We start from the raw sequence: 57,671 nt of genomic DNA, 5'->3' as shown, positions 1-57,671 counted from the left end.
TAAAGAAGTTTTGGCGTGTATGGGTTTACATCTTGGGATGGAGATTCCTGCGTGGCCGCCTGAAAACATTGATGATCTTGCAAAACGTTATGAAGATCAATATTAAAATTAGAATTTAAGGAGAGGGCTTATGCGCCATAGTAAGTCAGGACGCAAGTTGAACCGTACTGCCAGTCACCGTAAAGCGATGTTTGCAAATATGGCAACTTCGTTGATCGAGCATGAGCAGATTGTGACAACGCTTCCAAAGGCTAAAGAAATTCGTCCTATTGTTGAAAAACTCGTTACTCTTGGTAAGCGTGGTGGTTTGCATGCGCGTCGGCAAGCTATTGCAGCACTTCGTGATGCAGGAAAGGTTGCAAAATTATTTGATACGCTTGCGCCACGTTATGCATCACGCAACGGTGGGTATTTGCGTATTATGAAAGCGGGGTTTCGTACCGGTGATAATGCGCCCATGGCTGTTATAGAATTTGTTGATCGTGATGTTGAAGCGAAGGGTGCTGGGGATCGTGCTCGCATGGAAGCTTCTGAGAATGAAAAGGGAACATCTTCGTAGAGTTTTTTATTCTGTTGGATTTTTAAAGGCCGCCTTGTCTTGGGCGGTTTTTTTGTGAGCATTTTTAAGTTTGTTTTAGTTGAGAAATAGGTGCAGAGAGAAAATTATAGAATATTGAATTATCTTATTTTTATAATATTTATTGTTCAAATAGGTTGTTTTTATTCTCTATTATGAAATATTAATAGAGGTCCTTAATTTGCGGGGATACGTTTTTTTATTCTATTAATCTTCAACAGAATGTGCTGATTTTATAAGGAGTGGATTATGAGGTATTCTTTTTGGGTGCGGATTTTTTTTGCAATTATGATGCAGATATCATTTGATCATGTATATGCTCATGTTCCTCAAACACAAACAGAAATCACCCTTTCATTTGCTCCTTTAGTTAAAAAGACAGTTCCATCTGTTGTAAATATTTATGCAGCTCGACAAATTAGAGCTCGATCACCTTTTGAAGGCGATCCATTTTTTGAGCAATTTTTTGGTCGTTTTCAAAATAAATTTCCTGTTCGTAAGCAATCGTCATTAGGATCAGGGGTGATTGTTGATGCACGTGGTTTGATCGTTACAAATTACCACGTCATTAAAGATGCAAGTGAAATTAAAGTGGCTTTTTCTGATGGACGGGAGTTTGAGAGTAAGGTCGTGCTCAAAGATGAAGCAACTGATATTGCAATTCTTGAAGTTAAGGAAAAAGATGCTCAATTTCCGGTTCTTTCTTTGGGAAATTCTGATGCTGTTGAAGTTGGTGATCTTGTTCTTGCTATTGGTAATCCTTTTGGTGTTGGTCAAACAGTTACAAGTGGTATTGTTTCAGCGCAAGCGCGTACACGTGTTGGGGTTTCTGATTTTGACTTTTTTATTCAAACAGACGCAGCCATTAATCCAGGGAATTCTGGTGGCGCTTTAATTGATATGAAAGGTCAGTTAATCGGAATTAATACGGCTATTTATTCGCGTTCCGGTGGTTCTGTAGGGATTGGTTTTGCTATTCCAGTTAATCTTGTAAAAGTGATGCTTGATACTGTTAAACGCGGTGGAAAATATTTTGTGCCGCCTTATATTGGGGCTTCTTTTCAAAATGTTACAGCTGATATTGCTGGTGGTTTAGGTTTAGAACGTCCCTATGGTGCTCTGATTATTGAAGTTATCAAAGATAGTCCTGCTGAAAAAGCTGGATTGAAAGTAGGTGATGTTATTTTGAGTGTGCAGGGGGTACGCGTTGACAGTCCAGATAGTCTTGGTTATCGTTTGATGACAGCTGACGTTGAGCATAGTCTTGCTTTGGAATATTTACGAAGTGGAAAAACTTTAAAAACACAAATAACAGTTTCATCGATATCAGAAACTGCATTTTTAAAATCTGAAAAAATTACGGGTGACAGTCCTCTTGCTGGTGCTGAAGTGTTAGATTTGACACCGCAAAATAGTCGACGTTTTCATCTTCCTATATCTGCAAAAGGGGTTGTGATTATCAATCTTGATAAAATGAGCAATGCAGCTGGAATTTTTCAGTCAGGAGATATTCTACGTGTTGTAAATGGCCATAAAATTCAAACAGTTCATCAGTTGAAAAAGGTTCTTATGCAAGGTCGCTCAAATATGTGGCAATTGGAATATGAACGTGATGGTATGTATATTCGCCAATTTATTCGTTGAGGTTTTTTTTTGAAGAAAGATTTTTTTACTTCGTCGTTTGATTTTCAAGTTAATAAAAATCAGCCACTTGCAGAAAGAATGCGCCCTTGTTCTCTCAATGATGTTGTGGGACAAAAGCATTTGATTGGAGAGGATGGTTTGCTTTCACGTATGGCGGCAACAGGCTCAATTGGATCGATGATTTTTTGGGGACCTCCAGGGACGGGAAAAACGACCGTTGCACGTTTGTTAGCCCTTGAAACAAATTTCGCGTTTGAACAGGTTTCTGCTATTTTTACAGGAGTTTCTGAACTTAAAAAGATTTTTGAAGTTGCGCAGAGGCGTTTTATATCTGGGGATAAAACACTTCTCTTTGTTGATGAAATTCATCGGTTTAATCGTGCACAGCAGGATAGTTTTCTTTCTGTGATGGAAGAGGGTACTGTGGTACTTATAGGTGCAACAACCGAAAATCCTTCTTTTGAACTGAATGCTGCCCTTCTTTCGCGTGCACGTGTTTTAACATTTCTTTCTCATGATCATGAAAGTTTGGACATGCTTTTGAGGCGTGCTGAAGAAGTGGAGGGAAAAACTCTTCCCTTGGATAATGATGCCAGAGACGTTTTGATAGAGATGTCTGATGGTGATGCGCGGGTTGCGTTAACATTGGCAGAGGAAGTTTGGTCTATTGCGCCATTGGGAGAGATTCTTGATGTTGTTGCTTTGCAAAAAGTTATTCAGCGTCGTGCGCCTATTTATGATAAAGGACGAGATGGGCATTATAATCTCATTTCAGCGTTGCATAAATCCGTTCGTGGATCTGATCCTGATGCTGCGCTTTATTATTTGGCACGTATGTTGGATGCTGGTGAAGATCCTCTCTATATTGGGCGAAGATTGGTTCGTATGGCCGTTGAAGATATTGGTTTGGCGGATCCTCAAGCTCTTGTCATTTGTAATGCAGCAAAAGATGCCTATGATTATTTAGGATCACCAGAAGGAGAGTTGGCCTTGGCGCAAGCATGTCTTTATGTTGCAACTGCGCCAAAGTCAAATGCAGCATATCTTGCGTATAAAGCAGCACTGCGTTGTGCACGCAAAAATGGCTCTTTACCACCTCCTAAGCATATTCTTAATGCTCCTACGAAATTTATGAAGGAAGAAGGGTATGGAAGTGGTTATTGTTATGACCATGATGAACCAGATGCTTTTTCAGGACAAGAATATTTTCCCGAAAAACTTGGACGTCAGAGTTATTATAAACCAGTTGAGCGTGGTTTTGAGCGTGAAATTGTGAAACGTCTTGAGTGGTGGCAACAGTTGCGCAAAAAACGTAAAGATCAAAATAAAATTTGAGTTGAAATACGTTTTTTATTGATCTCTTATGTTATTGTATGAGAAATTTAGCTTATATTTTAAACATTTATTGCATTGCTTATAGAGATTTTTTTTGATATTTTCAAAAGTGCGTGTTTTTTCAAATTTAAATATGTCATTCAACTTTTAAGCTGCTCTATTTTTTTTGGTTTTTATTAAATAATATATTGACTTATAATGATGATTGACTGTTTCGTAAGTTGAATGAAAGTTTCAAATACCGTAAATTTCTCTCATCCCAAGTCTGTTATTTGTTGAAGAAATCAAGTTATTCGCTTGCATGTTACAAGCAGGATTAGCGTGTGATAAAAACTGTACAAGAAAAGACTAAAAATCCCTCTTATGAATTGTCTCAAGTACCGAAAGCTGTTGCAATATTGGAGGATGATAAATAGTGTGATGGTGCCGGCTTGCTCCTTCTATAGAGTAAAGATGGTGGTGCCTAAAGGGTTTTGCAGTATACCACATTCATAGGTGTTGTCACAAAATGAGCTTGGAAGTTTTGAGAGATGTTTCTTAAATCAAGTGCATGAATATGCAACACAATAGCGTTTTGTTCTTCGATGCAATAGGGTATGAGGTTGATTGATGATGCGTTTTTTGTGTGATCAATAGCGGGAGAATTCTTAGTCTCTCAAGTATTTAATCAAAGGGATAAGCAGAAGGGTTGTAGAACATTGTGTTTAAAATTAAATTGTTCCTTTTCTAGAGAGATATAAATATGTTAACTATGCTCCCATAGAGATATTACTTTATTGGAGTTTATTATGTGTCATAAGATAAGCAATGCCAATTCTTTATTGTGATGGTCATGAATGTTTATGGACATAATGTGGAGATAGGAATGGAAATAGTCTGTGAAACTCTAAACTCAAACCTTTAGTTAAATTAAAAGTACAGTGTACACTAAAGTTTTAGGTTATTATGAATTCGGTCAAGGATATAATCGTGGATAAAACAAAAGCTCTCGATGCTGCTCTCTCACAAATTGAACGTTCTTTTGGTAAAGGCTCGATTATGCGTCTTGGGCAAAAAGAGCAAGTTGTTGAAATTGAAACAATTCCAACAGGATCGTTATCCTTGGATATTGCTTTAGGGATTGGTGGATTACCGAAGGGGCGTATAGTTGAGATTTATGGACCAGAAAGTTCTGGGAAAACAACATTGGCTCTCCATGCTATTGCTGAGGCACAGAAAGGTGGTGGGATTTGTGCTTTTATTGATGCAGAGCATGCGCTTGATCCTATTTATGCGCGTAAGCTTGGTGTTGATTTAGAAAACTTGTTCATTTCTCAGCCAGATACCGGTGAACAGGCATTGGAAATTACAGAAACGTTGGTTCGTTCTGGTGCCGTTGATGTGCTTGTTGTGGATTCTGTCGCAGCTTTAACACCGCGAGCAGAAATTGACGGTGAAATGGGTGATGCTTTGCCCGGATTGCAAGCTCGGTTAATGAGTAAAGCGTTACGAAAATTAACCGCAGCAATTTTTCGCTCTAACTGTATGGTTGTTTTTATTAATCAAATTCGCATGAAAATTGGTGTGATGTTTGGTTCTCCTGAAACGACAACGGGTGGAAACGCTTTAAAGTTTTATGCTTCTGTTCGTTTAGATATTCGTCGCATTGGATCCATTAAAGATAGGGATTCAATTGTTGGTAATCAGACGCGCGTTAAAGTGGTGAAAAATAAATTGGCACCTCCATTCAAACAGGTTGAGTTTGATATTATTTATGGTGAAGGTATTTCCAAAGTAGGTGAGTTGATTGATTTGGGTGTCAAGGTTGGTGTTGTGGAAAAATCTGGTGCATGGTTTTCTTATAATTCTCAGCGTTTAGGGCAGGGGCGTGAGAATGCAAAGCAGTTTTTACGTGAACATGTGGAAATAGCTACAGAGATTGAAGCAGCTTTGCGCCAAAATGCTGGTTTGATTGCGATTGAATTGTTAGAAAATGCAGGGTCAGAAAATATAGAAAGTGATGAAGCCATTTGATGGGGCGTTTTTTTCGTCTATAATTTTTTTCTTTAAGATTTTCCTGTTTTTTTGTTTGAGTTTTTAAATACGCAGTCATTTTTTTCTCAATTTTTTAAAACAAATATTCCATTTTTGATTAAATTGACTCCATGCGTGGCGAAGAGGATTTAATGAGGGGGGATTTTTCTTTTATGGTTTTGTGCTGTATTGAGCAGGTGTCAACATGAATAGTGTTAATAATATTCGGTCAACATTTTTGGATTATTTTCATCGTAATGGGCATAAAGTTCTTTCTTCTAGTCCGCTTGTTCCGCGGAATGATCCTACACTTATGTTTACAAATGCAGGGATGGTGCAGTTTAAAAATGTTTTTACTGGACTTGAACAACCTTCTTATACGCAGGCAACAACGGCACAAAAATGTGTTCGTGCGGGTGGAAAGCATAATGATCTTGATAATGTTGGTTATACGGCGCGCCATCATACATTTTTTGAAATGTTGGGTAATTTTTCTTTTGGTGATTATTTCAAAGAAGAAGCCATTTTTTTATCATGGAATCTTTTAACAAAGGAATTTTGCCTGCCAAAAGATAAATTGTTGGTGACAGTTTATCAGAGTGATGATGTTGCTGCTGAACTGTGGCGTAAAATTTCTGGTCTTCCAGATGAAAAAATTGTCCGTATTGCGACGGTTGATAATTTTTGGTCGATGGGAGAAACAGGCCCTTGTGGGCCTTGTTCGGAGATTTTTTATGATCATGGTGATGAAATATGGGGCGGTCCTCCTGGAAGTGCTAATGAAGATGGGGATCGCTTTATTGAGATTTGGAATCTTGTTTTTATGCAGTATGAGCAAGTTTCCAAGGAAGAACGTGTTAACTTACCTCACCCTTCTATTGATACAGGCATGGGATTAGAGCGTATTGCTGCTGTTTTACAGGGCGTTCATGATAATTATGACATTGATCTTTTTCGTGCATTAATTGCTGCATCAGAAGAAATTACAGGGATTGAGGCAAAGGGTGATTTTATTGCCAGCCATCGTGTCATTGCTGATCATCTTCGCTCATCTGCATTTTTGATTGCTGATGGTGTGCTTCCTTCTAATGAAGGAAGAGGATATGTTTTACGTCGTATTATGCGTCGTGCTATGCGTCATGCGCATCTTCTTGGTGCTAAAGAGCCCTTAATGTGGCGACTTTTGCCTGCTTTAATTCGCGAAATGGAACAAGCCTATCCTGAGTTGGTGCGTGCTGAATCTTTGATTTCAGAAACTTTAAGGTTAGAAGAAATACGTTTTCGTAAAACGCTTGAACGAGGACTTGGTTTGTTGAACGAAGCAAGTACCGATCTTAAAGAAGGGGACTATTTGAATGGTGAAGTTGCTTTCAAGCTCTATGATACCTATGGTTTTCCGCTTGATTTGACGCAAGATGTTCTTCGTCGTCGCGGAATATCTGTTGACGTTGGTGCTTTTGATAAAGCGATGGAACGCCAAAAAGAGGAGGCACGTGCCAATTGGTCTGGTTCTGGAGAAGCTGGAACAGAGAAAATCTGGTTTTCTGTTCGTGATCAAGTGGGGGCCACAGAGTTTTTAGGTTATGAAACTGAGACAGCGAAAGGTATTCTTACAGCTCTTGTATGTGATGGTAAAATTGTTGATCATATTTCTTCAGATCAGAAAGCTATGCTTGTTGTTAATCAGACACCTTTTTATGGTGAATCTGGTGGGCAAATTGGTGATAGCGGTATCATTTCTGGTGAAAATTTTATTTTTAAGGTGCATGATACCCAAAGAAAGGGTGATGGTGTTTTTATCCATATTGGGGAGGTGAAATCTGGTCAGGCATCGAGGTCTGATTGTGTAGAATTAACGGTTGATATTGTTCGTCGTAAGAAAATTCGTGCGAATCACTCTGCTACTCATTTGTTACACGAAGCTTTACGCCAAACATTGGGGGACCATGTTACACAAAAGGGTTCTCTTGTATCGCCAGATCGGTTGCGTTTTGATTTTTCCCATCCAAAATCCGTTTCACCAAAAGAGTTGAAAAAAATAGAAGATTTAGCCAATGAGATTATTTTGCAAAATAGTAAAGTAATAACGCGCCTCATGGCTGTAGATGAGGCCATTTCTGAAGGAGCCATGGCATTGTTTGGTGAAAAATATGGTGATGAAGTTCGCGTTGTTTCTATGGGGGAGCCACTTGAACAGGAAAGATTAAAAAAGCGTTGGTCAATTGAGCTTTGTGGAGGGACACATGTGGAGCGAACAGGTGATATTGGTTTAATTCATATTGTTTCTGAAAGTTCTGTTTCAGCTGGAGTGCGGCGTATTGAAGCTTTAACAGGCAAAGAAGCACGTCTTTATCTTAGCCGCCAAGATGAACGTATTCATGAAATCGCTGATCTTTTAAAAACTTCTTCTGCTGGTGTGGAAGAACGGGTGCGAATTTTGCTTGATGATCGTCGTAAACTTGAAAAAGAATTGAATGATGTACGCAAGAAAATGATGTTGAGTGGTGGAGTAACAGAAAGGAGCCAAGATGATATTATCATCATCAATGGGTTTTCTTTTACCGGACGCGTTGTTAAAAATATTTTACCACGGGATCTTAAGGCGCTCGTCGATTCTGAGAAAAAACAAATTGGATCTGGAGTGGTTGCTTTTATTAGTGTCTCGGAGGATGGAAAAGGGAGTGCTGTTGTCGGTGTTACGGATGATTTAACGGATAAATTAAATGCTGTAGATCTCGTTCGTATTCTTTCAGCGATGCTTGGTGGTAAAGGTGGAGGTGGCCGTCCTGATATGGCGCAGGCTGGTGGTCCTGAGGGGAACAAAGCTGATGAGGCATTTGCGGCACTAAAAGATTTTCTTGAAAAAAATTAAAGAATGAAATCATTCTGCATAGGTATTTTTCACATTGTTATATTTGGTTGGCATCTATGTATCATGAATATCTGTCTGGTGTATTTCTGAAATGCAGATACAGCGTAATTGGGGAAAATATAATTGTTAAAGATAAAAACAGTGTTTGTCTTTATCACCACTTTATCATTTGGCTTTATAGCTTCCAAGCGTTTCAGGAGTCACCTTTTTAAGATAAGATAGATTATGCAGCACTTCATGCTTTACTGTGTATTCTTTTACTAGGAAGACTCGTTATTGTGTTGCTCTTATAGATTTTTTGAAGAAACATCTCTTTTTATGAAAGGAAAAATACAAGATTTATTGCATACGATTATCCTTATAAAGTTATAAGCTATCATTATTCGATTAGTTTTCAAATGAATAAAATTTCTTTCCTTGAAAAGGCTTATAAAAGAGTTGTTGTATCTTAGAGCTATTATTTTCATTTTGCTTGTTATGTACAAGAAAACAGTTTTTTGGTTTATTATTAAAAGGTCTTGAAAGGAATATTCTCCTATCTTTATAAATCTTTATTTTAAGTTATAAAGTAATGAATTATCAATATAAATCAAAGGAATATAACATAAATCTAAATATTTAGATTAACATCTAATTTATTTATGATAAAATTGCTTTAATATATTGAATTATAATGATAATTTATCGTTTTATCTTTTGAATAAGAGCTACGAATATTCGTAGGGTTTTATTATTTCAAATTCTGTGTATGTTAAATTAATCAAAACCACTCACGAATGTCGTTGTGAAATGGGCTTAAGAGCATTGAGAAATGTTTCTTAAAAAAAGTTATATGAATGTGCAAAACAAGGATGTTCTGTTCTTTATGAGAGGACTATAAAGAAAGTGATAAACAAAAGTGCAACGCAATACATAATATTCATTATTTAAAAGATATTACTTTAGTTCGTTTTGAAATTCGTAAAGCTGAGTGAAAGGAAGACGGTAAAACTGGAAATTGTTTTTACCTTTACATCTTTACATTTTCCCTAAATGAGAATGTATACTCGTCAGTATGCACAGATATAGGAAAATATTTTTGTTAAATACCTAAAATGGATTGTGGCATTTTTAGAAATCTTTTTACTTGTATCATATATAAGAACTCTTGTTATCTTGAGGAGGATTTTTTTGCTTGAAAAAGAGTATCAATTTTATGATGCTATGGCTTCATGTAAGGGGATAACATTTTCTCCTTCTCTTTCTGGTGGTTTGATTGTTAAACCACTTGCCTTTAAAAAATTAGAGAAACGTCCCCCTTTATCGATCAATTCTTGAAAGTTTCCTTTTTCCATTAAGTGACCATGATCCAGAAAGAGTATCACATCAGCATTGCGTACTGTTGAGAGGCGATGTGCTATAATAAAAGTAGTGCGGTTATGGCTTATGCAATCGAGAGCATCTTTGACACGTGCTTCTGTTTCAACATCAAGAGCGCTTGTTGCTTCATCTAGAATGAGAATAGGGGCATTTTTTAAAACAGCGCGTGCAATTGCTAGTCGCTGTTTTTCTCCACCTGATAATTGAGATCCTCGTTCGCCCACCATTGTGTTATAACAATCAGCTTTTTTTAGAATAAAATCGTGAGCTTCTGCTATTTTTGCTGCTTCATAAAGTTCTTCATTTGTTGCGCTCGCTTTTCCTATTGAAATATTGTCATGAATAGTACGGTTGAAAAGACCCGAGTCTTGAAATACTGTTGCTAGAGATTTGCGTAAAGATTCGCGATTGATTGAGCATATATTTATTCCATCAATGGAGATATGCCCAAGGGTAGGGTCGTATACGCGTTGCAACAGATTGATCAATGTTGTTTTTCCAGCCCCTGTTGGTCCTACAATCGCAACAGTTTGTCCTGCTTTAACTTCAAAGGAAATATCAAAAACACCTTGAGAAGAATTTGGGAATTGATAGGTCACGTGATGAAATTGTATGGCGCCTTTAACATTTTGGAGGGAAGGAAGATTTTGCGGTTCGTTAATATGAAAGGTTGAGTCTTCCATTTCAAAAAATTCTTGCAGTTTTGCTTGTGAGGATATTGCACAATTAATAAAATTGCTCATTTGGTCTAGGCGGCTAATCATGAGTTGTGCAAATCCAACAAAAGCAACGACTTCACCTACTCGTAATTGATCTTTTGCAACAAAAAAAGCTCCAAGGAGAAGAACACAAACGATTGAAATTGTTGAAGCCATTCGATTTAAGCCACTGGCGAGCGCCCACCAATTGAGAACAGGATTTTGTGCTTTAAGAAGAGCATTTGTATGTTGATGCAGTATGGAAGTTTCTTCTTTTATTCGGTTATAACTTTGTACAATGGAAACATTAGAGATTGAATCACTGACATGTTTAAAAAGGTTATGATGATAGCATTCTACAGCGGCTTGTCCGTCTTTTGTTTTTCGCATCACTAAACGTGCAATTAATACATAGATGATGGCAAGCACAACCAAGACTATTGAAAGGCGCCAATTCATATTAAAGGCTATGGGGATGAGAACCAATAAGGCGACAAGCGTTGAGAGATGTTGTCGCATAAAATCAAGCCATATGGTTGACATGGAATCTATAGCGCGCAAAAGTGTATGGAGTGCGTTAGATGTTTCGCGTTGTTGATGCCAAATTAACGGCATGGCAATGATACGTTCGAAAGATTCTGTTAAAACCGTTAAGCGACGTCTATGGGCTAAGCGGTCTGCACCGCGAGCAACAAGGACATAAGCGATAATATGTGAAAGTCCAAAACAAACCCAAATGGCAAGAGTAGAGATGATACCTGTTTTTTCTGTAATAGAATCGATAACCCGTCCAAATAAAATAGGTTCTGCAATGGTGATAATCGCTAACATAACATTAGCGGTACAGATTAAAAGGGATGCATTTTTTTCTCTGTTTAGGTAAGTGAGAACACGTGCATAGGTTTTGAATAAGGACACTGTTAATTATCTCCATTCGCTGTTAAGCGTAAAGGCTATTGATTTTTTTTATAACGCTTAATTTTTAGCTAATAAAATTTGGACGTTAAGAAAAGGCAATTTTGGATACTAACTGTAATATGGTGTGATAAAGCCAACTAAAATATGAATTTTTGTGTTTATATTTGTGCTTATAAAGGCGCAAAAATAGATCAATAAAATTATCAGGCAAGGGAACTTTCATGGCAGGCGTAGAAATAAAAAAAGTTGAGGCAGATGAAGATGGAATGCGCTTAGATCGTTGGTTTAAAGTGCATTATCCAGGACTTGGTTTTGGAGCTTTGCAAAAATTGTTGCGTTCTGGTCAGATACGGGTTGATGGTGGACGTGTTAAAGCCGATACGCGTCTTTGTATAGGACAGGCTGTTCGTATTCCACCTCTCCCTATTAATGACAAGGAAAATTTTTCAATAACGGATAAAACACTTCGTGGGCAGGATGATGGGACCGTTTTGAAAAAAATGCTGCTTTATGAAGATCCAAAGGTATTTGTTTTTAATAAACCCGCTGGGTTGGCTGTCCAAGGAGGCTCTGGTTTAACACGTCATATGGATAGTATGCTTGAGGTATGGCGCAATAAAAAAGGTGAAAAGCCGCGTTTGGTTCATCGTCTTGATCGTGAGACGTCGGGGGTGCTTATTGTTGCACGATCAAGGGGAGCTGCTCAGTCCTTAACAGCTGCTTTTAGAGCGCGAGAAACAAAAAAGACTTATTGGGCGTTGGTTCGTGGCGTGCCTAAAAAAAAGCAGGACAAAATTTCAACGTGGATGGTTAAGGAAATGACTGCACAAGGTGACAAAATGCGTGTTTGTGAACATGGGGAGCCAGATTCACATCATGCGGTTTCCTACTATCGCGTTTTAGATACACGAGGGCGGGCTCTTTCGTGGCTTGAAATGGAACCCTATACAGGGAGAACACATCAGCTTCGTGTGCATGCTGCCCATATGGATCATCCTATCATTGGCGATACAAAGTATTTTTTTTCTGATAGTAATTGGACATTACTAGGAGGAATTCAAAATCGTCTTCATCTTCATGCACGTCGTATTCGTATTCCTCATCCTTCAGGAGGAATATTGGACATTGTTGCACCTTTACCACCTCATATGGTTCAAAGTTTTAATCTTTTGTCTTTTAATGAGAGTGATGCTGAAACAGAGTAAAGAAACTTCATTTGTTCTTTTTGATTGATATAAAATTTTGTCTATAAATTTAATAAGATGAATAGGGCATCATTTGAAGGAAGTTTTTGATAAGTCAATCGCTATGAGAAAATTATGTTTTTGAGTGATGAAATTTTCGAATATCATGGCTTTCTTTCTACAGCTCTTTATCCATATTGATTGTATTGTTATTTTTTGGATATGGTGTATCATTTAATAATCTGAGTTTATGAAGCTGCTTCTTTGAATTATCTATAGAGGTCATATATTGGGAAGGCGTGTCTGTTGAGGGAGATGAGTTAGATAAAATCTGAAAGATATTTACTAAAATAGAGAAAGCGATTTTAGTTTTTTATGGGGAATAATGAAGGCATTTTATAGTAATGCTTAGGAAAAGTAGACTCTCAAAAAAATCCTGTTGTCAAGGAAGTTTGTTCTGTTATAAATGTGGTTTGATATGCTTATAGTATAGATTTATGCTTTACTTACACAATGAAGCCTTCTTAGCAAAGTTCTCTTTTTAATGAGCAATTATTTTTCTACTTACTTAGTTTATCCAAAAGATCATCTTTCATAAAAGAAGAAATAAGTTTTTAGTATCTTAATGCTTCATTGAAGTGAACTCATCACATTAAAAAAATATCTAGACAAAAAATTGGAGATAAAACGTCAGGCGCGTTTTATTGCTCTAGGGAGGGCTTGAACACTTTTGTTTTTTCTAGTGAACAAAACAGATATTTATTATGGGAACATTCAAAGGGGAGATAAGTTGAAATTAGGAGTGACTGATGGGATCATTATTGATTGACGTTAATAACGTCTCAAAAATATATCGCAACATTGACAGAGGAATTGGTTTTAAAAACAAGGTGTTTTCTCTCTTCAAGCCGGTTTATACAAATCATCATGTGTTAAAAGATATGAGTTTCACCCTCTTTTCAGGGCAATCGTTAGCAATTCTTGGCCCTAACGGAGCGGGTAAATCGACACTGATTAAAATACTTTCTGGTATACAATACGCTGATGAGGGATGTGTTAAAGTCCTTGGTGTTGATCCTTATAAAGCGAAGAAAAATCTGTTCAAGTCTTTGGGTGTGGTCTTTGGTCACAAGAATTGTTTATGGTGGGATTTGCCCTTACGCTACAGTTTGGATATGGTTCAACCATTATATGGTCTTGAACGCGCCTCTTTTACCCGTGATCTTAAAGAGATCGCTGAGTTACTGGGCCTTGAGCATATTATGGATAAGCCAGTGCGGATGCTTAGTCTGGGTGAGAGAGTGAAAAGTGAATTGGCATTTAATCTCTCCTTTAGACCTAAACTGTTGTTTCTCGATGAGCCAAGTATTGGTCTTGATATTACATCTAAGCATGAAATCAGGGAGCTTCTTAAAAAACTGAAAAAGGAGCGTGGCACTGGGTATATCATTACAAGTCATGATATGGGAGATATTGATGGATACGTTGATGATATTATTCTCTTGCATAAAGGAAAGAAACAGTTTCATGGTAATCTTCACGCGCTTAAAAATGTCATCCCTTCTTTGGTGAGAATAACGTTTTTTTGTGAACACATGGCTGTACCTTCAGCTGTTGTAGAAAAAATTGATGAGATTGCGTTGAAATTATCTACTTCTTTAAAAGATAAGCACTTTAACGCTGAAGAATGCTCGCTGGAGGTTTCGCTGCCCCGTGAGGATTTTGCGCGTTTTGTACGCGAAATTACAACCAAATTGAACTGTACGTTCTCTGTATCCACTCCCTCGCTTGAAGAGATGCTCCGTGTTAAATTTAAAGAATTTATCTAACCACTACTTTGGTATGTTTCTTTTTGCCAAGAATGGATTACTCACTGTTCTAAGTGATAGAGCAATGTTTTTTACCGATATTATCATTGGGACACTTTCGCCATTTGTTATTCAACTTCTATTATGGAATGCACTTTTCTCTGATACGGGCAACACCATAAATGGCTTTAGCTTTTATGATATGATGTATTATTATGCTTTTGCTTTAGTCCTAGGTCGCTTAAATAATGGTTATAATGTGATTAAGTTTTTCTCTCATCATGTTAAAGAAGGTCAATTAGAAGTATATCTTACAAAGCCCTTTAGTTATATGACACAAATACTTTTTACTTTTTTAGGGGAGAGTGTATTATATAGCATCCCGTTATTGGCTCTTTTTGTTGTTAAGCTTGTTTTATCCTATGAAAATATTCTGGGATTGGTCATCGCTTTTCTGTTCTTTTTTCTGGTTGTTATTCTATCACAATTGCTTTGTTTTTTACTCTCTTTTGGAATTGCCCTATTAAGCTTTTGGGTGATTGAGTACAATATATTACTCTCTTTCAGTATTCTCAGTTCAACGCTTCTTGGTGGTGTTCTTTTACCACCATCTTTTTGGCCGGTGTGGCTTATTCCGCTTATGCAATTTAATCCTTATCGTTTCATGATATCAGCTCCTGCCGAGTTTTTCGCGACGCAAAATTTAGCGTTGTTTCAGCAGTTTATTTTCGGAAGTTTTACTTATATTTTGTGTTTTTTATTCTTAATTTATATTGCTTGGAATAAAGGGATGAAAGCATATAATGGAGCGGGTGGTTGAGATGAAAATAATCCTTCATTTTATCAGTTTGAATATCCGCCGACAGATTGTTTATGGTAAGAATTTGGCTGGGGAGTTTATTCTTTCTCTATGCTATTATTTTATTCAATTCATATTTATTGATAGAATATCTTCTTTTTCAGGAAAGATCGGTAACTATAGCAGAGATGAAATCCATTTTATCTTTGTTGTCTTTGTTTTACTTGGAATATTTTTGAATATTTTTACTAATTCTATTGAAACGTTTTTTGAAAAAGTAGCGGATGGTAAAATTGAACCATACTTGATAAAGCCCGTTTCAATCTGGTTGTTGATGTTATTTGGTTGGTGTAAACCTCTTAATCTGATCAAGCTCTTTGTTCTTTATGTTAGTGCCTATTTATTTGTATCATTACCGAATATATCCGATCTTAAGCTAAGATGGATCTCTTTTATTGTTGCAATATTTTGTGTTTTTATTGTCAATATTTGTTTTTTCATGATGTTTAATTTTGTAACATTTATTATTAGCCGTAAGATGCCTGTCGAATATTTTCATGAAATGATTTACGAGCTTTCATTTGTGCCAATAGGAATTTATCCTTTAAGCATCGTAAAATGGCTTTTGTTTATGCTTCCCATGGCTTTTTCTGCTTCCTTGCCTGTGTCATTGTTGCTTGGTAAAGGCGAATGGAATATTGGATATGTTCTGTTGAGCGCTTTTCTTTCCATGGTCATGACTTTCATAAGTTATAAGAAAACAATTTGTAAATTTAATGGATTAGGGGGATGATATAAAAATCATCATGATTATAAAAATAAAAAATTGAGTGAAAATTCTATCGTACTGTAAAATATCGTTATTTATGCTGGCGGTATAAGGCATGTAAAATTTACACATGAGGATTTTTTATTAGACATATTCATGCATAAAATCAGTTGTATTTCTATAGCTATGAGCAAAGAATTTACAATAAAAATCAGAGAATTAAATTTCTTGGTTTTAGATTAGTTTGAGTTTAGATGGCTGCTTGATGACACAAGCCAATGGTAAGATGGTGTACAATATTAGTAGTGCTTTCTCATCTGAGCAAAATTTATTTTTGTTGCATTTATAGTGCTAAAAAATTGTCAAAGATGGGTAATTTTTATATGTGCAGAATGTGGTTATTCGTACGGATTTTGTTGCTGCATTCAATATATTATTACGTGGATGAGTTTTTGCTTAAACAATAAGAAAATTGACAGAATAAAGCTTTTAAGTTGCCCGATAGAAAGCTAAGAGCTGCGTTAAACAACATGATAGCAATTATCAAGAAAACAATCACATAGAGATTTTTCAGCATGCTGAGCAGTCAAAATTCAGTTAATAATTGCTTGGAAATAAAAGGATCCACTAAGCAAAGCAGGAAAAAACGATGGCAACGCAACTGAGTTCAATAACATAATTAAATATATTTCTTTATTGTTCTTGTAAACTAAGAGAATTATACTTAATTTTATTGTGAATTTCTTATTTTATGTTATGATTTTATTTAATATAAAGATAATTATTATGTAATATTTTAGTGTTATTGTAAATAATATTATTTAATTAAAAATATACAATATAAACATAATATATTTATATTATTTTAAATAGGTTATTTTAAAAATTAATTAAATAAGATATTATTTTGTAAAAAATTATTTTCTATTTTTTAAATATTAATAAGTTCACTTTTCAATTTTTCTTAACAATGATAAGAGAAAAATGGAGTTTTACATCCTCTTTTACAATAAATAAAAATGATACTTTAATCTGGTTTTGCTCTCTAAGCTTAGAGCTATACAAATGTTATTGCTTATCATTAATAAAACTAATGTGATTGATGGCGTAGAGATTACAAAGGGCTAATTTTTTTTGCATGTAATTCATATCTTTTACAAGACTTTAAAAATAACACAGAAAAAATGAGAGAGGAAGGAATAGTGAACAAGAGTGATAAGCTTTTTCATTTTCTAGTGTTATGATTACTTTTGTATTTTACGGTTCATTCATTGTATGTATGATCAATTCCAAAATTTTTATTTTAAGCTTATAGTGAATCTATATTTTAGTCTGTTATTGAAGTGTTGTCGTGATTGAGATTACAATATCACAGTAGTGAACACTCTGATTTAATAGAGAAGATTGTTTGCTAGCAAATAATCTATCCATATCAACGTTATTTAAATTTTTTTCCAAAATATATATATCTATGTTAATTTTCGTGATTGATATCTTTTCTAAGATGAAAAGGGGCATGAGCTGATTTAAATATCCATAAATTTTTCGTATTAACTCAAAAAATATACGATCATATAATTTTATGGCTATTCTAGATTATCATTTTGATAAACTGAAGAAGTATAACGATTAGCATTACAAAGGTTTGTGCAAAAATGCTTTTATTGGACATTATTAAATTTTTTATGATTTATATTTTAATCATTTTATCTTGGTTAGAAAAAAGGTGGACTCATTTTTATTTCTCTATTTTATCTTAAAGTCGTGGAATTATATTAATGTTAGAAAGTTATAATTGTGGAAGACAATGAACTTTATTAAAATTATTCCATGTTCTGGTAGAAACGCATGGCTGTGAAAACGTTGAAATGTGTAATAGCTTATGGCATTAGATTTAGCGCATTCACCAAAGTTATCCCTTATCTTATCTAATTTAGCTTTTCAATCAAAGAGTTAAGCTGGTTCTTACGCTAATTGTAGCTGGGGCAAATATTTTTTCTCAATCTATACTAAGGAAAAATATTTTATAAAAATATTTATTTTAATATATTATACAAAAAAATAAAAACATTGCGTGTAACTAAAAAAACAACATATTGATATTTTTTATATTATAAAATCATAATAATATTTATGATAATAAAGCTAAATTTATAATAAAAACAATAAAATAACTTTATTTTAATATATTTTTATATTTAAATTACTAAATGTAAAGTACAAATAAAATAATTGACAATCGTTAAATAAACATGTAACGGAATATTGTAAGTGTAATATAATATAAAAATAACAATTAAAATAAAATTATTAATTGAATTTTGTATTATATTTTTATTATCAGAAAATAAATATACTTTATCGATAGATAACGGAATGTTTTCTATCTAGAGGGGGCGGTAAAGAAAATTTATTTTACTAAATATTGTAATTAGGTGGTTATGATGAAAATATTCAAGCATTGTATAGTATGTTTTGTTGCAGTAGCGATTTTCTTTTCACAGATTTTAAGAGCCAATGCTGATTCTTTAAATGGCAGATTTCAAAATGCTGGTTTTATTTCTGTAATGACACAGGAAAATAGAGTTATTAAAGCTGTCGATATGGTTATTAGCCAGTTTGGAGGACAAGGGGCTGAGAAAAATGTCCAAAAAGTCGCGGGTTTAATGGGGATGGAGACAGCGATTTTTGCTTTAATCGCATATTTTGTATATTTCTTTACTAGAAAGCCGCCCAGTCCTAACAGAGAGACAGGTGGAAGAACATTCGATGCTTTTGCTCATAGTTCATGGGCTTTGAATTAAAAGATATTATCCTTGATCAAATTTGAATTATGCTGTTATTGAATGTTTTATATTAAATAAATCGTGATATTTAATCACGGTTTATTTATTTTTTTTAATCTTAATGACATTGATAAGTTTATCTTTTTATATCATTAAGATATTGTTTTGTGGATGCCAGTATATGGTACATTAAATTCAGCTAATCAGTTGCTTTTTAAATTTACTTAAATTTTTTCCTCTTCAAAATGCGCATTTTAGCTAAGTTTGTGGTTGATATTTTTTTATGATGAAAACGCGAATGCATTAATTGAGATATCCATAAACTTTGTATATCAACTCAAAAAATACAAGGTCACACAATCTTACGACTATTTGTGGGTTTTATGTTGATGAACTGAATAAGTATAGCGATGCGTCTTACAAATATTTGCAAAAATGCTTTTATTGGAATCTTTTAATCTCTTTGTGGTTTACAATTCATTTTATCATTTTATCTTAAGCAAAGAGAATGTGGATTCATTTCTATTTCTCTATTTTATCTGAGAAGGGTGGAGTTATACGAATGTCAAAAAAAGTCATGATCGTGGAAGATAATGAGCTTAATATGAAGTTATTTCGCGATCTTGTAGAAGCGAGTGGTTATGAAACCGTTGAAACGCGTAATGGTCTTATGGCATTAGATTTGGCGCGTTCATCAATGCCATCTCTTATCCTTGTGGATATCCAGTTGCCAGAGGTCTCTGGAATAGATGTTATTAAACAATTAAAAGAAGATGAAGAACTTCGATCAATCCCCGTTGTTGCTGTAACAGCTTTTGCTATGAAAGGCGATGAGGAGCGAATTCGTGCCAGTGGATGTGAAGAATATATGTCAAAGCCTATTTCTGTCCCTCATTTTATCACAATGGTAAAGCATTTCTTGGACTAAAACTTGTTAAGTGGTGATAGAAAAAGCATTGAAAAGCTTATAAGATTGCTAAAGTTGTCGCGTAAATATTTTCGTGCTTTAGCACGTCGATATATTACAAGTTAGTAAAACAGATTTAAAAAATTGAAACTGAAGTTTTGAATTTTTTCGGTCTATTTTTCTTGCCTTTTATCTTAAGAGAAGAGGTTGTTTTGCATTCTTGTTTTTTCTAATCGGTATAGATTTGTTCCTACATTCATCTAAAAGTCTGTTTTAGCAGTTTTAAAAAGCCCCGTTTTTGTCCGAGGCTTTATGCATTGCAAAAATTGAAATTAACGCTTTGAGAATTGGAAAGAACGACGTGCTTTTGCTTTACCGTATTTTTTACGTTCAACAACACGACTATCACGGGTAAGAAACCCACCTTTTTTCAAGATTGAGCGAAGTTCTGGTTCGTAATAGGTTAAAGCTTTGGAAATGCCATGGCGCACTGCACCGGCTTGTCCAGAAAGACCACCGCCTGCAACGGTTGCAATAATATCAAACTGGGTATCCCTATTTGTTGCAACAATTGGTTGACGAAGAATCATTCTAAGAACAGGACGAGCAAAATATTTGTCAAATTCCTTATTGTTGATCGTGATTTTTCCAGAACCTGGTTTAATCCATACACGCGCAACAGCGTCTTTACGCTTTCCTGTTGCGTAAGCACGTCCTTGTGAATCAAGCTTCTGCACGTGAACAGGAACAACATTTTCATGTGTTTCTGTAATACTTGTTACTATGCTAAGCTCAGAAAGAGAATTAATTTCAGCCATAATCAAGCAATCCTTTTGTTTTTGCGGTTTAAAGCACCAACGTCAAGAGATTCAGGCTGTTGTGCTTCATGTGGATGTTGGCTTCCAGCGTAAACACGTAGATTCTTCAATTGACGGCGACCAAGGGGCCCTCGAGGAATCATACGCTCTACCGCTTTTTCAATAACGCGTTCGGGAAAACGCCCCTCAAGAAGTTGACGTGCTGTACGTTGTTTGATTCCACCAATATAGCCGGTATGCCAATAATATTTTTTATCCGTATATTTTTTGCCAGTGAGAGCTATTTTATCTGCATTAATGACAATAACGTTGTCACCATCATCAACATGTGGAGTAAATGTAGCTTTATGTTTGCCACGTAAGCGGTTAGCAACAAATGTGGCAAGACGACCTAAAACAAGGTTTTCTGCGTCAATAATAACCCATTTTTTCACCACTTCAGTTGGCTTTTGTGAAAAAGTTGCCATAGAAGTATCCTTTATTAGAACCCTTTTAATATAAGGGAATTTTTACTGTTTTGCGTTGAAAATTGTTACCATAGCGAAATATTTAACGCATACTACTTGCTCTGATATAATGTCTTTTGATTGACGTCAAGAGAAAATAAAAACTTTATAAAACAATATGTTACAAGAAAGGTATTATAATACCCCATTAAAAGAAGTTTGTAGACCATTTAAACTTAAAATGAATGTTGCAAAAGACTATTTTATCTTTAACGCATGATTGTCTTTTATCGTTCTTCATTATAAAATAAGAAATAATGCAGTGGTCTCGTTATTTTCTCAATGTTGAATCTTCTGCTTGTGGTCAAGCTTGGTTAGATGCCCTTGATGTTCAAGGGATAAATAACGCGCGCGCTATTTCTCAAAAATTTGGCTTTCCAGATCAGTTAGCTCGAGTACTTTCAGCAAGAGATGTGGATGAAGCTGAGGCTGTTGCTTTTATTAATCCAACATTACGTACGCTTATGCCTGATCCAGAAAGTTTTAGGGATATGCAATGCGCTGCAGAGCGCATTGTTAAGGCTCTTCTCAATCAAGAACAGGTTGCTGTGTTTGGTGATTATGATGTTGATGGTGCTTGTTCATCGGCACTCATAGCACGTTTTTTTCGTTATTTTGGTATTGAAGTCAAAATTTATATTCCTGATCGTATTGTTGAAGGTTATGGTCCGAATGAACAAGCAATGAGGATGCTTGTGCAAGAAGGCGCTCGGTTAATCATCACTGTTGATTGTGGTGCAAACAGTCCTGATGCCGTAAAAGCAGCGAGGCTTGCTGGTGCTGATGTTGTGATTTTAGATCATCATCAAATGTCAGAGATTCATCAAGAAGCTGTTGCTCTTGTCAATCCTAATCGTCCTGATGATTTTTCTAAACAGGGGCATTTATGTGCAGCTGGCGTTGTTTTTGTTACGTTAGCTTGGGTTCATCATTTGCTGCGGAAAAAACAATTCCAAGGACCGCTGCCTGATCTTTTAAGTATGCTTGATCTTGTTGCATTGGCAACCATATGTGATGTCGTTCCATTACAGGGGGTTAACCGTGCTTTTGTGTTAAAAGGGCTTCAAGTTGCTCGTTCTATGCATAATCTAGGAATAACAGCTTTAACAAAGGTTGCACGAATAGGGGAGCCGCTTAATAGTTTTCATTTAGGCTTTTTATTAGGTCCTAGAATTAATGCAGGAGGGCGCATTGGTGATCAAGCTTTGGGAGCACGTTTGCTTAGCTGTGAGAATAAAGATGAAGCGGACAGAATAGCAGAACAATTAGATCGGCTTAATCAAGAACGCCAAGAAATGGAGAACATTCAATTAGCACAAGCGGAATCTTACATTTCTTCTCTTTATCAAGATCAAGAAATACCATTGTCACTTGTAATTTCTCATAAAGAATGGCATCCGGGAATTATTGGTATTCTTGCTTCCCGCCTTAAAGAGCGTTTTTTTTGCCCTGTTTTTGCTATTGCTTTGAAAGAAGATGGAAATGGCGTAGGGTCGGGACGCTCAATTAATGGTATAGATTTAGGAGCACTCGTTCGTGAAGCTGTTACATTAAATTTATTAGAAAAAGGAGGGGGACATAGTATGGCAGCAGGAATTACAATTCAATCAACAAAAATTGAAATTTTTCGAAAATGGCTAGAAGAAAAAGTTTCTTTAATGGTTTCACAGTTGCGTGCAAAAAAATCTCTTAGTATAGATGGTTCTCTTTCTGCTTCTGGTGTTAATGAAGCGCTGTTTGAATTGCTTGAAAAAGCAGGGCCATTTGGGGCAGGGAATGCAACACCTGTTTTTGTTCTTCCCTCTCATCGACTGGTGAATCTATCTGAAGTTGGTAAAGGACATCTTCGCCTCATTGTATCTAATGTTGAAGGAAAAAAACTACAAGGAATAGCTTTTCGTGCTGTAGGGACATCGCTAGGTGATTTTCTTTTTGAAAATATTGGTGAAATGATTCATTTAGCTGGTCATCTTAGTTTGAATTATTGGAATGGAACGATCAATCCGCAACTGCGCGTGATTGACGCAGCTGCAGTGGTTTGAAATGGATATTTTTTACATTAGATGTCTAGATTAGAAGCAAAAGTAGAATTTTCTTGTATGAAACGAAATCGTGCTTCTGGTTTTGTTCCCATGAGACTTTCTACAGTCTTTTTCGTTTCTTGCATTTCCACGGCATCAATAGAAACACGAAGCAATGTACGTTTTTGAGGATGCATAGTCGTTTCTTTAAGTTGTTCTGCGCGCATTTCACCCAGCCCTTTAAAACGCCCGATTTCGATTTTAGCTTTTCCAGTAAATTCAGTTTTGAGCAATTCATCCTTATGAATGTCGTCACGAGCATAAGCAACTTTTCCTCCTTGCGATATTCTATAAAGGGGAGGGACGGCAAGATATAAATGTCCCTGATGAATAAGGTCAGGCATTTCTTGAAAGAAGAAGGTAATGAGCAGTGACGCAATATGAGCACCATCAACATCAGCATCTGTCATGATGATAATACGTTCATATCTGAGATCTTTTTCACGATACTTGGAGCGTGTTCCACATCCAAGAGCAAGGATAAGATCGCTAATTGTTTGGCTTGAGTTCATTTTTTCATGTGCAGCACTGGCGACATTTAAGATTTTACCACGAAGAGGTAAAATTGCTTGGTTTGCTCTATTTCTTGCTTGTTTAGCAGATCCTCCTGCAGAATCCCCTTCAACAATGAATAGTTCAGCACCCAAAGCATGGTTTTGGCTACAATCTGCAAGTTTACCGGGCAGACGTAATTTACGGACAGCAGTTTTTCGACTTATTTCTCTATCTTGGCGTCGTCTAATACGTTCTTCAGCACGTTCGATAACCCAATCGAGAAGTTTTGTTGCTTCTTGTGGGGAATTTGCTAACCAATGATCAAAAGGATCGCGGATTGCATTCTCAACGATACGCTGTGCTTCAATGGTTGCTAATCGATCTTTTGTTTGTCCAACAAATTCAGGGTTACTGATAAAGACTGAAAGTATTGCGGCTGTTGAAATCATAATATCGTCAGACGTAATAATCGTTGCGCGCTTGTTTCCTATTAACTCAGCGTAGGATTTCAATCCACGCAAAAGAGCTTGACGTAATCCTATTTCATGTGTTCCGCCTTCTCCTGTAGGAATCGTATTGCAATAAGATTGCACACAAGAATCACCACCATGCCAAGCGATAGCCCACTCAACGGAGCCATGGCCATTATTGTGTTGTGTTTTGCCAGAAAAAATTTCTGACGTTACTCGATATTCATCTTTTAGTGACGAAAGTAAATAGTCTTTAAGCCCATCGGGAAAATGAAAAACAGCTTTTTCAGGAATATTTTTTGCGCCTTCAAGTATGACGGGATCGCAAGACCAGCGAATTTTTACGCCACCAAAAAGATAGGCTTTGGAGCATGTCATCTTATAGATTTTTTCTGGATCAAAAGCTGCTTTTTCACCAAAAATTTCATGATCAGGATGAAAACGAACGCGCGTACCACGACGATTATAAACATCTCCCAGATCTTCCAATCCAGATTGAGGAATACCACGTGAGAAACGTTGGCGGTAAAGTTTTCGTTCTCGTGCAACTTCAACTTCCATATCATCAGAAAGAGCATTGACGACAGAAATTCCTACTCCATGAAGTCCACCAGCAGTTTGATAAGCCTTTCCATCAAATTTTCCCCCTGAGTGGAGTTGTGTCATAATAACTTCAAGAGTCGATTTCTCAGGCATTTGAGGATGATTTTCGACAGGAATACCCCGTCCATTATCTGTAACGGTTATATAACCGTTCCTATCTAATGAGACCTCAATAGAATCTGCATAACCCGCAACAGCTTCATCCATCGCGTTATCAATAATTTCGGCAAATAAATGATGAAGCGCTTTACTGTCTGTTCCACCAATATACATTCCAGGGCGTAAACGTACCGGCTCTAAACCCTCAAGAACTCGAATAGAGAGGGCATTATAGTCATCTTCTTGCGTATCTTTTGCACTTTTTCTTGAAATCATCGCGTTTGATTTCATTGGAGACTGCAGAGTGTTTTCTTTTGTATTTACCCGAGATTGGGCTTTATTTAAAACACTAAAAAGATCCTTTTTGTTATCGCTCATAGCGTTTAACTATCCACCTCATCAAATAAAATATTCATTAAAATAAATTTTATGCCTGTTTTTTATTTAAAAATCAATGCACTTAGGAAACATCAATTGTTGGACCAAAAATTTTTTCAAAAGCGTGTTTGAGAGCAATATCAATATCATGCATTGCTACAGGGCAACCTAGATCAAGAAAGCTTGTTACACCGTGGTTTGTAATTCCACAAGGAACAATTCCTGAATAATGGGCTAAATTAGGATTAACATTGATAGAAACTCCATGAAAACTTATCCATTTGCGCACTCGAATGCCAATAGCTGCAATTTTATCTTCGGAAGAAAGATCATTTTGTGTTGATGGGCAATGAGACTGTTTAACCCAGACACCAACGCGATCTTCTCTGCGTTCGCCTTTAATATTAAAGTTGGCAAGCATCTGTATGATCCATTCTTCTAATGCACTGATGAAAGCACGAATGTCTTGTTTCCGGCGTTTAAGATCAAGCATGATATAAGCAATACGCTGTCCTGGACCGTGATATGTAAATTCACCTCCACGTCCTGCTTCATAAACAGGGAATAAATTAGGCGCCAAAAGATCTTTTTTATTGGCACTCGTCCCCGCTGTATAAAGGGAAGGGTGTTCGAGAAGCCAAACTTGTTCATGCGCAGTTTTTGCAAGAATTTTTTCTACACGTTCTTGCATGTAACGTAAAGCTTCAGGATACTCAACTAGATGATCACTTATCTTCCATTCAACTGGTGGATTTTCTAGAATTGCATTAAAATGATGTGATAAGTGATTACGATCTGTATGTTTCAATTCACATGTCATGGGTAATATTTATCTTGATGTTTGAGTTTGTATTGTAATCAATAAAAGTGATTACAGAGTAAGGTATAGAATTGTTGAATAAAAGAGAATACGTTCATAAAATTTTATCTTAAGAAGATTTGCTACGCTTAAAAATCCACGTTCCTGTTACCATCTTCCTGTTGCACCGCCACCACCTGATGATCCACCACCACCCCTAAATCCCCCTCTACCTCGAGGACCTCCGAACCTTCCACCAGGATATCTGCCACCGGCACTTAAGTTAAGAAACCAAGGTGTGAAGATGATCCCCAGCCAGAGATACTTTTGTGGACCCACTTTTTTACCAAAAATCATTGCAAGAATGGGCAAACCAACGACTATAAAGAGTATGAGAAACATGATTGTATTTATAATCATTTCTTCTTTTTCAGCTTGTTTACGTTGTTCTTCAACGATTTTAGCTTTTTCTTTGATGCGAAAAGTAAAATCAGAATCACTTTCTGTAATAACTTTGATAATTGCATCAACTGCTTCAGCAATTCCTTTTTGATAATTTCCTTCGCGAAAATTAGGAATCATGAAGCTATTAATAATGACAGAGGAAAGAGCATCTGTTAGCTCTCCTTCCAAACCATATCCAACTTCGATACGTGCTGTGCGTTCATTCGGTGCAATGACCAGTAATACACCATTATTGATCTTCTTTTGGCCTAATCCCCATGTACGAAAAAGAGAATTGCTGTATGTTTCTATATCATTGCCCGAAAGAGTAGGGAGTGTCACAAGAACAATTTGATCTCCCGTTTTCTCTTCGATTGCTGCCAGTTTTTTTGTCAAGTCTTCCTTGGTTGCATTATCGAGCAAATGAGCCACATCATTAACATAACCTGTTAAATGAGGAAATTTTATTTGCGAACAAGCGATACTTCCCAATGCAGCAACTAAATACAGAGAGCAGATAAAAACCCATAATTGTGAAAATACAATACGTTGCAAAGAGTATCGAAATGATTTCATTAATTAAAATTAACCTTTGGTGTTTGTTGGCTATCAGTATCGATGGTAAAAGTTGGCATAGGTTTAGCATCACGAAACCATAATTTTGCCCAAATCATCGTCGGCATTGTTTTGAGTGCAGTATTGTAGGCACGTACTGTTTCAATATAATCGCGGCGTGCAACGGAAATACGGTTTTCTGTTCCTTCTAATTGTGATTGAAGAGCAAGAAAGTTCTGGTTTGCTTTAAGATCCGGATAGTTTTCAACAACAGCCATAAGCCGCGAAAGTGCACTTGATAAATTTGCTTGATTTTTGAGATATTGCTGCATAACTTCTGGATTATTCAACATATCTGCATTAATGTTGACTTGCGTTGCTTTAGCACGTGCTTCAATTACATTGGTGAAAACGCTTTGTTCATGAGCTGCGTAAGCTTTAACTGTTTCTACAAGATTGGGGATGAGATCTGTACGACGTTGATATTGATTGAGTACTTCACTCCATGCTGCATGTGCTTTTTCTTCATTTGTTGGTATCGTATTAAATCCGCACCCACTTAAAAATGGCACTAACCATGCCAAAAAAATCACGATTGGCAATTGTTTTAATATTTTAAACATTGAAGAAGTTTGTACATTTAACATAAAGATGTCTCCACAGATATTTTATGTATTATATAGGGTTTATTTTCTTGGTGGAAAGTATTTTGAACTTTATAAACAGGTGTATTTATCAATAAATTGATATCTCTATGCGTTTTAGATACGCTTAAGTGGCTTGTTGATATCAAAATAATAATGGTAATATAGATATTATCTTATAAAAGATCAATAATATTTATATCAATTATTATTACGGAAAATTATATTATTTTCGTAGGAGTTTTGGGTTTCACAACGTGCAGATAACAATTGGAAAAGAGAAAAATGTAAGTATCAATCTTATGGAAAGATAGAAGGTAAGGGCAGTTCTTATTTTCCTCCTTTAGAAGTTATGTTTAATACATTGGACAAAAAGGGCTTTTTAATTATGTATGGTAGTAATTGTGAAGGAGGGTGAAAGTCCTATGATAGAAATTGTTCAGCGGCAAAGTGAAAAGTTTGATGGATTGGCTAATGATTATGATCGTTATCGTCCTCGCTATCCCCTTACTTTATTTAAAACCATGCTCCATCCTTTTAAGAACAAAAAGCATTTGTCCATTGTGGATGTGGGTGCTGGGACAGGCATCGCATTAGAGGGGATTGTTAAATTTTTAGGCAACGAGCACCAATATCATGCTATTGATGTATCGGAAGATATGATTAAGCAGGGGCAAAAAAAATTTCCGAACGTGCAGTGGTATCAGGGTCGTGCCGAAGACCTATTGCCTCAAATTGGCAAGGTTGATCTTGTCATTGCAGCGCAGGCATTTCAATGGATGGATCGCCCTAAGTTGCTTTGCGCTATTTCAGATCAACTTCGAGCCAATGGTGTCATGGCAATTGTCCAAAATAATCGTGATTTCAAACATAGTGAATTTCTAGAGGCTTATGAGACATTGTTAGAGAAGATGAGTCCAAATTATTCTCGTTATTATCGTAATTTTGATTTTTTACAGGAAATGAGTGATGGCTTTGGGGTAAAAGCAGAAAAAATTTCTTTCCATACGCATAATTGGACGATGATGATCCCGTCTGAATCTTTTATTGGAATGAGCCGCTCTTCAACGCAAGCGCAACGCGCTATTGCGAACCATGGAAAAGAATATTTGCGGCAATTGGTCGCATTGATAAAACAATATGAAGTGCAAGGCAATTTGGAGCTTTTGTATCAAAGTGAGCTCTATATGTATGCAGGATAATCCGATATCGATGATTGCTTTTGCTCTTTTAACACATCAGAGTGGGCGGTATTCAGAAAATTAACGCCTTATTAAGTCAGACTTTGAGAGAGAAAGGTTTTTTCTTCTTCAGCATTCACATTGACATCTTATTACCGCTGATTTTCATTGTTCATTTAATATGAGAGAGTTTAAATAGAAAACTTATGCTCTGCATTATAGCATCGAAGCGCTTTCTTTACTGCAGTTTAACAACAGATTATTTTATAAAATGGAAAGAGGTAGATTGAATAGAAATATTTGATAATTCTTTGTTTTTATGATTGTTTTTTGTTATTAAATGAGAGTGTTTTTAATAAATTTTGACAAAAACAACTGAAAAAGTACAAAAAATTATCATAATCAGAAATTTGTAGTAAAAAAGGTAATGGCTTGGAAGCACCTTTAAAAAACAACTCATTTTGAAATTATCTCTAAATTCAGATTCAATATAACAAAAAAGTAAAATATAAATATGTTATATGGAGCATTTCTCTTTTTTGAAGATATAATATAAAAACAATATGTTAATTAAAATTTTTGATATAAGAAAACTTCTTTTATTTTTATTTTAAATAACGAGTTAGGGCGAGTCTTGTGTGGTTTTATTGAAGATGTGCTTTTTAGGTTTCAATCTGGCGCTTTAAATACAATTTTAGAAGTAGCAAAAAAGCTCAATTTCTTCTCTGTTGTGATGTGTTGAATAAGTTTTTTAATTTTCTATAGAGTTTGATTTTTGCAATCATGATAGATTGTGACAGCTATCTATTTAAGGTTTTTATAAGTTTAGTAAGAATAGCTTGATAATAAATCCATTGATTTTTTCATCTTTACGCTTCATAAAAGAATAAGCCTGCACCATCACACACTTTGTCATTTCCCAATGTTGCGACAGCTCTTGACACGGCTCATAAGAGGAGTAGTCCTTTTTTGTACAGTTTATCCATACGCCAATTTCGCTTATGACGTGCAAGCGAATGGTTTTGATTGATTCAACATACACAGATTTGGAATGAGAGAGTTTTAAGATATTCAGCTCTCTCATTTAATATGAAGCATGCTAGATTATGATTATAAATTAAAGCTTTATCTATTTTTGAAATCCATGACTTGGTTGTGTTTGTCAATATTTCATTTTCATTTATCGTCAACTATTCTACTTTTGGATAATGACTTCATTGTAAGGAATACCTTTAAGAAAGCATTCTCGCTTTAAAGAGTCGTTATAGTTTTTTTTGTTTTATAGAAGGATCAATAATGCTAAACATTATACTTTGATAAAAAAAGAAAGTAAATTATGACTATTATACTGAAACCGAGCGAAGTGACGCTTAGTGAACTTGCAGCTATTTATTTTAATGGTGAAGTGAGTAAACTTCATAATGACACGCATTTAGCTATCGAGAAAGGAGCGCAGCGCATTGCTGAAATTGCTGCTGGAAGTGAGCCTGTGTACGGTATTAATACTGGTTTTGGGAAATTGGCTTCCATTAAAATTGATGCGGACAATGTTGCTGTTTTACAGAGAAATCTTATTTTGTCCCATTGTTGTGGGGTGGGAGAACCTTTAGCAGAAAATATTGTGCGTTTGATAATGAGCTTAAAGCTTATCTCTTTAGGAAGAGGGGCTTCAGGGGTTCGTCTAGAATTGATAAATTTGCTGGAAAATATGCTTGCAAAGGGCGTTATTCCTGTCATCCCTGAAAAAGGGTCTGTTGGTGCTTCAGGTGATTTAGCTCCACTTGCTCACATGGCGGCTGTTATGATGGGAGAAGGGGAAGCATTTTTTCAAAATATTCGTATGAGTGGGGCGGTTGCATTAGAGAAAGCGGGATTGTCCCCTATTATTTTAGAGGCAAAGGAAGGTCTAGCTCTTATTAATGGGACTCAAACATCAACAGCCCTTGCACTTGCTGGTCTTTTTCGGGGTTATCGGGCATTGTGTGGTGGATTGTTGGCAGGGGCTTTGACGACAGATGCTATCATGGGATCAACGGCGCCATTTCATCCTGATATCCATATTTTACGAGGACATTATGGGCAGATTGCCGTATCGAAAACATTAGAAAAGCTTGTAGAGGATTCAGAAATTCGTGCAGCACATTTACAGGGGGATGAGCGTGTACAAGATCCTTATTGTATACGTTGCCAGCCACAGGTGATGGGGGCATGTTTTGATATTTTGCTGGCAGCAGCAAAAACACTGATTATTGAAGCAAATGCTGTTACAGATAATCCATTGATTTTAAGGAATGGTGAAGTTGTATCAGGTGGGAATTTTCATGCTGAACCTGTAGCATTTGCTGCTGATCAGATTGCTCTTGCTTTATGTGAAATAGGATCTATTTCTCAACGGCGTATTGCTCTTATGGTTGATCCAGCAGTTTCTTATGGACTTCCAGCCTTTTTAGCACATAATGCGGGTCTTAATTCAGGTTTTATGATTGCTGAAGTAACAGCGGCAGCTTTAATGTCTGAAAATAAGCAAATGGCCCATCCTGCTTCCGTTGATTCAACCCCAACTTCTGCCAATCAAGAAGATCATGTTTCAATGGCTTGCCATGGAGCGCGTCGGTTATTGGTAATGAGCGAAAATCTTTTTACACTTATTGGTATTGAAACGCTTGTTGCAGCACAAGGAATTGAATATCGTGCACCTTTAAAAACAAGTACTTTTTTGCAATCTGTTATGGAATGTCTACGAAAAAATGTTGCTTCTCTTAAGGAAGATCGCTATCTGGCTCCAGATCTTCATCAAGCACATATACTTGTGCGTGAAGGGCACTTATTATCTGTTTTACCAGAAACAATTTTTCCTTCATTAAGTTTTCAATAGTATTTGTTTTAAGGTCAATGCTGAAGGGGGGATATTGAATTTTGAAACTTCCTCATATGAAAATTCCTCATATGAAAATATAGAGGAGAAATGCTATATTTGAATTATTTAATAAATTATATATTTATTACTTTAATAAATTATATATTTATTACTGTATATATCTGATTTTTGTAGTTAACTAGATATTTTGTTATTTTATAGAAACTATAAAATTAAAGCACCTATATTTTCTGATTTATATCAGAAATTTTAATATAAGTTAAATAATATATACGAATTATATATTCGTGATATTGTATTTTTATAAATATAAATTATGATATATGTATTGTATCAAGTAAAAATAAAATTTTTATTTTATATTCTTCTTATTTTTAATACTTTATGAATTTTATAGTTCATTTTTGATATTTAAAATAAAAAAGGAGAAAAGAATGTTTAAAAGTGCTAAATTATGTGTTTCAATAACAGTTCTTTTTTTCTCTCAAACTCTTGAGATTCATGCAAATTTTAGGAGAGCTAGCTTTCCAGAGGAAGTTTTCATTATGATAGTGGCTCAAGAGAAAGAGCCTCTTATTTCAGCGAAAAACAAAGATTTTATTGCTATCTCAGGGCAAATTCCCAGAGGTAATGAGAACGCTATCATCGGACCAACAATCAAAGATGCTCTTTTTATCGTATATTTTTTTTTCATTGGAAAGCTTGTCGTTAAGGCAGCTGGAGTCCTTAAAAGATGGGTTGTAGATAAATTTTCTCATGCTTTTGAAGACTTGCGAGATTCGTATTATCATTGATTGAGCTATTCAATTGGCATAAAAAGTTTGTTTTATGGGCTTAAAGAAAGTTTGCTTAAAGTAACAAAAAATTAATTGTATGCATAGTTAATGTGTTTGTTATGAATTTTTAGGCTTCTATTTCAGTGCACCGAAATAGAAGCCTAAAAGTTTAGATTACATTAAGGTTAATTTTCTCTGTAAAAAACTAGAGAATACGAAATGAATTAAATGACAATTGTGAAAAAATTCATTATCACTTTATTTGAATAAAATAATACGAAATTGTAGGCTATAAAAGCTGAATAATTCGCAATAAAAGTATTTTTTCATTGTTTAGAGCAAAGTGTTGGACTGGCTGGTCTTCGATGTTTTTTGAAATATATTTGTGAAAGAAACATAAGGCTTTATTTATCATAGAGCTGTTATCGTGGTGTGGATTGTCAGCATTTCAAAAAGTAAGGAAAGAAATGGCAATAAATGAACTGAAACGGGGTATGAGTAAGCGCCAAGTTATTTTTTTAGCTCTTGGTTCTGCTATTGGAACAGGTCTTTTTTATGGGTCTGCACAGGCAATTAAGCTTGCGGGTCCCAGTGTTTTGATTGCCTATTGTATTGCTGGTTTAGCTATTTTTATGGTTATGCGGGCTCTAGGAGAGATGATACTTCATAATCCATTGCCTGGTTCTTTTGCTCGTTATGCGGCAAATTACATATCACCATTAGCAGGTTTTTTAACGGGATGGACATATGTATTTGAGATGATTCTTGTTGGTTTGGCTGATATTACAGCTTTTGCGACTTATATGGGTTTTTGGTATCCTGATGTTGCTCCTTGGGTATGGGCACTGAGTATTACATTAATCATCACAGGCATTAATTTAGCTGCTGTAGAAGTCTATGGTGAACTAGAGTTTTGGCTCTCTTCTATTAAAGTTATAGCTATCATTGCGATGATTATTTTAGGAATAGCAATTATTTTTTGGGGGTGGGGTGAAGGTGCAGATTTTTCTACCGTTACTGTTCATAATTTATGGAAAAATGGTGGACTTTTTCCCAATGGTTGGTTTGGTTTTTTAGCTTGCTTTAGTGTTGTTGTTTTTGCTTTTGGTGGCATAGAAATTATTGGCATGGCAGTTATGGAAGTTCAAAACCCTCATCAAACGATTTCAAAGGCAATTAATTCTACTCCAGTTCGTATTTTGCTTTTTTACGTCATGACGTTAGCTATTTTAATGTCTCTTTATCCTTGGAATGAGATTGGTCTTATGGATAGCCCTTTTGTATCTATTTTTGAAAATCTTGGGATTTCGTATGCAGCAAATATTTTAAATATTGTTGTTGTTACAGCGGCTATTTCAGCAATGAATAGTGGAATGTATGGTGCTTGTCGTATGATCCATGGTTTATCGCAGGAAGGTTATGCTTTAAAAAAGTTTCAATATTTATCAAAAAATGGTATACCAGTTTTTGTTATTTTGATGATCTTCGGTATCTTTCTTCTTGGTGCTGTCCTTAATTATTTTTATCATGAAAAGCTTTTTTTTCTTATTGCCGCAATGGCAACATTTGCGACAGTTTTTGTTTGGATGATGATTCTACTTTCACAATTTTCTATGCGAATTAAGATGCCTAAAGAAGCACAGAATGGTTTAAAATTTCCCATTCCATTTTGGCCAATAGGGTCGATTTTTTCTATTTTATTTATGGTTTTTATTTTTATTCTCTTATGGTATTTTGATGAGACACGACCGGTTTTAATTATAGGTGTTAGTTGGATTGCTTGGCTTGTTGTTTGTTTCTATGTACTTAAACTTTATAATTTTAAGCAAAAGAAGCTGAATAAAATGTGAATAGAGAAAAAACTCAAAATAAATAGCTGATGTCATCAGGAGAACAGGTGTTTGATTGTTTTCTCTAAAGGTTAGAACAATCTAGATTGAAAAAATCTGCTCGTTATTATTTTGCTTTGGAAGTTTTTGTGAGCCATTGCTTACGGTAACGACCAAATCATATAAATATTAGACGTTTTTTGATGGTGAGCTGTGCCATCAATATAAGTCTTTCAGGTTAAAATGCCTAACAGCGCAAATAGATTTTACCAGATACAAGATTATAGGCAGATATCTTTTTCTAAACGTATTAATGAAGTTCTGTTTTACGAAAGAAGTTATTGTAAGAATTGTTTTTTAGCTCTTTAAAAAATTGGTTGTTTAAATTTTGTTGTTTAGAAAATTAATATTGCTTTTAGAAGCGAAGATAAAGTTCTTTATGTATTTTTTCTCAAAGAGGATTGGCGTTGGTAGAAAATAGTGGATAACAAAGTTACATGAGGCATTGTATCATTGTTTTTATAAAAACTTTAATAAACAGCAGCAAGATATTACAATAAAATCTCATAGAAGAGTAAATTAAAAAGAACAATGAACGTGTGACAGTTTTACGATTCTTATTATTATTGCTCTCACAAGAGGAAGGATCAAACTTATTTTTTATAATATTGATACGAGAGTAGTTTTTATTACAAGTGGAGGCGGACAAAATGTACTCCGCAACTGTATTTCGGTGAAAAATTATTCGATATTACCATAAAATGCGCTCAAGAACACTACAACCAGCAAAAAAAAATCATCGGAAAGTGGCTTTTTACACGAGAAATCTTCCAATAGCTCTGAACACACACAACAACAATTCTCTCTATCCTTGAGGCAACAGGCAATGTTGATATGGATGTACAATGAGATGCTACGATTATTGCTTCTCATCTGATTTCTGGTCAAGATATCAATGTAATGGGGGAAAGTATGACGATTGTTGGCATGACAGACCATCATAGCAGCCATTCACAGACGCATGAAACAGGTTTTTTGATGGGTATAGATATGACTTTGTAAGCCGATGGATTGGCGGTAATGGCTATACCTACGAGACAATACCTGCTGGTAGTAACTTTTTGATAGAATGGTAGAGAGTGGCTACAAATCCCATAAATTCCCATACCTGTCTTGGAGATGTGGATTATAAATGCCAAAAGTTTTATGGCACGTTTCATTTAGAACAAAAGCCTTGAATTAAATCATGGAGTAAAAAATGAAACAAACTTTAAAATTATTAAGTGCGATAACTCTATTGAGTATAGCCGGATGTCAGTTTAATAAAACTCCTGGAGGGTATTTGAGTGCGTGGGAAAAGCCAGGAGCAGATTTTACAGAGATAGGAAAAGGCTTGTTAGAATGTGGTATGCCAACTCCTTATGATGTCGATCCAGAAAATAGAAAGCAGAGCATCAATGCAAAAGCAACAATTTATGCTTGCATGCTTCAATCAGGTTTCCGCTATAAAGATGAAGAGGTAGCAAGAGCGGGTGGGCCATGTTATACTTTTAGAGCCGAAAACTTGCCGATTTGTCGTTCAGGCGCTGTCATCCCGAGGCGCAGTGTCAAGAAGCGCTTGAACAGCCCTTTTTGTAAAAAATATAAAAATGCACCTGAATGCAAACCTTAAGTCTTGCTGTTTGTGACGATCACAATCCCTACCTTCATGTTTCTCATACCCGTACGCGGGGGGCTTAATTCAGCATGTCAATGCTATTTATTTATGGGTACCACAACTGTTGGCGCAATAATATAAAATATCTATTTTGGTTGTAATCAAAATATTGATAATAATTATAAGCATATCGTTGATAGATAGATGATTTTAGTAATAATTTTACCGTATTTTTGATATAATAATTATGGCATAATCTTCGGAAAGATAAAATAATATAGGTTGATAATGTTCATCATTGTTTTGGAAATAAAAAACAGTATGTAAAATAATTTATAGATTGTTTCGTAATATCAAAATTACTCAAGGATAGGAAAATGAAGCAGATTTTAAAATTATTAAGCGGGATAACCTTATTTGTTATGGCTGGATGCTACCCTGAGCAGCCTTCTCGAACAGCTGTAGATGCATGGGAAAAATCCGGTACTGATCAGCTTGAGATCAAAAAAGCTCTGTTAGAATGTGGAATACAGCATTTTGATGGTCGTCTTGATACAGAAACAAGTACGGATGAGAAATTCAATGCTGAGGAGTCTGTGAATGCATGTATGATCCAAGCAGGTTTCCAAGATAAATTGGGAAGAATGAAGTGGTGTGAGAAATATAAAAATCTTCCAATTTGTCAGCCTGATGCAGTTATTCCTCAGCGAAGTGTAGAGAGGCGTTTGAATAGTCCTCATTGTCAAGAGCATAAAGAACAACCTGAATGTCAACCTTAAGTATTGAGGCTGCTGTAATCAAAAATCCTTCCATTCTTGTTTTTGCATGGGGGGTGGGATTGTTTCTTCAATATCTATATGCTAACAAAAGTCATCTTGCGTGTGAGAAAATATTAGAAGACTTATCAGTCTTTCTATCGTAAATATTGACGGAGGGGGAAATGAAAAAAACATTGAAATTATTGATTGCTATAATTTTATTAAGCTCTGCTGGGTGTATTAGCAAACCTCCCCCATCGACGTTAGAATTATGGGAAAAGTCTGGTGTCAGTAAGTCTATGGTCCAACAAGCACTGTCAAAATGTGGTTGGAAACCAATCTACGCTTCTTCTAAAAATATGGATTCGCGTGCAAGTGATTTTGCAGCAGTTTATGAGTGCATGACTAAAGCAGGTTATCGGTACAAATTACAAGATTCAAAGGGAATCTATTTTTCATCAACGCCGCGAAGTGATTCATTTTTAGTCAATTTAATGGTAGCAGGGTATCAGCAGGTTATGGACAATGATACTTTTGGTGTAACCAATTCGACACAACAAGAGCGAGATTTGATGTTACGTTTTGAAAATGATAAAAAGCGCCAGAAAATAAAAAAAGCTTTGCACAAGTGATCATCAACAGTAGAACATTAATTTTTAAAGCAATAATTAAATAAAAATATTAAACGGGAGAAGAGAGATATAGCTCTTTTTCTCTAATGTAGTTATATTCATCAGCTACGAGATTGGCAATAGTGTTGTTGTCAGATGATGCTAGCGGAGGATAGTGAGTTGTTGTTTAGAGAAATTTATTCCATATAAAGAATGTCAAATAATAGCTTTGCTAAAATATCTTCTTTAACGATAATAAACAGATAGCTTTCATAGAGCTAATTTTGATGAAATTTTATTTTGGTGTTTTTTAAGTTCAGAATAGTGAGTGTTTTACTGTATTTTAGATTTTATCAAAAGATCTAAAATATTACATTTATTAATTCAAATCATTGATGATAGGGTATTAGGAGAAGTTTTTTATTTATTCAAATTTCTTTGTTAGATATTTAGCATTTTTAATATAGAAATTGTGTACATTAGCTTATACATTAGTGTGCAATTTCTTATTTTTTTGTTGTGGTTGAAGAGATGATGCGGTTATAGATTTCGTATATTGTATCTTTTTGTGCTGTGTTTTATTAAAACGTTTTAATCGTTTAATCTTAAAAGTTATTCTCATGTTGTTGTATTTTTATTTTTTTGTGGTGAGATAAATTGAATATTATATCTCTTCAAAATTCGCATTTTTTCACGTTTTTTTAAGATTGGTTTTTGGGACTTTTGTAATTACAGTTTTCAGCGGTTTTTGAGATGCCTTCTTTAAAGGGATTTTCATCCTAAATGGTATTTTTAAACTTTTTGTTCTTTCTTTACATAAAACACAAAACATATTATTAAATGCTATGATCTTATCATAAAAAATAAAATAATTTTGTTTGTTTTGTTCTTATTGTGTTTAATTTGTGGTTTATTTTTTTTCCAGCATTTTTTGTTTTTGTTGAAAAAAGAAAGTTTTGAGAAACAATGATAGTCAAGGTATCTAACAATCACTTGTATTCGTGCTTTTTTACAGCAGCTATTTTTTCTTTTTTGTTAAATATAAATATTGAGGCACATTCTCATTCATATACATCACTGTCATGTGATGAAAACAAATTACCTTACGGATGCAGTGATGGTTCAAAGCATACAATTAGTGATAAAGTATATAAATTCACGGCGCCTGTTAAAGAAAAGAATGGGGAGGGTCGTTCTCTCATGTTACCTGCTGCTATAGTAGTGCAGGAGCCAAATACAGTTATTCAGGCAACGCGTGTAGAGGTTGAAGCTAATGCGGGTATAGAAGATATTTATGGTGTTTTTGTATCACGAGGGGGAAAAATTGTTTTGAGCGATTCAGCTTTTAAAAATGTATCAATAGGTCTTAAAGCTGATAGTGGAATGATTGAGGTTAATCGTGGAACAATTGAGGCTTCTCAGATTGCTGCTTATGCAGAGAAGCGAGGAGCATCTGTTACGTTAACGAATACAAAAATTAAAGTGGAAGGTTTGGGTATCGGTCAAGAGAGTGCTCTTTTCGTTAGTGCTGATGCGGGTATTCAGATGAAAAGTGGATTTATTGATGTGAATGATGCTGCTGCGCTTTATGTGGGGAGAGGGGGGAGTGCGACTTTAGATGGTGTTACCATTGCTTCAAAATATCAAAAAACAGAAGACAAAGAAAATACAAATGAAAAAAGTACACATACAGTTTTCAATGTAAAACATCAGGGTTCTGTTTATGTAAAAAATACGAATATTATTTCTACGGATGTTCATGTTTTAACAGTTGGACAAGATTCTAACACGCCATCCAATAACGGCAGGGAAGGAAATATTTTAATTTCGCGGGTTAATATTGAAGATTCAACAATTAAAGCAATAGGTAACAAACATGGTATGTATTTTGAGAGGGATGAGGAAAATGATGCATATGAACAGGGGCTTGTCTTTTTGAAAAGGACGATTTTTGAGGTTCCAGATGGGACAGCTGTTCATAGTCATAACAGTCGTATTTATATTGGAGTAACAGAAGGTACAAAAATTTTTGGTGACTTATTATTAACAGCTGAAAAGGGGGGAAGTGTAGCGATTTTGGCTAATTCTTCTTCATTGATAGGAGGGACTCGTGTTGCCGATGATTCTATTGCTGAGCTTTATTTAACAGGGGGATCAAAATGGTTTTTGACAAAAAGAAGAGAGATCGATTTGCAAGTTGCAAACCGTACAAGTTCGTCTATTTCATTTGTGAAAGTTTCTGATAGTTTTATTGCTTTTGAGACTCCAATGTTTCAGGAGTATCAGACACTTCATATTGGGAAGGGAGAAAAAGAAGTTTATAGTGCACAAGATAGGGCAGATATTTATCTCAATACACATCTCAGTAGTGATGGTTTGCTCGATAATAAAAAAACTGATCGGCTTTTGATACATGGTGATGTTTCTGGAAAAACGACAGTTTATGTGCAATTTGTTTCAGGAAATCAGGGTGAGATAGCAACCGGTGAAAATGCTCATAGTATTTCACTTATTCAGGTTTCTGGAAAAGCGGCAGAGGATTCTTTTCAGTTAAATCGCGCTTATATTGCATTAGAGGGGTTGCCTTACCAATATTATCTTCATGCTTATGGTCCAGATTCTGCTCTTGGAAATGCACAAACTTCTCAAAGATTGGTTGAAGGAAATGGAGATTTTTGGGATTTCCGCCTTGAAAGTAAATATATTCAGCCTGCTTTAGAGGTGTCTGCTATTCCCCTTTCTGAGTTAAAGGTCAGAGAGGTTGTTCCACAAGTTCCGACCTATCTTTTGTTACCAAATGCGTTGTTTCATGTTGGGCTCATGGATATGAGTCATCAACAAAAGCAGTTGCAAGTTAGGCGGTCTATTCCTCGTAAATTATTAAAAGTTGAAGGGAACTTTGCTTTATCTGTCCACGGTTATGGTGGGAGTTATCGTTATGTCTCAGATTTTTCTACACTTAAATATGGGTACGATGGTCATGTTGATTATAACGCTATAAAAACAGATATTTTGCTCAAAACAATAGAGCGTGCATATAGTACGACATCTTTTGGGATTATGGGAACCTATGGAAAGCTTTCCTTACAACCTCATAACGTGGAACAAAGTCAAAAGAGTACATTTAATAAATGGTCATTTACGGCATATGCTAGTGTGGAACACAAAACTGGTTTTTATATAGATAGTTTTTTATCTTATGGTTTGTTTAAAGGGGATGTGCGTAGCCGTGTTTGGGGTAAGACGGCGACATTAAAAGCAAATCCTTTGAACGTGTCGTTTTCTGCTGGTAAAGTGTCTATGACAGGATATAAAGATCTTATTTTTGATCCGCAACTTCAGCTTATTTATCAACATCTTCAATTTGATAAGTTTCGTGATATTGATGGATTTGATGTTGAGATGAAAAAAATAGATCAATGGTTTATGCGTGTTGGTGGGCGTTTAAGTAAAACATTTACAGCCTCTGAAAAGGATCGTATCATTTCTTTTTATGGAAATATTCATCTTGCTCATTGTTTTGGTAAAGAACAATTTGTTCATTTTAAAGATGTTTTTCAGTTGAGTGCTTTCGGTTCTTCCTTAGAAGTTGGCTTGGGTGTCAATTCACAGTTTTCTTCTAAAGTTACACTTCACAGTGATCTTAGCTATCAGCATAGGTTAACCAAGGCTGGTTTTTCTGGAGTTCGTTTTTCTGGTGGATTGCGCTATCATTTTTAAGCAATCTTTTTAAAAATAATAAATGTGATTTTCGAAGTCTTGTTCTACTATCGGAATTAAAACCATTGTTTGTGCAGAATTTTAATTGCTTCTTTTAATAATGGTATCATGTGTTTTAATAAATATGAAAGGATCACCTTGATTTATTTTTATCTGCTATAGCATTTCTCAAATGCTTTAAAAAATTTGTCCATCTGATAAACAGATTAAAATGAGAAAATCCTACAATATCGGGGTTATTATTCAATATGAATAAAGATAAATTATCATTATAAATCAATGTTTTGCCATACGATGCTTAAGGTGTCATCGAGCCATTTGTGGTAATTGCGTGCTTCTTCGTTTGAGTTATGAACAGAGAAAATAAAACCAGGATATCCACCAAATGCTGGTGGAGGTGGTGAAATGTGATTGGTTTCAAAGAAAATGATAGTTCTGGCGGTTTGAGGATGCTGTGCAACCTTATCTAGACCTGAAAATCCAGAAAACCGTCCATACCCATGAAGAGGAATAATATAATTTGCCGCCACTTTTTTAGCTGGGAGTATATCGGGAAGGTCTAAGTTTTTTTCAGCTAAAGCGGCATTCATACATAGTTTTGCAAATGAAATTCCTGTGCCTTGCTCAACAATAAAATGGGAAACACCTGATCCACCTATACGAGCGCCTATCTCAATGATATAAGGTAAATTATTAGCATCTAGGCGTAGCTCTACATGGGCAGCACCCATATTTATACCAAGAGCTTTAACTCCAGAGCATGCAGCCTCACATAAAGCAATAATTAAAGGATCATCTATATCACATCGTTGACGATAAATTGTTTCTTCAAACCATGGTCCCTCAGGCTGTCCCTTGTCTCCAACGGATAGAACGTGTACACCTGCTGTATCAACAAAGCATTCTACGACAAACTCTTTTCCTGGCAAATACTGTTCTACGACTAAGCCTACAGGTTTACTTTTATCATTAAAACGTGCCATGTCTTTATGCTGAACATTCCATACGGCTTTAATGAGATCAGGAAGTTCAGCGGAATTTTTAGCTAACATGACGCCTGCACTTGCCCATCCAGAGACGGGTTTAATAACGACTGGATAATCCAAGGCTTGTGTTTTTGATAGGTCTTCTGGATGATCTATATAAAAGAATCTTGGTGTTCTTAAGCCTGCTTTAGCGAAAGTTTGACGCATGAGATATTTATTTCTGGTTAATGCTGCTACTTCTGGTTCAATACTTGGAGTATTGATTTTTTTTGCAGCCAAAGCTGTCCATAGGATGGCTTCTTCGCGAAGGGTCATAACCCCAGAAATATTGCGTTCTTTTGCTCCTGTTGCAAAAGTGTCTAGAGCTGCCTCTGGGTTATCAAAAACAGGAAGTTGCCAAGTTGAAGTTACTGCTGCAGGGTGTTGAGAGGGAACGCTTTCAGCGGTATCATAGATCATTACTAATTCGATATTAGCTGCTTGTGCTGCTTCAAATATAAATGGTAATTTTGCATTGCGCTGGCAAACTAACGCGAGTTTTTTCATTTTGTTTCCTCATTAAATTTGGAGTTTTGAGAATGGCGTTTATGTTGCCATGTAGATACCTTTGATGCATCTATAAATAAGAGTGTCATCCCTATAACAACTACAATCATAGCAATTATTTTGATCATATTGAGAGAAGGGCTCGAGCCGATTATCCATTCACATGCAATCACTGCAAAAGGGGATAATACGCCGATAGTGTTGGCGTATAATACGCCTCCTTCGGCTAAAACTTTTTGATATAATACGTAAACTGGTGCCGAGCAAACAGTTCCTAAAATCAATATTTTAAATATATCTTCTAACTTAAGATAGAAGAGTGGGGCAGGATCAAAAATAAATAATGGCATAAATGATGCTGCAGAAATTGTCGTGATCCAAGCCAGTGAGGTGAGCAAAGGTAGATTTTTAAGATAACGTTTAGACAATAAGCCATAAGCAGAATAAGAAAGTGCTGCTGTTAAGGCAAGCACTACTCCTATCAGGTTATAATATCCACCTTCTCCACTATTTATATTGAATACTACAGCTGCTACACTGACAATTATCACTCCACTAAGCTTCAGCCATGAGAATTTAAGGACATTTGTCAATGCACCTAATATATAAGTAATTCCTGGAATAGTAGCGAGCACCATGGTTAAATCACTGGCTTTGAGCGATTTTAATGCACCAAAGCTGCATACAAAATACAGCGAAAATCCTAACACTGAGAGAATTAAAAAAGAAGGTATCATGGAAAGCAATGGTAGGGATCTGAAAACAGCTTTCTCACGAAATATTGCAATCAGCCATAAGGTGGCAGCGGTGGCAAACAACCTAAGTCCAACCGCATGCATGACGGGTATATTGCTAACCAAATTCTTAGATAATAACCAACTTATGGAAAACAATGCTAGAATGGCAAAAGTAAATAATAATAATCGTCCTTTTATAAAACTCAATGATTTAATCCTCTAATCACTCGCTGTGCATAAGATGATGTTGAAAAATTAAATCGTGACTGTGAAGTTTGCGGCTTACCAAGATTATTTTGGATATAATCTTTAGCTCCTGCCAAATAAGCGTCACCATCTAATGCTTCAAGTGCTTCTATATCTGCTATCATCAATATTATTACTTTTTCAAGACGCTCCAAATCAAATTGAAGATAACCTTGATTTGTTTCAATCAATGCTTTGTTCCGCATCAATATTTCAAAAAGCAAGATCCCTGTACCAGCATCGAATGTCATATGCTGATCAGAATCTTTTGGATAACGAAATATGCGTTCTAATAGGATAAATTCAGTTATTTCTTTCCAAAATTTTGGATGATTTTGTAGCATAATACGCACTGTAATTAAATCAACTTTAGTTTCTTCTAGAAGACCTGTAAACCAATTTAATTTTATATACAGATTTTTATCCAATGGCCGCGGTCCGGTATGATGTGCATAGTCATGATAATAGCCCCACAAACAGCGAGCATCGTAAATGTCTTCTTTGGATAAGTTACGACTATGCAATTGACCGAACAGGAATTTACTATCTCGACCGAGTAAACGTTCAGCTTCCACAATTGTTTGCTTGTTGTAAATATCAAAGAATTTACTGAAAAAAAACAAAGCAAATGCTTGCTTATCAATTTTTTGAGCAGCTGCTACAGATTCTGGGAATAGAACAATGCAATTGCCTTCTAAAAAACCTCTTGATGCTATTCCCATTTTTATACATTGAAATGGTGATACATAATTATTTGTATATTTTGAGGCGTCAGCAAGATAGGCCGTTTCATGACGATATCCTGTAACTAATTCCAGCCGGAATCCTTCTGGATCAGGTCCATTTTTTGCACGCATTGGAGCCAAGAAAAACAAGGGCGCATCTGGTAATGGGGCTTTGAAAGCAGCCAAAGTGTTATCAAATTTAGGAGGGGTCGTTAAACCGCTGATCATCCACTGATGAAGATCATCAGAAGTGGTCGCTAAAAGTTTTGGAGATAATCCGTCAAGAATATTGGCATGGTGGTTCAGCAGAGTGATCAATTCATTGATCATATTATTATCTGCTGAAGTTGGTTCTTTAATGCTCCCATCTCGTTCTTGGCGCATACGGAATTTGTCAACCAAGTTAACAATGGAAAGAAGCGCTTCAGATTTTTTCATGATTAGTTGACTTTAGTGAGTGGAGCAAAAAGGCCATTGGCACTTGTCCAAAATTTTCGACAATACTCAGCCTATAGCGATTTGCCGCAACCGATGTTGTGATACAAGCATCTGCTTTTTCAGCCTTACAAAGAACGGCTGCATCAGCATTGCTGTTGGCAAATACTTTGTCATATTGATGAGCTACCAAAGATTGCGGGGCAGAATGAGTCGCTACGGTTTTAATTTCATCAATGTTATTGCGTTTAGCTAAAACCATAGAGTGAGTAGGCATGATAAAGCTGTCAAATAATTGCATATCACCTAAACGGGTAAATATGAGTGTATGCAAATCAGGGTAAGCAGCACAGCTTAAGAGATATCCATCCTTTTTCTGAGCAAGTTCATTAAATGCTTCTTCAAGAGTTGCGTATAAGATAATACGGGATCTCGAGTCAGTGGACAAAATATTTTTATTGTGATTGTCAAGCCACCACTGTGCTGCTGCTGCACAGTTAGTATCTGCAGGGCTAAGTGTATAGATAAAAGTATTATTTTCAGATTGCATGATCTCTATTCTTTATAATTATATGCCTAAATTTAAATTAGTGTAATATGATAGAGTATATCAAGAACAATGCGTTAAGTAATTTAGTGCTTTATAAAATAATGTATATGTGAAAGCAAATTTACGATAAATTTTGTCTGTTCATTATTCTATCATGCCGTAAAACAGCGTCTTTTAGGGGAGTAATTGAGCAGAAAAATTCTATGCAGGGTATTTATTGGATATGTTAGAGAATTATTGGAATGGTTAAGCGAAGGTGAATGACACGTAAACCGCACTGCTCTATCATTTTTTGGATGAGCAGCGTTTTTGAATCTGTTCATATTGATAATACTATTATAGGTGAATAATAAGCAAATTGGTAAGGCATGAACATCTTTGCCATAAAACTCAATATGTTTAATTTCTTAATTAAGATAATACTTTTAGAAATTGTTTTACTATTATGATTGTATTAAATATATAAAAGGCAATCATCATTGTCTTGTTTGTAAAAGAAACATGAAATATAACTCTTAAGTTAGATTGAGATTGGCAAGATTTTTTTCTTCTTTGGAATCGTTAAGAAGGTCAGATTAAACCTTATTCAAGCTACAGAACCTAAAGAAACAGTCGTTTTTTTTTTGAAAAGATCAGAGGTAAACAAATATGCGTGAGATTTTGGATCATGTTGATATGCCATTGAATAAGAAGAGTTCTATTCAAAAGGTTCAAAATCTTTCATTCCAATCACACCCAAAACGGTTTTATAAGCAAGTGAAGATCGCTTGTGAGGAGGGCGGCTTTACGATTTTGTTGGATGAATGTCCTGTAAAAACGCCCGCAAGGCGTCATTTTCATGTGCCAACAGAAGTGTTTGCTGAATATGTTGCTCAGGAATTTGAGAACCAAAAGCACGTTGTTGATCCTGCAAAAATGCCGATGACGCGTTTGGTTAATACTGTTATTGATGGTATCGCTGATGATATGCAGGCGGTTTTTGAAGATTTATTGCGTTTCGTTGCATGTGATATGATCTTTTATCGTGCACAAACACCTAAAGAGTTGGTGCAAAAACAATCTGAACAATGGGATCCTTTATTAGATTGGGCTGAAAAAAAGCTAGGTGCAAGGTTTTATTTGACAGAAGGGCTGATGCATGTGGAACAATCACCAGAAGCACTTCAAGCTGTGAGTCATTATTTACGTAGCGTTGAGTCTGCTTATATGCTTGCTGCACTTCATATGATGACAACCTTAACTGGATCTGCTCTCATTGCTCTTGCTGTTGCTGCGGGAAACATTGATGCTGATCATGCTTGGTCTATTGCCCATTTAGATGAAGATTGGATGATGGAACAATGGGGAACGGATAAAGAAACAATAGCACGCCGTTCTCATAAAAAAGTTGAATTTAAGGCTGCTGCTACAATTGTTACAACTTGTTTATAGGGGAAAATCTTTTATTTACGTGCATTCTTTTCGCTCAGAGTATTTTTGTGACTTTTTGAGGATTGGTTTTTACTTTATCAAGTCCAGGAAATAGTTCATTGGTTATGGTTAAGAGCGCTTCGTCATTACCACGGATAAAATACCATTGGTTATCGTGAAGTAGGGCAATAATTTCAGTTTGAATAGAGCATTTTTTTCCAGCATTTGTTGTGGTTACAAGCTCCACGGGTATAACAAAATAAGGGGTACCATTATCAAGGGTACCTTCACGTTTTTGTTTTTGATCAATGTTGATCGTTTCAATCTTGTAACTTTCTGCCAACCGTTCTATTTGGCTTTTCATGATTTGTAGAAATTGCGATTGATTAAGATTTTTTTTGGCGGTTAAGCGGTTGATGACTTGGGGAGGAATAGCATTTAAGATGGCATTTGCATCGGCATTTTTAAGTGCTTTACTATAAGCAGATGTTGCTTTCTCAAGAGTTGTAAGTTTTTGGTTGGTTATTGTATGTGCTTTAGTTGTTGATGTGATAAAGACAATGCATAAAAGAACGGAAACGAGAAAACAAATTCGCGGCATTAGAAACCTTTGTTAATTCATTTGAAGAGATTCAACACATTATAAAGGAAAAGCGGATGAGCAAAAAGCCTCTTGCGCTTTTGCATGAGAAGAATATCCACAAAAATGGAAGCTTTTGCCTCCATTTTCAAAATCAAAAGAATGCGTATTGATTGTTTAAACAGAATAGTACATATCAAATTCAACAGGATGTGGTGTTGTTTCGTAACGCAAGACTTCTTGCATCTTTACTTGAATGAAGGAATTAATCTGATCATCATCAAAAACGTCGCCAGCTTTAAGAAAGCCACGATCTTTGTCAAGTGCTTCAAGCGCTTCACGCAGGCTTCCTGAAACAGTAGGGATTTCTTTAAGTTCCTTTAAGGGAAGATCATAAAGATCTTTATCCATAGCATGTCCGGGATGAATTTTGTTTTTGATACCGTCAAGACCAGCCATTAAAAGGGCTGCAAATGCCAAATAGGGATTTGCTGTTGGGTCTGGAAAACGAACTTCTACGCGTTTTGAATTTGGTGAGGAGCTCATAGGAATACGGCAAGATGCAGAACGATTACGTGCTGAATAGGCAAGAAGAACAGGAGCTTCATAACCAGGAACCAAACGTTTATAGGAGTTTGTGGATGGGTTGGTAAAAGCATTTATTGCTTTTGCGTGCTTAATAACACCACCGATAAAAAACAGACAGGTTTCTGATAGTCCAGCATATTCATTTCCTGCAAAAATGGGTTTGCCATCTTTCCAAATGGAAATGTGGACATGCATTCCAGAGCCGTTATCACCAAAAACTGGTTTCGGCATGAAGGTTGCTGTTTTCCCATAACTGTTTGCTATTTGATGTACAACATATTTAAAAATTTGCATCTTGTCAGCCTCGCGAACAAGTGTATCAAAACGAATACCCAATTCATGTTGGCCTGCTGCTACTTCGTGATGGTGTTTTTCGACCTGTACGCCCATATCCTTGAGTGCTGTGAGCATTTCAGAACGCATATCTTGGCAGGAATCAATCGGCGGAACAGGAAGGTAGCCTCCCTTTATTCGTGGGCGATGCCCTAGATTTCCTGTTTCATATTCCGTATCATCATTAGAGGGAAGTTCACTTGAATCGAGTTTAAACCCTGTGTTGTAAGGGTCCGTTTTATAGCGCACATCATCAAAGATAAAAAACTCTGCTTCTGGACCCACATTGATTGTATCTCCAATGTTTAAAGATTTCATATACACCTCAGCCCTTTTGGCGATAGAACGAGGATCTCTACGATAAAACTCACCAGAGACAGGATCAAGTACATCACAAAATATGACCAAAGTAGATTGAGCAAAAAAAGGATCAATATGTGCTGTTGCTGGATCTGGCATTAAAACCATGTCAGATTCATTAATTGTTTTCCAACCAGCAATTGAAGAACCATCAAACATGACACCATCACTAAAAGTATCCTCGCTGATCTCTGCGATATCCATTGTAATGTGATGCAATTTTCCTCGTGGATCAGTAAAACGTAAATCAACAAAACGGATTTCGTTGTCTGTAATCTGTTTGATAATATCTGATGCGGTTGTCATATTCAATTTCCTTAATATGGCGTTGAGGTGGATAAAAAAGTGAATTTTCTCGTTATTTATTAAAGGGCATCGATACCGGTTTCGTCCGTGCCTATACGAATTGCATCATCAATGGAAAAGACAAATATCTTTCCATCCCCTATATGTTTGGTTTGAGCTGCTTTACGTATTGCATCAACAGTTTGTTCCAGTTTTTCATCGGACACAACAATTTCAATCTTTACTTTAGGTAGAAAGTCAACAACATATTTCGTACCACGATAAAGTTCTGTATGTTCCCTTTGACGACCAAAACCTTTCGCTTCTGTTACTGTAATACCATGTAACCCAATTTTTTGAAGCGCTTCTTTCACTTCATCAAGTTTGAAAGGTTTTATAATGGCTTCAATTTTTTTCATGCTGAAATTATCTCCAACGTTATTTTGTCTTTTTAGACTGCATCACATTATATTGACAACTGTAAGATGTCCAACAGATACTTTGTGCACAAAAAGTCGAAAATAATGACACTCTATGCTCTGTTAGGAGAGTTTCTTTTGTAGAATACAGCCAAATACTGTTTTTTGGGAAAAAAACTTACAATTCTTATACAGAATTCAAATAATATAATAAAAGAGTTTTGTTTCTTTTTTATTAGATAATATCTTGACTTATAAGGATAATTAGACGCTCTCCACATTGAATGAGAAACTCTAATAGCGTAAGATTTTCTCATTTTAGATCTTTTTATCGTCAATCAATCAAAACGATACTTTTATATATCATAAATAGTTATGAGTGTGTGGATAACAACATTTGAAAAAAGAAATAAAATGCTTTTTATGAAAGCTTTCGATAATTAAAGGCTTTACAATATTAGGGAGTAGGGAAGACAAATATTGGAAAAGAGTGTGATGATGCCGATTCATAAATGTAAAGATGGTGGTGTACAATAATGAGTTTATCATTATAGCATTCATAGGAGCCGTTGTGAAATGGGCTTGAGAGCATTGAGAAATGTTTCTTTAAAACAGATGTGGGAATTGGCAACGCAAATATATTCCGTTTGGGGCGTTTTGTTCCTTCGTGAGGAATGTGATCTTCATTAAGGAACGCGATAAATAAAAGTGTGAAGCAATGGCAATCTTCATTATAAGATATTGCTGTGGATGCCTTGGAAAATCATAAAGATAAATTAAAAGGAAATGGAAATATAGAAATTTATTTATACCCTTAAAACTTCATATTCTTCCCAGTTTAGGTTGTCTGGTCGTTTCAGGTATAAACAAAACAGAGAATAAATACGCAATTATGTGCGCGTTCCTATTTGGCAATACGACAACTGAAACAGCTTATAAAGCGCTAAATTGTTTTTAGTCTTTGCTTCAAACGTGTTGCACCACTGGAATTAGGTGTTGGTTTACAGGTAATAATAAAAGTACAGGCTTTGTTAGTATGCTGTATTTTACAATAGAAAGCGTTTCTAAGAATTGGAATTATAGAGAGATGGGCGCAGTAAAACATGTTTTAGAAATTTTCCCGTATAGGAAGCGGGAACCTTAATGATGTCTTCAGGGCGTCCAATTGCAACAATTTCACCACCGCGATCTCCACCTTCTGGTCCTAAATCAATAATCCAGTCGGCTGTCTTTATAACATCAAGGTTATGTTCAATGACTATAACTGTGTTGCCTTGCTCGACTAGTTCGTGAAGCACTTCAAGAAGTTTGGAAATATCATGAAAATGTAAACCTGTTGTCGGTTCATCCAAAATATAGAGTGTACGTCCCGTTGTTTTACGAGAAAGTTCTTTCGCAAGTTTTACACGTTGTGCTTCCCCACCAGAAAGTGTGGTTGCTTGCTGTCCTACTTTTATGTAACCCAATCCTACTTTAATGAGAGTTTCCATTTTATTATGAATAGCGGGAATAGCTTGGAAAAATTCCTCTGCCTTTTCAATTGTCATATCCAAAATATCGGCTATAGACTGTCCTTTGAATTTTATTTCTAGTGTTTCTCGGTTATAGCGTTTTCCTTTACAGACATCGCAAGTAACATAGACATCAGGTAAAAAGTGCATTTCAATTTTGATGACTCCATCACCTTGACATGCTTCGCACCGTCCTCCTTTAACATTAAATGAAAAACGCCCAGCTTTGTAACCGCGGGCTTTTGATTCTGGAAGATCGGCAAACCACTCACGAATCGGTGTAAAAGCACCTGTATAGGTTGCGGGATTAGAGCGTGGGGTGCGTCCAATAGGAGACTGGTTGATATCGATGACTTTATCAAGAAATTCTAATCCTTTAATTTTGTCATAGCTGGCAGGGCTGTGATGAGAGCCCATGATATGATGTGATGCTGCTTTGAAAAGCGTTTCAATAAGAAATGTTGATTTTCCTCCTCCAGAAACACCAGTTATGCATGTGAAGGTTCCAAGAGGAATATTCGCATTGATATTTTTGAGGTTATTGCCTTTGGCGCCGATGATTTTAAGTGTTTTCGTTTTTGATATTTTGCGTCGCTCTGTCGGCATTTTAACAGCCATTTTTCCTGAAAGGTATTGGCCTGTGAGAGAGGCTGAATTTTCTATAATTTCCTGCGGTGTTCCTTGCGCTATGATTTCTCCACCATGAACGCCTGCGGCAGGCCCCATATCGACAACATAGTCTGCTGTGAGAATAGCATCTTCATCATGTTCAACAACAATAACTGTATTGCCAAGATTACGCAAATGGCGCAGCATTTCCAACAGGCGTTCATTATCGCGTTGGTGTAAACCGATAGATGGTTCATCTAAAATATAAAGAACGCCTGTAAGACCAGAACCAATTTGAGATGCTAATCGAATACGTTGGCTTTCTCCCCCTGAAAGCGTTCCTGAATTTCGAGACAAGGTAAGATATTCCAATCCTACATGATTTAAAAAAGCCAAACGTTCACGAATTTCTTTTAAAATACGTACGGCGATATTACGTTGTTTTTCTGTGAGATGTTGATGAACATTGGCAAACCAATCATCTGCTTTTAGAATAGAAAGATCTGATATTTGCCCAATATGCATTCCGTTGATTTTTACAGCAAGTGCCTCTGGTTTTAAACGATAACCGTGACAAGCTGGGCAGGGCGAAGAAGACATATAACGTTCGATTTCTTCTCGAGACCAAGCAGAATCGGTTTCTTTCCAGCGTCTCTCCATATTAGGGATGATTCCTTCAAAAGGTTGGGTCATTTTATGCGAACCAGAATTATTTTTATAGATAAAAGAAATTTCATCTCTTTTTGTACCGTAGAGAATAGCCTGTTGTGCTTCATTAGAGAGTTCACACCATTGATCTGTGAGTTTGAAACCGTAAGCTTTTCCTAATGCTTCTAAGGTTTGTTTATAGTAAAGTGAATCTGATTTAGCCCAAGGGGCAATGGCGCCATTCTTGAGGGTAAGATTTTTATTGGGCACAATTTTCAGTGGATCCATTGCTTTTTTTATGCCCAGTCCATCGCAGAGAGGACAGGCGCCAAAAGGATTATTGAACGAAAAAAGGCGTGGTTCAATTTCAGGAATAGAAAAACCCGATACAGGGCAGGAAAACTTTTCTGAAAAAATGAGCCGTTTGTGTGTATCATTTTTTGATTTATGAGCAGATTCCTTTGTCGTTTCTTTTTGTGCTAAGGGGTGGTCTGCCATTTCAGCTATGGCAAGCCCATTTGCTAGCTGTAAACAGGTTTCTATACTATCAGCCAAGCGAGAGGTGATATCCTTCTGTACAACAATGCGGTCTACCACGACATCGATGTCGTGTTTATATTTTTTATCAAGAGGTGGAATATCAGCGATTTCATAGAATTTTCCATCAACTTTAGCGCGTTGAAATCCTCTTTTTAAAAGTTCTGTTAGCTCTTTTTTATATTCTCCCTTTCGTCCTCGCACTAAGGGTGCCATAATGAAAATTCGCGTTCCTTCTGGTAAGGCCATAATTTGATCCACCATTTGGCTTACTGTCTGGCTTTCAATAGGAAGTCCTGTTGCAGGAGAATGAGGAATACCAATACGTGCAAAGAGAAGACGCATGTAATCGTGGATTTCAGTAACGGTACCTACCGTTGAACGAGGGTTGCGACTGGTTGTTTTTTGTTCAATGGAGATAGCTGGAGAGAGACCGTCTATGCGGTCGACATCGGGTTTTTGCATGACTTCCAAAAATTGGCGTGCATAGGCTGAAAGGCTTTCGACATAGCGGCGTTGTCCTTCAGCGTAAATTGTATCAAACGCTAAGGATGATTTCCCTGATCCAGAAAGTCCTGTTATAACAATGAGTTTATCACGAGGCAGATCGAGATCAATATTTTTAAGGTTATGCTCACGTGCACCGCGAATGGAGATATATTTTTGATGAGTCATACTTTATCCTTGGCATATGTGGCAAAAATTGAGCACCTAAAATGGAATAAAACTGTTTTTTTAGAATTATAATGTGTTTAACTGCTTTAATGCAAAAGGAAGGTATAAGTTTTGTGAAAAAAATACAAATGAGCAGCTTTTTATTCTCTCGTGGTGGAATAAACTATGCGTTTTTATCATCTTTTGTTATAATTACACTGAATACAATATTGGTAAAGGATAGCAATACCCATATTGATAGTCAATTGCGACATGTAAATTGAAGGTCAAGATGGTTATAACTGTTATAGAACAGAGTATTTTACAAATTAAAATTTTGGAGTTTATGCGATGGCTGGTAGCCTTAATAAAGTTATTTTGATTGGTAATCTTGGTGCGGATCCTGAAATCCGCCGTTTGAATTCTGGTGATCAAGTGGCAAATCTGCGTATTGCTACTTCAGAAAGTTGGCGCGATCGGAATACAAATGAGCGAAAAGAACGCACTGAGTGGCATAGTATTGTTATTTTTAATGAAAACCTTGTCAAAGTTGCAGAGCAATATTTAAAAAAGGGCAGCAAAATTTATATTGAGGGGCAGTTACAGACACGAAAATGGCAAGATCAAAATGGAAATGACCGTTATACAACAGAGATTGTTTTGCAAAAGTACCGTGGCGAATTACAAATGCTTGATGGGCGGGGAGCTGCGAGCGGGGAGCAAGGAGCAAGTCAAGGGGGGAGTTATAGTGGTGGCTTTGCCGATAGTCACTCAAATCAGAGAAATGCTTTTGGTCAAAATAATAATCAATTGGGAGAAAGTTTTTCACACAAATTAGATGATGACGTCCCTTTTTAAGAGTCTTTAAATTGCAGTATTATGATCATTTTATGGTTTGCTTGTTTCAGATTTTTGAAGTTTAGCGAAGTGAAAATTGTTAATTATTATTGGTAATTTAAAATATAAATTAATAACATCTTGAAAAATATTGTTAAATTTCTTTTTTGTCATGGGAGAGAAATTAGCATTTTTGTGTATTTTTCGCTATAAATAAAGTGAAATGATTCTTTTTTGAAAGTTTTGAAATTGTGACCGATCTTACTCCACACCCAGAACGTGATGTGCTAACCGGTATTGAACCAATCAGTATTATTGATGAAATGCAACGCTCCTATCTCGATTATGCGATGAGCGTGATTGTTTCACGTGCACTCCCTGATGTCCGTGATGGTCTTAAGCCTGTTCATCGACGTATCCTTCATGCTATGAATGAGATGGGGCTTTCTTTCAATAAGTCGTATCGTAAATCTGCTGGTGTTGTTGGTGAGGTTATGGGGAAATTTCATCCCCATGGTGATGCTTCAATTTACGATGCATTAGTGCGTATGGCGCAGGACTTTTCTTTAAGAAATCCATTAATTGATGGTCAGGGAAATTTTGGTTCCGTTGATGGTGATCCACCCGCGGCTATGCGCTATACTGAGTGTCGTTTAGAAAAAGTTTCAGAAGAACTTTTAGCTGATATTGATAAAGATACTGTTGATTTTCAGGATAATTACGATGGGCGTGAGCGTGAACCGGTTGTCTTACCAGCGCGTTTTCCCAATCTTTTGGTTAATGGGTCAGGGGGAATTGCTGTGGGAATGGCAACCAATATTCCTCCCCATAATCTTGGTGAAGTCGTTGATGGTTGTATCGCTTTGATTGATAATCCCGATACCACACTCGATAAAATAATTGAAATTATTCCTGGTCCGGATTTTCCTACAGGGGGTATTATCCTTGGCCACTCTGGTGTTCGTGCAGCTTATGAAACAGGGCGTGGCTCAATCATTATGCGTGCTAAAGTTGAGATCGAAGAAATTCGCAGTGGTCGACAAGCAATTATTGTGAGTGAGATCCCTTATCAAGTTAATAAGGCAACAATGATTGAGAAAATGGCTGAATTGGTGCGCGATAAACGCATTGAGGGAATCTCTGATTTGCGTGACGAATCTGATCGTGATGGATATCGGGTTGTTATTGAGCTGAAGAAAGATGTTGTTGCGGAAGTTGTTTTAAACCAATTATATCGGTATACGCCGCTACAAACTTCCTTTGGTTGTAATATGGTTGCTTTGAATGGGGGAAAACCCGAACAGATGACGTTGCTTGATATGCTTCGTGCATTTGTTTCTTTTCGGGAAGAAGTTGTCAGTCGGCGAACAAAATATCTTTTGCGTAAAGCGCGTGAGCGAGCACATGTTTTGGTTGGCCTTGCCCTTGCTGTTGCCAATATTGATGAAATTATAGCGCTTATTCGCAAAGCTCCTGATCCGCAGACAGCACGTGCACAGTTAATGGAGCGACGCTGGCCAGCGATGGATGTCGCGCCTTTGATTAAACTTATTGATGATCCTCGTCATATTATTCATGAGGATGGTACTTATAACCTCTCTGAAGAACAGGCGCGTGCTATTTTAGAATTGCGTTTGCAACGATTGACAGCCCTTGGGCGTGATGAAATCGCTGATGAATTGAATAAAATTGGCGTGGATATCGCTGACTATCTTGAGATCTTGGCATCACGCGTACGCATTATGTCTATTGTTAAGGATGAGTTGAGTGCTCTTCGTGAGGAATTTGCAACGCCGCGACGTACCGTATTTGGTTTTGGTAGCGCTGAGATGGAGAGTGAAGATCTGATCGCACCAGAGGATATGGTGGTAACGGTAAGCCATAGTGGCTATATTAAGCGTGTGCCTCTTAATACCTATCGTGCACAGCGACGTGGTGGTAAGGGGCGTTCTGGTATGTCCACGAAGGATGAGGATTTTGTAACGCGGTTGTTTGTTGCCAATACGCATACTCCGGTTCTTTTCTTTTCATCACGTGGGATTGTTTATAAGGAAAAAGTTTGGCGGCTGCCGCTGGGGACACCCCAATCGCGTGGGCGGGCTTTGATCAATATGCTTCCTTTACAACAAGGTGAGCGTATTACAACGATTATGCCTTTGCCTGAAGATGAAGCGAGCTGGAGTGCATTAGATATTATGTTTGCGACAACACGTGGAACTGTGCGTCGTAATAAATTATCAGATTTCGTTCAGGTTAATCGTAATGGTAAAATTGCGATGAAACTTGATGAAGAAGATGAAATTCTTTCTGTTGAAACCTGTACAGAACATGATGATGTTGTTCTAACAACAGCCAAAGGACAATGTATCCGTTTTCCAGTTGTTGATGTTCGGGTCTTTGCTGGGCGTAATTCTGTGGGAGTTCGTGGTATCAATTTAGCTAAAGGCGATAAAGTCATTTCGATGACAATTTTAGAGCATGTCGAGGCGACGTCCATTGAGCGTTCTGCTTATATTAAACGTGTAATGAATGAACGGCGTGCTTCTGGTGCAGATGCTGATGTTGAAGATGTTATAACTTTTGATGAAGAAGATGGGGGTGCTGAAACAGAGTTAACAGATGAACGTTATGCAGAACTTCATGCACGTGAACAAATGCTTTTGACAGTGAGTGAGTTTGGTTATGGTAAACGTTCTTCTTCCTATGAGTTCCGGATTTCGGGACGTGGCGGAAAGGGGATTCGCGCAACAGATCCATCTAAAACAGCTGAAATTGGTAAATTAGTAGCGGCTTTTCCGGTGAAGGCGCAAGATCAAATTATGTTGGTATCAGATGGGGGGCAGCTTATTCGTGTCCCTGTTGAGGGAATTCGTACTGCTGGGCGCTCAACTAAGGGAGTCACAATTTTTAATACAGCCAAAGGTGAAAGAGTCGTATCGGTTGAACGTATTTCTGAACCTGAAGATGATACGGGTTCATTAGATGATGAAGGTGAGAAGCATTCTGATACAGTTGATATGAGCGAAGAAAAATAATTTTTAAGAGGAAGGAGTAAAGTCATGAAAATTGCTCTTTACGCGGGTTCTTTTGATCCTCTTACAAATGGTCATCTTGATGTTTTGAAAGGGTGTTTTGTGTTAGCTGATAAGGTGGTCGTCGCTATAGGGATACAGGCTGACAAAAAAACACTCTTTAGCTTCGAAGAGCGTGTTGATTTCATTACGCAGGTAGGGAAAGACTTATTTGGTGCAGATTCTAATCGATTGCAGGTTCTTTCATTTAGCAACCTTCTCATTGAGAAGGCGCGTGAAGTTGGTGCTTCATTTCTCATTCGTGGATTGCGTGATGGTACTGATCTTGATTATGAAATGCAAATGGCAGGAATGAATGGTGTTATGGCTCCTGAATTGCAAACTGTTTTTTTGCCGGCAAGTGTTTCTGGGCGCGCGATAACTTCTACATTGGTACGCCAAATTGCCTCTATGGGAGGTGATGTGACACCATTTGTACCGCCCAATGTTGCACAAGCTTTAAGCTCGAAATACCAATCTTTTAGGGGAGAATAAGTGTGTCTCGTAGAATTTTTGCTGTTTTGATATGTGTGTTTTGTTTTTTTTCATTGTCCGCTGTCGCTGGTAATCCTAGACCAGCAAGCGATGCAAGCCTTCTTGTTTTATCTCTCAAAGATGGTGATGTCATTATTC

41 protein-coding genes and 1 pseudogene (2 of these 42 cut by a window edge) are annotated in these 57,671 nt (G+C 36.3%); 27 read left to right on the top strand and 15 right to left on the bottom strand.

The genetic code is table 11. The features are described from left to right. The 6 genes from ACFINS_RS05510 to alaS all read left to right on the top strand — a co-directional run. A protein-coding gene (locus tag ACFINS_RS05510; RefSeq protein ID WP_375611485.1) for a DNA-directed RNA polymerase subunit alpha crosses the window boundary here: on the top strand, positions 1–106 show its end. The gene continues 908 nt to the left of window position 1, outside the view; 106 of the gene's 1,014 nt are visible here — the last part of the coding sequence; its start codon lies off the left edge, out of view; the stop codon is at positions 104–106. Between the two features lie 24 nt (positions 107–130). Further along, the gene (gene rplQ / locus ACFINS_RS05505; protein WP_273791421.1) at positions 131–559 is read left to right on the top strand and encodes a 50S ribosomal protein L17; all 429 of its coding nucleotides are present in this window, start codon (positions 131–133) and stop codon (positions 557–559) included. 267 nt (positions 560–826) lie between these two features. Then, the gene (locus tag ACFINS_RS05500; protein ID WP_375705962.1) at positions 827–2,221 is read left to right on the top strand and encodes a DegQ family serine endoprotease; all 1,395 of its coding nucleotides are present in this window, start codon (positions 827–829) and stop codon (positions 2,219–2,221) included. Positions 2,222–2,230: 9 nt separating this feature from the next. After that, positions 2,231–3,556, top strand: a complete 1,326-nt coding sequence (locus tag ACFINS_RS05495; protein WP_375613137.1) for a replication-associated recombination protein A — start codon at positions 2,231–2,233, stop codon at positions 3,554–3,556. Between the two features lie 969 nt (positions 3,557–4,525). Then, on the top strand, positions 4,526–5,569 hold the full coding sequence (gene recA, locus ACFINS_RS05490) for a recombinase RecA (protein ID WP_273791424.1): 1,044 nt from the start codon (positions 4,526–4,528) through the stop codon (positions 5,567–5,569). 205 nt (positions 5,570–5,774) lie between these two features. Then, the gene (gene alaS / locus ACFINS_RS05485; RefSeq protein ID WP_375705961.1) at positions 5,775–8,441 is read left to right on the top strand and encodes an alanine--tRNA ligase; all 2,667 of its coding nucleotides are present in this window, start codon (positions 5,775–5,777) and stop codon (positions 8,439–8,441) included. Between the two features lie 1,193 nt (positions 8,442–9,634). Here the strand turns inward: alaS and ACFINS_RS05480 are convergent. Next, a complete protein-coding gene (locus tag ACFINS_RS05480) occupies positions 9,635–11,416 on the bottom strand; it encodes a glucan ABC transporter ATP-binding protein/ permease (RefSeq protein ID WP_375645912.1) in 1,782 nt (593 codons plus the stop codon). Positions 11,417–11,637: 221 nt separating this feature from the next. On the opposite strand from ACFINS_RS05480, the gene ACFINS_RS05475 reads away from it, so the two are divergent. The 6 genes from ACFINS_RS05475 (at position 11,638) to ACFINS_RS05450 (ending at position 19,690) form a co-directional block, all read left to right on the top strand. Beyond that, positions 11,638–12,621, top strand: coding sequence for an RluA family pseudouridine synthase (locus ACFINS_RS05475; RefSeq protein ID WP_375705960.1), 984 nt, complete (start codon positions 11,638–11,640; stop codon positions 12,619–12,621). Between the two features lie 788 nt (positions 12,622–13,409). Continuing rightward, positions 13,410–14,429: an ATP-binding cassette domain-containing protein gene (locus tag ACFINS_RS05470; protein ID WP_375629017.1), complete on the top strand. Its 1,020-nt coding sequence runs from the start codon at positions 13,410–13,412 to the stop codon at positions 14,427–14,429. Continuing rightward, entirely contained in the window at positions 14,404–15,228 is an 825-nt protein-coding gene (locus ACFINS_RS05465) for an ABC-2 family transporter protein (protein WP_375705959.1), read from the top strand. Before ACFINS_RS05470 ends, ACFINS_RS05465 begins: the two co-directional genes overlap by 26 nt. Next, positions 15,212–16,000, top strand: coding sequence for an ABC-2 family transporter protein (locus ACFINS_RS05460; RefSeq protein WP_375611493.1), 789 nt, complete (start codon positions 15,212–15,214; stop codon positions 15,998–16,000). The genes ACFINS_RS05465 and ACFINS_RS05460 overlap by 17 nt, the downstream gene beginning before the upstream one ends. A gap of 2,420 nt (positions 16,001–18,420) precedes the next feature. Continuing rightward, positions 18,421–18,780 (top strand): hypothetical protein, encoded by a 360-nt coding sequence (locus ACFINS_RS05455; protein WP_375650620.1) that lies wholly within the window; start codon positions 18,421–18,423, stop codon positions 18,778–18,780. A 544-nt stretch (positions 18,781–19,324) separates the two neighbouring features. Next, on the top strand, positions 19,325–19,690 hold the full coding sequence (locus ACFINS_RS05450; RefSeq protein WP_273724078.1) for a response regulator: 366 nt from the start codon (positions 19,325–19,327) through the stop codon (positions 19,688–19,690). A 311-nt stretch (positions 19,691–20,001) separates the two neighbouring features. On the opposite strand, the gene rpsI is transcribed toward ACFINS_RS05450, so the two are convergent. Together rpsI and rplM are read right to left on the bottom strand one after the other, a co-directional pair. Beyond that, positions 20,002–20,487: a 30S ribosomal protein S9 gene (gene rpsI, locus ACFINS_RS05445; RefSeq protein ID WP_015856545.1), complete on the bottom strand. Its 486-nt coding sequence runs from the start codon at positions 20,485–20,487 to the stop codon at positions 20,002–20,004. Between the two features lie 2 nt (positions 20,488–20,489). After that, entirely contained in the window at positions 20,490–20,954 is a 465-nt protein-coding gene (gene rplM, locus ACFINS_RS05440) for a 50S ribosomal protein L13 (RefSeq protein ID WP_015856544.1), read from the bottom strand. A 296-nt stretch (positions 20,955–21,250) separates the two neighbouring features. Between rplM and recJ the strand changes: the two genes are divergently transcribed. Continuing rightward, positions 21,251–23,035, top strand: coding sequence for a single-stranded-DNA-specific exonuclease RecJ (gene recJ, locus ACFINS_RS05435; protein WP_375611494.1), 1,785 nt, complete (start codon positions 21,251–21,253; stop codon positions 23,033–23,035). Between the two features lie 17 nt (positions 23,036–23,052). On the opposite strand, the gene parE is transcribed toward recJ, so the two are convergent. The 4 genes from parE to ACFINS_RS05415 all read right to left on the bottom strand — a co-directional run bounded on the left by parE (position 23,053) and on the right by ACFINS_RS05415 (position 27,564). Next, positions 23,053–25,119: a DNA topoisomerase IV subunit B gene (parE, locus tag ACFINS_RS05430; protein ID WP_375611495.1), complete on the bottom strand. Its 2,067-nt coding sequence runs from the start codon at positions 25,117–25,119 to the stop codon at positions 23,053–23,055. Between the two features lie 82 nt (positions 25,120–25,201). After that, positions 25,202–25,939, bottom strand: a complete 738-nt coding sequence (lipB, locus tag ACFINS_RS05425; protein ID WP_375616196.1) for a lipoyl(octanoyl) transferase LipB — start codon at positions 25,937–25,939, stop codon at positions 25,202–25,204. 147 nt (positions 25,940–26,086) lie between these two features. Next, entirely contained in the window at positions 26,087–26,938 is an 852-nt protein-coding gene (locus tag ACFINS_RS05420; protein WP_375705958.1) for a TPM domain-containing protein, read from the bottom strand. After that, the gene (locus tag ACFINS_RS05415; RefSeq protein ID WP_375616198.1) at positions 26,938–27,564 is read right to left on the bottom strand and encodes a LemA family protein; all 627 of its coding nucleotides are present in this window, start codon (positions 27,562–27,564) and stop codon (positions 26,938–26,940) included. Before ACFINS_RS05415 ends, ACFINS_RS05420 begins: the two co-directional genes overlap by 1 nt. Positions 27,565–27,986: 422 nt before the next feature. Here ACFINS_RS05415 and ACFINS_RS05410 point away from each other — a divergent pair, with 422 nt between their 5' ends. The 9 genes and pseudogenes from ACFINS_RS05410 to ACFINS_RS05370 all read left to right on the top strand — a co-directional run bounded on the left by ACFINS_RS05410 (position 27,987) and on the right by ACFINS_RS05370 (position 40,971). Then, positions 27,987–28,763, top strand: a complete 777-nt coding sequence (locus tag ACFINS_RS05410; protein WP_375705957.1) for a class I SAM-dependent methyltransferase — start codon at positions 27,987–27,989, stop codon at positions 28,761–28,763. 1,315 nt (positions 28,764–30,078) lie between these two features. Then, complete coding sequence (gene hutH / locus ACFINS_RS05405; RefSeq protein ID WP_375705956.1) at positions 30,079–31,617, top strand: histidine ammonia-lyase; 1,539 nt, start codon at positions 30,079–30,081, stop codon at positions 31,615–31,617. A gap of 407 nt (positions 31,618–32,024) precedes the next feature. Then, a complete protein-coding gene (locus ACFINS_RS05400) occupies positions 32,025–32,414 on the top strand; it encodes a hypothetical protein (RefSeq protein ID WP_375705955.1) in 390 nt (129 codons plus the stop codon). Between the two features lie 449 nt (positions 32,415–32,863). Then, positions 32,864–34,246, top strand: a complete 1,383-nt coding sequence (locus ACFINS_RS05395; protein ID WP_375611502.1) for an amino acid permease — start codon at positions 32,864–32,866, stop codon at positions 34,244–34,246. A 726-nt stretch (positions 34,247–34,972) separates the two neighbouring features. Further along, a pseudogene (locus ACFINS_RS05390) lies at positions 34,973–35,269 on the top strand (hypothetical protein); the annotation flags it as partial. Positions 35,270–35,483: 214 nt separating this feature from the next. Then, the gene (locus ACFINS_RS05385; RefSeq protein ID WP_375611503.1) at positions 35,484–35,897 is read left to right on the top strand and encodes a hypothetical protein; all 414 of its coding nucleotides are present in this window, start codon (positions 35,484–35,486) and stop codon (positions 35,895–35,897) included. 362 nt (positions 35,898–36,259) lie between these two features. Beyond that, the gene (locus ACFINS_RS05380; protein ID WP_375617749.1) at positions 36,260–36,661 is read left to right on the top strand and encodes a hypothetical protein; all 402 of its coding nucleotides are present in this window, start codon (positions 36,260–36,262) and stop codon (positions 36,659–36,661) included. Positions 36,662–36,822: 161 nt separating this feature from the next. After that, positions 36,823–37,272 (top strand): hypothetical protein, encoded by a 450-nt coding sequence (locus ACFINS_RS05375; protein ID WP_375611505.1) that lies wholly within the window; start codon positions 36,823–36,825, stop codon positions 37,270–37,272. A 945-nt stretch (positions 37,273–38,217) separates the two neighbouring features. Beyond that, complete coding sequence (locus ACFINS_RS05370) at positions 38,218–40,971, top strand: autotransporter outer membrane beta-barrel domain-containing protein (RefSeq protein WP_375705954.1); 2,754 nt, start codon at positions 38,218–38,220, stop codon at positions 40,969–40,971. Positions 40,972–41,240: 269 nt separating this feature from the next. On the opposite strand, the gene ACFINS_RS05365 is transcribed toward ACFINS_RS05370, so the two are convergent. Genes ACFINS_RS05365 through ACFINS_RS05350 form a run of 4 tightly spaced genes read right to left on the bottom strand, consistent with a single transcriptional unit; the run spans position 41,241 to position 45,196 of the window. After that, positions 41,241–42,503, bottom strand: coding sequence for an acetyl-CoA carboxylase biotin carboxylase subunit family protein (locus tag ACFINS_RS05365; protein WP_375705953.1), 1,263 nt, complete (start codon positions 42,501–42,503; stop codon positions 41,241–41,243). Then, positions 42,500–43,447 (bottom strand): DMT family transporter, encoded by a 948-nt coding sequence (locus ACFINS_RS05360; protein WP_375613117.1) that lies wholly within the window; start codon positions 43,445–43,447, stop codon positions 42,500–42,502. Before ACFINS_RS05360 ends, ACFINS_RS05365 begins: the two co-directional genes overlap by 4 nt. After that, complete coding sequence (locus ACFINS_RS05355) at positions 43,444–44,649, bottom strand: DUF6421 family protein (RefSeq protein ID WP_375650500.1); 1,206 nt, start codon at positions 44,647–44,649, stop codon at positions 43,444–43,446. The genes ACFINS_RS05360 and ACFINS_RS05355 overlap by 4 nt, the downstream gene beginning before the upstream one ends. Further along, positions 44,636–45,196: a prephenate dehydratase domain-containing protein gene (locus ACFINS_RS05350; RefSeq protein WP_375650505.1), complete on the bottom strand. Its 561-nt coding sequence runs from the start codon at positions 45,194–45,196 to the stop codon at positions 44,636–44,638. Before ACFINS_RS05350 ends, ACFINS_RS05355 begins: the two co-directional genes overlap by 14 nt. A gap of 648 nt (positions 45,197–45,844) precedes the next feature. Between ACFINS_RS05350 and ACFINS_RS05345 the strand changes: the two genes are divergently transcribed. Next, complete coding sequence (locus ACFINS_RS05345; protein WP_375611512.1) at positions 45,845–46,627, top strand: ATP12 family chaperone protein; 783 nt, start codon at positions 45,845–45,847, stop codon at positions 46,625–46,627. Between the two features lie 34 nt (positions 46,628–46,661). On the opposite strand, the gene ACFINS_RS05340 is transcribed toward ACFINS_RS05345, so the two are convergent. The 4 genes from ACFINS_RS05340 to uvrA form a co-directional block, all read right to left on the bottom strand. Next, positions 46,662–47,207 (bottom strand): hypothetical protein, encoded by a 546-nt coding sequence (locus tag ACFINS_RS05340; protein WP_375611513.1) that lies wholly within the window; start codon positions 47,205–47,207, stop codon positions 46,662–46,664. Between the two features lie 156 nt (positions 47,208–47,363). Next, complete coding sequence (gene glnA / locus ACFINS_RS05335; RefSeq protein ID WP_375611514.1) at positions 47,364–48,773, bottom strand: type I glutamate--ammonia ligase; 1,410 nt, start codon at positions 48,771–48,773, stop codon at positions 47,364–47,366. 59 nt (positions 48,774–48,832) lie between these two features. Continuing rightward, the gene (locus ACFINS_RS05330) at positions 48,833–49,171 is read right to left on the bottom strand and encodes a P-II family nitrogen regulator (RefSeq protein ID WP_015856528.1); all 339 of its coding nucleotides are present in this window, start codon (positions 49,169–49,171) and stop codon (positions 48,833–48,835) included. A gap of 1,064 nt (positions 49,172–50,235) precedes the next feature. Further along, positions 50,236–53,151: an excinuclease ABC subunit UvrA gene (gene uvrA / locus ACFINS_RS05325; protein WP_375700794.1), complete on the bottom strand. Its 2,916-nt coding sequence runs from the start codon at positions 53,149–53,151 to the stop codon at positions 50,236–50,238. A gap of 330 nt (positions 53,152–53,481) precedes the next feature. Between uvrA and ssb the strand changes: the two genes are divergently transcribed. The 4 genes from ssb to ACFINS_RS05305 form a co-directional block, all read left to right on the top strand. Further along, complete coding sequence (gene ssb / locus ACFINS_RS05320; RefSeq protein WP_375611516.1) at positions 53,482–53,988, top strand: single-stranded DNA-binding protein; 507 nt, start codon at positions 53,482–53,484, stop codon at positions 53,986–53,988. A 230-nt stretch (positions 53,989–54,218) separates the two neighbouring features. Continuing rightward, positions 54,219–57,002, top strand: a complete 2,784-nt coding sequence (gyrA, locus tag ACFINS_RS05315) for a DNA gyrase subunit A (protein ID WP_375705952.1) — start codon at positions 54,219–54,221, stop codon at positions 57,000–57,002. Between the two features lie 24 nt (positions 57,003–57,026). Then, complete coding sequence (gene coaD / locus ACFINS_RS05310) at positions 57,027–57,533, top strand: pantetheine-phosphate adenylyltransferase (protein ID WP_375611518.1); 507 nt, start codon at positions 57,027–57,029, stop codon at positions 57,531–57,533. A 2-nt stretch (positions 57,534–57,535) separates the two neighbouring features. Beyond that, positions 57,536–57,671 carry the start of a peptidylprolyl isomerase gene (locus ACFINS_RS05305; RefSeq protein ID WP_375638223.1) on the top strand. The gene runs 458 nt beyond the window's last position, so only the first 136 of its 594 coding nucleotides appear in the window; the start codon lies at positions 57,536–57,538; its stop codon lies beyond the right edge, outside the window.

Origin of the sequence: Bartonella sp. AA2SXKL, from assembly GCF_042197205.1 — a bacterium.
In the GTDB taxonomy this organism is placed as follows: domain Bacteria; phylum Pseudomonadota; class Alphaproteobacteria; order Rhizobiales; family Rhizobiaceae; genus Bartonella.
The sequence above is the reverse complement of the archived record's forward strand: the minus strand, read 5'-3'. Positions and strand labels throughout refer to the sequence as shown.

What these genes read in the sequence shown, in the direction of transcription:
- ACFINS_RS05420 (WP_375705958.1), bottom strand. Translation starts at nt 26,938, where the DNA reads ATGAAATCATTTCGATACTCTTTGCAACGTATTGTATTTTCACAATTA.
- ACFINS_RS05475 (WP_375705960.1), top strand. Translation starts at nt 11,638, where the DNA reads ATGGCAGGCGTAGAAATAAAAAAAGTTGAGGCAGATGAAGATGGAATG.
- glnA (WP_375611514.1), bottom strand. Translation starts at nt 48,773, where the DNA reads ATGACAACCGCATCAGATATTATCAAACAGATTACAGACAACGAAATC.
- ACFINS_RS05460 (WP_375611493.1), top strand. Translation starts at nt 15,212, where the DNA reads ATGGAGCGGGTGGTTGAGATGAAAATAATCCTTCATTTTATCAGTTTG.
- coaD (WP_375611518.1), top strand. Translation starts at nt 57,027, where the DNA reads ATGAAAATTGCTCTTTACGCGGGTTCTTTTGATCCTCTTACAAATGGT.
- ACFINS_RS05395 (WP_375611502.1), top strand. Translation starts at nt 32,864, where the DNA reads ATGGCAATAAATGAACTGAAACGGGGTATGAGTAAGCGCCAAGTTATT.
- ACFINS_RS05370 (WP_375705954.1), top strand. Translation starts at nt 38,218, where the DNA reads ATGATAGTCAAGGTATCTAACAATCACTTGTATTCGTGCTTTTTTACA.
- hutH (WP_375705956.1), top strand. Translation starts at nt 30,079, where the DNA reads ATGACTATTATACTGAAACCGAGCGAAGTGACGCTTAGTGAACTTGCA.
- recJ (WP_375611494.1), top strand. Translation starts at nt 21,251, where the DNA reads ATGCAGTGGTCTCGTTATTTTCTCAATGTTGAATCTTCTGCTTGTGGT.
- rplQ (WP_273791421.1), top strand. Translation starts at nt 131, where the DNA reads ATGCGCCATAGTAAGTCAGGACGCAAGTTGAACCGTACTGCCAGTCAC.
- ACFINS_RS05355 (WP_375650500.1), bottom strand. Translation starts at nt 44,649, where the DNA reads ATGAAAAAATCTGAAGCGCTTCTTTCCATTGTTAACTTGGTTGACAAA.
- ACFINS_RS05340 (WP_375611513.1), bottom strand. Translation starts at nt 47,207, where the DNA reads ATGCCGCGAATTTGTTTTCTCGTTTCCGTTCTTTTATGCATTGTCTTT.
- rpsI (WP_015856545.1), bottom strand. Translation starts at nt 20,487, where the DNA reads ATGGCTGAAATTAATTCTCTTTCTGAGCTTAGCATAGTAACAAGTATT.
- ACFINS_RS05345 (WP_375611512.1), top strand. Translation starts at nt 45,845, where the DNA reads ATGCGTGAGATTTTGGATCATGTTGATATGCCATTGAATAAGAAGAGT.
- ACFINS_RS05450 (WP_273724078.1), top strand. Translation starts at nt 19,325, where the DNA reads ATGTCAAAAAAAGTCATGATCGTGGAAGATAATGAGCTTAATATGAAG.
- ssb (WP_375611516.1), top strand. Translation starts at nt 53,482, where the DNA reads ATGGCTGGTAGCCTTAATAAAGTTATTTTGATTGGTAATCTTGGTGCG.
- ACFINS_RS05385 (WP_375611503.1), top strand. Translation starts at nt 35,484, where the DNA reads ATGAAACAAACTTTAAAATTATTAAGTGCGATAACTCTATTGAGTATA.
- alaS (WP_375705961.1), top strand. Translation starts at nt 5,775, where the DNA reads ATGAATAGTGTTAATAATATTCGGTCAACATTTTTGGATTATTTTCAT.
- lipB (WP_375616196.1), bottom strand. Translation starts at nt 25,939, where the DNA reads ATGACATGTGAATTGAAACATACAGATCGTAATCACTTATCACATCAT.
- ACFINS_RS05330 (WP_015856528.1), bottom strand. Translation starts at nt 49,171, where the DNA reads ATGAAAAAAATTGAAGCCATTATAAAACCTTTCAAACTTGATGAAGTG.
- ACFINS_RS05470 (WP_375629017.1), top strand. Translation starts at nt 13,410, where the DNA reads ATGGGATCATTATTGATTGACGTTAATAACGTCTCAAAAATATATCGC.
- ACFINS_RS05375 (WP_375611505.1), top strand. Translation starts at nt 36,823, where the DNA reads ATGAAAAAAACATTGAAATTATTGATTGCTATAATTTTATTAAGCTCT.
- rplM (WP_015856544.1), bottom strand. Translation starts at nt 20,954, where the DNA reads ATGGCAACTTTTTCACAAAAGCCAACTGAAGTGGTGAAAAAATGGGTT.
- uvrA (WP_375700794.1), bottom strand. Translation starts at nt 53,151, where the DNA reads ATGACTCATCAAAAATATATCTCCATTCGCGGTGCACGTGAGCATAAC.
- ACFINS_RS05415 (WP_375616198.1), bottom strand. Translation starts at nt 27,564, where the DNA reads ATGTTAAATGTACAAACTTCTTCAATGTTTAAAATATTAAAACAATTG.
- ACFINS_RS05455 (WP_375650620.1), top strand. Translation starts at nt 18,421, where the DNA reads ATGAAAATATTCAAGCATTGTATAGTATGTTTTGTTGCAGTAGCGATT.
- parE (WP_375611495.1), bottom strand. Translation starts at nt 25,119, where the DNA reads ATGAGCGATAACAAAAAGGATCTTTTTAGTGTTTTAAATAAAGCCCAA.
- ACFINS_RS05365 (WP_375705953.1), bottom strand. Translation starts at nt 42,503, where the DNA reads ATGAAAAAACTCGCGTTAGTTTGCCAGCGCAATGCAAAATTACCATTT.
- ACFINS_RS05500 (WP_375705962.1), top strand. Translation starts at nt 827, where the DNA reads ATGAGGTATTCTTTTTGGGTGCGGATTTTTTTTGCAATTATGATGCAG.
- ACFINS_RS05410 (WP_375705957.1), top strand. Translation starts at nt 27,987, where the DNA reads ATGATAGAAATTGTTCAGCGGCAAAGTGAAAAGTTTGATGGATTGGCT.
- ACFINS_RS05380 (WP_375617749.1), top strand. Translation starts at nt 36,260, where the DNA reads ATGAAGCAGATTTTAAAATTATTAAGCGGGATAACCTTATTTGTTATG.
- ACFINS_RS05350 (WP_375650505.1), bottom strand. Translation starts at nt 45,196, where the DNA reads ATGCAATCTGAAAATAATACTTTTATCTATACACTTAGCCCTGCAGAT.